Consider the following 54,877-nt stretch of genomic DNA (forward strand, 5'->3'; position numbering starts at 1 on the left):
ACCGCCCTCCAGCTGAACACCCCGACCGCCGACCTCGCCGACCTCGTCAAGCCCGACGGACCGTTCCACACCCTGCCCACCGCCCTCGACAAGCCACTCCTCTTCATCGCCGGCGGCATCCCCGTCCACCGCGACGGCCGCCTCATCGGCGCCATCGGCATCGGCGGCGGCACCCCCGAACAGGACCACTCCTTCGCCACCACCGCACTCGAAGAGCTCTCCCGATGACCGACACCAGCGCCCGTACGCCCCAGGAAGTCTTCGCCGACCACGGCAACCGCCTCGGCACCGGCGACCTCGACCTGATCAGCCGGAACTACACGGAGGACGCGGTCTTCGTCACCCCTGACGGCGTCCTGAACGGACGCGAGGGCGTGAAGGAGGGCATCGGCCGGCTCCTGACCGACCTGCCCGACGCCGACTGGCAGCTCACTCCGCAGTTCGCGGGTGGCGTCCTGTTCCTGCAGTGGACCGCCGCCACCGCCACTCACCAGGTCACCGACGGCACCGACGGCACCGACACCTTCGTCTTCCGCGACGGACTCATCAGCGCCCAGACCGTCCGCTACACCCTCACCGACCGCCCTCTCTGAAAGTGCGCACCATGAGCAACCCCACCATCCCCACCGTGAAGCTCAACAACGGCGTCGAGATCCCCCAGCTCGGCTTCGGCGTCTTCCAGGTCCCCGACGACGAGACCACCGCCGCCGTCAGCGCCGCCCTGGAGGCCGGCTACCGCAGCATCGACACCGCCGCGATCTACGGAAACGAGACCGGCGTCGGCCGCGCCCTGGCCGCCTCCGGCCTGCCGCGCGAGGAGCTGTTCGTCACCACCAAGCTGTGGAACGCCGACCAGGGCTACGACGCCACGCTGCGCGCCTTCGACGCCAGCCTCGCCAAGCTCGGCCTGGAGCAGATCGACCTCTACCTGATCCACTGGCCCACCCCGGCCCGCGACCTCTACCTGGACTCCTGGCGCGCCGTCGAGCGCCTCGCCTCCGAGGGCCGCATCCGCGCCGCCGGCGTCTCCAACTTCCAGCCCGCCCACCTCCGGCGCCTGCTGGACAACGGTCGGCTGATGCCGGCCGTGAACCAGGTCGAGCTGCACCCCGGCCTCCAGCAGTCCGAGCTGCGCGCCTTCCACGCCGAGCACGGCATCGCCACCGAGGCGTGGAGCCCGCTCGCCCAGGGCGCCGTCCTGGACGACCCGGCGATCACCGCGATCGCCGCCCGCACCGGCAAGTCCGCCGCCCAGGTGGTCCTGCGCTGGCACCTCCAGCTCGGCAACATCGTCATCCCGAAGTCCGTCACCCCGGCGCGCATCCGCCAGAACCTGGACGTCTTCGACTTCCGGCTGACCGACGAGGACATGGCCGCCATCGCCGCCACCGACCGCGGCCTGCGCACCGGCCCGCACCCGGACGAGTTCAACGCCGCCTGATCCGCCCCGCGCCCCCGGAAGCCCGCTGCGGGCCGGCCCTTCCCGGCCGATCCGCAGCGGGCTTCGCCCGTTCGCCCCGCTCTGAGGACCGATTCACCCATGGCACCCCGTCACCCCGCCCTCGCCCGCCTCGCCCCCGGCGAGGGCCGGCTCACCCTCGGCCTGGAACTCCCCCTCGACAACGACTGGGGCCCCTCCCGGCAGGCCGCCGACCGTGCGGCCGGGCGCCCCCACGGCGTCCCGGACCTCGCCGACCACGCGCGTCTCGCCCGGCTCGCCGACCGGCTCGGCTTCGCCGGCCTCTGGGTGCGCGACGTCCCGCTCTTCGACCCCGTCCGCTTCGGGGACGCCGGGACGGTCTTCGAGACCTTCACCCACCTCGGCCACCTCGCCGCCGTCACCGAGCACGCCGTCCTCGGCACCGGCGCCGTCGTCCTGCCACTGCGTGAACCGCTGCTCGTCGCCAAGGCCGCCGCCACCGTCGACGCGCTCTCCGGCGGCCGGATGCTGCTCGGCCTCGCCAGCGGCGACCGTCCCGTGGAATACCCGCTCTTCGGACGGGACTTCGAGGCCCGCGGCGCGGCCTTCCGCGAGGGACTGCGGACCCTGCGCGCCGCCTGGCGCCCGGGCCCGCTGGAACTGCCCGGGGCCGGGCTCGGCTCGGACTTCCAGTTGGAGGTCCTGCCGAAGCCGGCGCAGGCGGCGGGCATCCCGATCGCCGTCGCCGGCGGCGCCCAGCAGACGCCCGAGTGGATCGCCGAGCACGCCGACGCCTCGCTCAACTACCCCCGCGACCTGGGCGCGCTGCGCCTGCGGACCCGCCAGTGGCGCGAACTCGCCGGGGAGAAGCCGTACGTGACCCCGATGGTGCTCACCCTCCAGGAGGACCCGCACGCCCCGGCCCGTCCGATCCGGCTCGGCCTCAGCACCGGCCGCAACGCCCTGATCGAGCACCTGGAGACCATGGCGCTGTTCGGGGTCTCGCACGTCTCCTTCAACCTGCGGCCCAACGACCGGCCGGTGGAGGAGCTGCTGCAGGAGCTCGCGGAGTACGTCCTGCCGCGTTTCGCCACATCCGACGTGTAGGACCCTTGCATTAGCAAGCGTCTGCAATTATTGTTAAGGCATGCAAAGCGCGCTCGCATCTATCGAATGGCCCTTGCACCCCCCCCACCCTCCGTTTCGAAAAGGCACCACCATGTCCCTCAAGGAACTCCTCCCCGGCAAGCTCGGCTACGGCACCGCCCCGCTCGGCAACATGTTCCGCGCGATCCCCGAGACCGAGGCGCTCGCCACCGTCGAGGCCGCCTGGCAGCAGGGCGTCCGCTACTACGACACCGCCCCCTTCTACGGCGCCGGCCTCGCCGAGGAGCGCCTCGGCGAGGTCCTCTCCGCCAAGCCCCGCGACGAGTACGTACTCTCCACCAAGGTCGGCCGCGTCATCCTCGACGACCTGGAGGAGGGCGCCCGCGAACTCGGCGAGAAGGGCGGCCTGTTCGAGCACGGCAACCCCAACAAGATGGTCCACGAGTGGACCGCCGAGGCCACCGAGCGCTCCATCGAGGACAGCCTCAAGCGCCTGCGCACCGACCGCCTGGACATCGTCTGGGTCCACGACATCGCCCAGGACTTCCACGGCGACCAGTGGCTGGCCAAGTTCGAGGAGGCCCGCACCGGCGCCTTCCGCGTCCTGTCCCGCCTGCGCGACGAGGGCGTCATCGGTGCCTGGGGCCTGGGCGTCAACAAGACCGAGCCGATCGAGCTCACCCTGTCCCTCGACGAGCCCCGTCCGGACGGCTTCCTCCTCGCCGGCCGCTACACCCTCCTCGACCACGAGCACGCCCTCCAGCGCCTGCTGCCGATGGCGCAGGAGCAGGGGGTCGGCATGGTCGTCGGCGGCCCCTACAGCTCCGGCATCCTCGCCGGCGGCACCCACTTCGAGTACCAGGAAGCCCCTGCGCACATCGTCGAGCGCGTCACCCGGCTCAAGGACCTGGCCTCGAAGCACGGCGTGAGCATCAAGGCCGCCGCCCTGCAGTTCTCCCTCGCCCACCCGGTCACCGCCGCGGTCGTCGCCGGCGCCACCAAGCCCAGCCGCATCGCCGAGGACCAGGCGGCGCTCAACGAGACCGTCCCCGCCGCGTTCTGGCAGGAGCTGCGCGCCGCCGATCTCGTCAGCCCGGCCGCCCCGCTGCCCTACGGCGCCTGAACCACCCCCGACCCGTCAGGAAAATCGATCATGGCCTCCACCTCCGTCAGCCGCATCGTCCCCGCCTCCCCCGACAAGGTGTGGAACCTCATCGGCGGCTTCGACTCCCTCCCCGACTGGCTCCCGTACATCCCCGAGAGCACCGCCCTCGCAGGCGGCCGCGTCCGCCGCCTCCGCAACCCCGAGGGCGGGATCATCATCGAGCGCCTCGTCGCCTTCAACGAGGCCGAGCGCCACTACAGCTACGCCATCCTGGAAGCCCCGTTCCCCGTCAACGGCTACGTCTCCACGATCCGCGTCCACGCCGTCCCCGGCCAGGAGAACGCCGCCGAGGTCCAGTGGTCCGGCCGCTTCAACCCCGACGGCGCCACCGAGGACGAAGCCGTAGCCCTGTTCACCACCATCTACCGCGACGGCCTCGACGCCCTCCACACCACCCTCGCCGCCTGAGACCCCCTCCCCCCACAAGCCCGGGTACGCCCCCCGCGCGCACCCGGGCTGCCGGCTCGTTCCGGGCCCCGGAGGGGCCCGCGCCAGGCACGGGGATCGCGCGCGAGCGCCTCGATGCTCAAGGAGCCCCGCGGTGCCCACCCGCTTCCTGACCGAGGACCGGCGCAAACGCTACGGCCGCTTCACCGAGATACCCGACGAGGACCGGCTCGCCGACTCCTCCCTCCTCGACCAGACCGCACGGCACCGGGCGACGGCCGCCAACGACTCCCGCAATCGCCTCGGCCACGCGAGCCCGCCCGGGGCAGTGCGCGACCTGGGCACCTTCCTGGGCGACCTGGAAGACGCGCCAGACGTCGTGGTGGATACGTCGCCGAGCAACTCGGTCTCTCGGTCACCGCGTTCGCCTGCAGGCGAACCTTGCCGCCGACCCTGCCCTCGAACAGGTCCGCGGAAAGAAGTACCCGTACCCCCAAGGCTGCATGGAGCAGTGGAGGAGTCGTATCTCCACCCTGAAGTCCATCGCCGACAAGCACGAGCTGGTACACGAGTACGCCGCCGTCGAGGATGCAGAGGACCAGTGCCAGTACCTCCTCCGCGTCGACAACCTGATCGCCGCCCATCAAGCCGACCCGGCCACGACCTTCGAAGAGGCCGTCGCTGCAGTCCCCGTCGACAAGCTGCTGGGCGGCACGCTGCACAGCCTGGCCGCACATGTGATGGGCCGGGCCATGGACATGGACGCCCTGCACAAGGCCAGGCAGGCCCGGAACCGGATCGCCCCCGAAGGCGCCTCGATCAGCGCCATCTGATCCGTGGACCGCGCCCGCATCCTTCAGCATGCCGCCAAGCCGCGCGCCGCCCTGACGGATCTCGCGCTCGGCGACAACATCATCTCGCAGTGGTGCCACGGCCTGGCTGAACCGCACGACCCACCCCCGAGAGAGTGATCAAGCCGCTCCTGATCCGTCATCATGCCTGGTCATCCACCATCCACCTATACGGAGTTCGACCGAACTCCGCCCACAGTGCTTTCGGCGGCTGCAAGCCGTCGGGCATCGACCGGGAGACCCACAAGATGATGCTGGAGCACTACCAGCAGACGAAGAACCTCCTGGTGTCGTACTCGCCGAAGAAGCTCGGCTTCTTCTAGGGGGGCAAAGAGAGGCGCCTGACCTGGGCTTTTACCCGTCAGGCGCCTCTCGCTCGCCAAGTGCAGGGAAGGGTCGCTTTTACGTCGAAACTCCAGTTCATCCCACCGGTATCCCACTCCTGACGCCGTCCAGGAAGTTGGCGTAGTGGCGGAAGAGAACCTCGATGCTCTGGCCGGCGCGGCGGGCACATTCGGCCGGGTCCACACCGGAGTACAGCCAGAACGAGATGCCAGCGTGCCTCAGATCGTAGGGCCGCTTGCCAGCCCGGAAGCGAGCTCCATGCGGGTCAGAACGTACGTCCGCGCCCGCGCCCATGTCATGCCATAGGCCGCCGGGTCCACGTAGGTGCCGGCCTGGTTCCGGAACAGCCCACCGTCCGGTGCCACACCGAGGCGTTCGATGTGTGCGCGGAGGATACGCACGAACTGCGGCGGGATGGGCACAGGCCGAGTCGCGGTAGCTGCGCGACGCTTGAGCGAGTGCACCTCATGCACCGCGTCATCATCTGTCCACTCCTTGCCTGCGGTGACGACACCACCCGACAGGTTGAGCGTGCCCCACCCCGTCTCGGGCAGATGGCACTGCTCGAGCCGGAGGTGAATGACCTCCGCTGGCCGCATCGCCGCGTAGTACATGCAACCGAAGAACCCCTCCCGATGAGGGCCCCGCCCGCACTGCTGAGCAACTGCCACGAGGAGCCGCGCAACCTGTGCCGGATTGGGAACGGCAGCCGGGTCGACCTCCTCGTTTACCGCCGGAGCGTTCCGCCGGAGGCCGTTGAGGGGGTTCTCCGTGAAGTATCCCTTCTCCACTGCCGTGTTGAGGACTTCATTGAAGGCAGCCCTCTTGCGCCGTGCCGTCTTGGCCGCAGCGGCCTTTCCGTCCAGCTTGCGGCACAGGGCGTCCAGCGCCCGTCGCCGCACATCAGCTTCCGCGAGATCGCTGACAGGCAAGGAGTTCCGCTTCATCCAATCCAGGGCCCTCCGGCACTCCTCCGTCGGCTCCTCAGCCCATGCGTTCTTGTTGCTGAAGTGCGGTGGAGAAGGGGCAGCGGTCAGTCGTCGACGAGATCGAGCTGAGCAGCACAGGCGTCCATTACTCCAGTCCTTCGAGACGGCGGGCATCTTTGATCTCGCTGATCCTGGCAACCGTCATCGGGGTCCACTCCCTCCTCTCTCCAGCGGCACGGAGGGCTTCTCCAACCTCGCCGAGCTTCACGGAGGACAACACGCCCGCCCGCTCGATCAGGTCGTCCCGGACCACAGCGGTCAGCCATGTGCACGGAGTGAAGCCCGGACGCGGGAACGCGAACCGCAGCACGCCTTCGAAGGGCAGTCCTTCCGGGGCTCCTACGGCCACTTCAACGCCCAGGCCGCTGATGTCGACGCCCGCTGGCGCAACGACCTGCATCGCCTGAAACCCGGATGACTCCTCGTCCGAGAGCAGCACGACCGGGCGTCGCTCATCGAAATCGACCCACCAGACTTCACCGCGTTGCATGTGTCCTCCTGGCACGAGACGGCGGGCGAACGCTGCGTGCCCCGTGCGGGACACGGAAGGGATGCGGCCCCGTCTTCGCACATCGTGACCGAGAGGCGGTGAAGACGGGCGCGGCCACTGTTGATCATCGGTGTGTGAAGACTGGAGATCATGCGGTGGCCGCGAGTCACAGCGTAGGCCCTGCCCACTGGCAGGAGGCGTTCGAGGTCCCGATGTCCCGGATAGCGGGTCGGTTCGCGCGGGTTGAACCCCGGCGTCGGGTGCGGGACTTGGTGCTGGGGCTGCTGTCGGACCTGCCGCGCAAGAACTGCTGGAGCATCGCCGAGTGGGCCGGGCAGGCCAGTCCGCATGGAATGCAGCACCTGCTCGGCCGGGCTAAGACGTCGTTTCTTATGGCTGCGGTGCGGGGTGGACGGCTTCAGGGAAGCCCAGCTCGTCCAGCAGCGCGTCGAACAGCTCCTCCACGAAGGTCTCCTGTGCGCGTAGCAGTTCCTCGATCCGAGACCGCTGCGCCGCGGCCTGGACACCAGCCGCTGAAGCCCACACGAGAGCGCCTTCGGCGTCGACCGGCACATCCGCATCGAGCTCTGCACGCTTGTGTCCGATGGCTTCTTCGAACTCCGGGGTGGCCATCCACAGGCTCACGTCGTCTACGTCCTCCGGTTCCTCGACGAGGAGAGCGGCGGCGTTGTCCAGGTTGAGCCATGCCTGCCAGCGGTGCCCGTCGGCGTCCAGGCCGGTCACGAGGGCGATGCTGCTGTCAGAGACGTCGGCGACGCAGGCCGGCGCTCCGGTCCATTCGACCAAGGTGGACAGGTACTCGTCCTCCCAGAGGCCTTGTTCCAACTGCAGGGTCTGCCAGCCGCCCAGTCGCGGCTGCCACTCGTGCACGTCGTCCCTCAGCCCTGGACCGGTGCTGTTGAACATGGGTGCTTCCAGCAGTGGGCGCTTGCTGCGCGCAAAGACCAGATGACCGGAAAAGCCCATCGAACCTCCTCGTCGAATACCAGCGCACCCTACGAGCTGCCACTGACATCACCGGTGCCGGCAGACTGTTGCTCCCGACCGACCGGCTCACCGGATCAACCGGCGGTAGCCGATGAGGACTGCGGCTATGCCGACGAACGCGAGGAAGTGTTCAGCTTTGCGTTCATAGCGGCGGTGGAGCCTCCGACAGCCGGCCAGCCAGGACACGGTTCTCTCGACCACCCACCGATGCCGGCCCAGCCGCTGCGAGGACTCGACGCCCCTGCGGGCGATGCGGTGGCGGATACCGCGTTCGCGGAGCCATCGGCGCAGGTGGTCGTAGTCATAGCCCTTGTCCGCATGCAGCTTCGTCGGCCGCCGACGCCGGGGACCACGGCGGGACCGGATCGGTGGGATGCCGCGCACAAGCGGCTCCAGGCCCAGACTGTCGTGCATGTTCGCGCCGGAGATGCCCAGGGACAGTGGCAGTCCGTTCCGGTCAGTGATTAGGTGGATCTTCGATCCCAGCTTGCCGCGGTCGGTCGGATTCGGTCCCGTCAGTGGCCCCCTTTTGCGGCCCGCAGGCTGACGGAGTCAATCGCGCACCGCGACCAGTCCAGCTCGCCCCGCGCTCCGAGTTCGTCAAGGATCACGCGGTAGAGCCTCGCCCAGACCCGGTCCTGGCTCCACTGAGCGAACCGGCGGTAGACCGTGGGCCAGGCCGGGCCGAACACCGGCGGCAGTTGCCGCCAGGTGCAGCCCGACGTCGCCACGAAGATGATCGCCGCCAGGGCTTCGCGGTCACCGGCCCGGCGTCGGCCACCGCCCTGCGGGCGTATCACCTCAGTCGGCGGAACCACCCGCCGGAACAACGCCCACAACTCGTCCGGCACCAGCCGCTCAGCGAGATCAGTCATGCACGAATCAACGAACGATCACGCCATAAGAAACGACGTCTAAGTGGGATGCCGGCACCATGCGCGATGACGTGCGCGAGTACGTGCTGGAACATCTGCACGACGACGATGCGGTGCTGGTCGTCGATGAGACCGGGGACGTGAAGAAAGGCACGGACACCGTGGGTGTCCAGCGCCAGTACACCGGCACGGCCGGGAGAATAGAAAACGCTCAGGCCGCTGTCTACCTCGTCTATGCAGGCCACCGCGGACACGCGACGATCGACCGCGAGCTGTACGTCCCGCGCTCGTGGACGTGCGACCCGGACCACTGCCGGGCGGCGGGACTGGGCGAGGACACCGTCTTCGCGACCAAGCCGGAGCCGGCCGCCCGCATGATCGGCCGGCTCCTTGACGCCGGGCACCATGTGGGCTGGGTCGCGGGCGATGAGGTCTACGGCGGCAACCCCAAGCTGCGGGCCGCGCTGGAAGAGCACCAGGCCGGCTACGTGCTCGCCGTTGCTCGCTCGGCCGAAGTCACCACGGGCGCGGGGAAGTTACGCGCGGATGCCCTGGCCGTGAAGGTGCCGAAGTGGGCCTGGCTGAAGCTGTCGGCAGGGGCCGGCGGCAAGGGACACCACTTCTACGACTGGGCCGTCATCGACCTGGCCGAACCCCGGCTCGGCAGCCACCAACTGCTGATCCGCCTCAACCGCACCACCGGTGAACTGGCTTACTGCCGTTGCTGGTCGCCGGCTGCGGTGCCTTTGGCCACGCTGGTGCGGGTCGCCGGGTCGCCGGGTTGCTGGGTTGCTGGGTTGCCGGGTCGAGATGGCGGGTGGAGGGACCTTCCAGTCCGGAAAGGGCCTGGCCGGACTGGACGAGCACCAGGTCCGCCGTTTCACCTCGTGGTCTCGCTGGGTCACCCTGGTCATGCTCGCCCACGCCTTTCTCGCCGTCGTCCGCGCTGACGAACACGCACGCCATTCCGCCCCGGACGGGCTGATCCCGCTCACCTGCAACGAGATCCAGCGACTATTCACCACGCTCGTCGTTCGGCCCGTGCACGGTGCAGCCCACCGCCTCGGCTGGTTCGACTGGCGACGCCGCCATCAGGCCCGAGCCCAGGCCAGCCATTACCGCCGACAAGCCGCGAATCAGACCTGAAGATCACGATCTACGGCTGGAGTACCAGTCAGGAAATCCGCAACCTGTCATGACGCAGGGATCCACAGCACGCGAGCACGGCGTACGCGAACCACATGTCGGGACCGTCCCCGCAAACGCGGGGAGCACGGGCACGCCCACGCGCGCCAGGTCCCCAGCTTGGGAACCTCCCCGCGCGAGCGGGGAGCAGTCCTGAGTCCTGGCCCGCACGGCCTCAGAAGGGGGACCGTCCCCCACGGTTGAGTCGATCCTCGGTGTCCGGTGTCGGCGACCCTGGTGAACCGGCAGGTCGGCGGCTTACTCAGAGGCGCGCGCGAGCCCGGCCGGCGTGGTTTCACGGAAAGTAGGCCAGAACCCGAGAAAACGACAGCACTCGGCCGCCAGCCACAGCGGCGTTCGAAAGCCGCAGCCCAGGGGAATGGCCTTCCTCAAGTATGCGCATTGGTCATGACCGAGCGGCTTACTGGATGCTCCAGCGGTGTGGGTGGCTGGGTTCTTCGGGGCAGGCGAAGATGCTGAGTTCGCCCCAGCGGCCAACAGTGACCTCGGTCGGGCAGGCGTACAGGTGTGTCGGCAAGTCCTGTTCTTCCAGCGGCTTCCAGCTGCCGCTGCCTCCGTCCCATTCCGAGCTGTCGATGGTCAGTAGCAGGTGCATCGGTGTCGAGCAGGTCAGGCAGTCCATGGGGTGCGGGTCGGTGAGGTGCCAGGAGGCGAAACCGCCGGCACGCCAGCCTGGTGGGATGGACAGGTCGTACTGATAGCCCACCGGCTCGTCGGCGTCTTCGTCCGCCGACTGCTCGGCCTCTTCCTCCAGCGCTTCTTCCCAAGCGTCGATCCGGGCGCGCAGGTCCTCCGGAAGGAGACCGGCGAACGGGTAGGTGGCCACTTGCTCCGGGTGCAGCACGCACGGCTCGGGCACGTACCCGTGGAAGCCGACGACCTGTGGCTGCGGCTGCGCAGTCACCACCTCGGCGACCTCCCACGACCGGCGCCAGCGCAGATCGAGCAGCATGCCGTAGCCGGTCGGGCCGTGCGCGTCAAAGGGGCACCAGAACACCTGTAGCAGATCGCAGTCGTCTGGTCCGGCCGACAGGTCGGGGATGTCTCTGCGGTACAGCTGAGCCAGGCCGATCAGCGGCAGTGGATCGTTCGCAGCAGTCTCTTTGATGCGGTGTTCTTGACCTAGTTCTTGCAGCAGTTGCCGTTCTTCGTCTGTGGGGCCCGGGTTCGGTTCGCGGAGCCATGCGGAAGCCAGGATCTGCCGCTGCAGGTGGATGTCCGCCGGGCGCAGGCCACGCGCGTGGCTGTGCGGCTCGGTGCACACCGGCCAGGGTTCATTCGTCGGCCACAGCAGCGGACCGCCCACGGAACTGTCCGCCACGTCCGGTCGGCCTGGGCGTGGGTGGAGCCGGGTGGTGGTGCCTCGGCAGGCCACCAGTTCTGGGAAGAGCGCCTCGACATCGAGCGGGCGCGGCGGTGTGGTCCTCGACATGCATGTGACCTTACTGGGTGTTTCGTCTCTGGCTTGGTGGCTCAGGTGCCTTGCCAGGCGGGTGCGTTTTCTCCGGTGAGGCGGCGGGTCATGAGGCTGATCATCGCGATGTGGATCATGGCTTCGGATCGGGCCGGGAGAGCTTCGTAGTCGCGGGCCAGGCGGCGATGGTTCATCAGCCGACCCAGGGTGCGCTCGACGACCCAGCGGCGTGGCTGGACGACGAACCCTTGGTCGCGGGGTCGCGGGGTCGCGGGGTCGCGGCGGACGATGTCGACGTCGATTCCCAGGGCGGCGCCGTATTCCACGACGGCGTTCTTAGAGGTCATCTCAATTGGTGACCGGCAACGTTGATAGTCGCTGGTAGATACGTTTCGATCCTTGTTGAATGCCCTGGTGAGTGGCTACTGGACGCCAGCCCATCACGCGGTCGAGCACGAGGATGCGGAAGCCCTGGCCCGCCTGCTCGCCAGCGGTTCCGACCCCGATGAGGTCTTCAGCAACATGACGCTGCTGACGCACGCGATCGACACCGAGGGGGATGGCGCCCTGCAGAGTGGCCAGCCGTTGACTGTGCACACCACTGCCGTGCTGCCGGCCTTCGGTGCGGACCCGGAACTCACAGATCCCGACGGTCGGACACCGTTGGACGTGGCCATTTTCTATGCCCATGACCTGGCGGTTCAGCTTCTGCGCACCCACATCAGCAGGCGAGCCTGCGGTAGCAGATGAGGGTGCAGGCGATGCTGGCAAAGGCGAGGAAGCGGTCGGCTTTGCGTTCGTAGCGTCGGTGGAGTCGGCGGCAGCCGGCGAGCCCGGCCATGGTGCGTTCGACGGTCCAGCGATGACGGCACAGCCGCTGCGAGGACTCGATGCCTCTGCGGGCGATGCGATGGGCGATGCCGCGCTCGCACAGCCATCGTCGCAGGTGGGAGTAGTCGTATCCCTTGTCGCCTTTCGGCTTGCCCGGCTTGCGCCGCCGGGGCCCGCGGCGGGACTGGATCGGCGGTGTGCCCTTCACCAGCGGGATCGGGGCCTGGCCGTCGTGCAGGTTCGCGTCCAGCTCGCCTCGGGACCCCAGCTCGTCGCGGACCAGGCGGTGGAGCTTGGCCCACACCCTGGCCTTCGTCCACTCAGAGAAGCGCCGGTGGGCCGTCGCTCCCGATGGTTCGAACGACGCGGACGGCAGCTGCTGCCGTGTGCAGCCCGACGTGGCCACGAACACGATCGCGGCCAGCACCTCCCAGTCACCATGCCGACGCCGGCCACCGCCCTGAGGCCGCGAAGGAGTTTCCGGCACCAGCCGCTGGAACAAGTCCCACAACTCGTCCGGCACCAGCCGCTCGACGATCCCCACCACGGCCTGTGGCCTATCGACTCAGCCAAATGAGATGACCTCTTCCACGGAACTCGACCGCCACGGCGCCGAACTGCTCTTCCAGGTCCTGACCGAACGCGAGGAGAAGAGCAGCGTCGCGATCGCCTCGAACGAGTCGTTCGGTGGCTGGACCAACACCTTCACCGGCACCGACTCCTACCGCCTCGCCGCGGCCAAAGCCCAAGCGGAGCGAGCAGCCGACTGAAAGACCGCGGAGCTGTGTCATGAGGCGCTGACGGGGTTCCCGTTTCGATCTCTCGCAGCAGTTCTCCGTCGTCGTCACAGAGCTCAAGACTGAATCGCAGACCGAACCGGGTCAGCAGCACAGCCAGATCCTCGAACCGTTGAGGATCGACAACTCCGTTCAGGAGTGTGTCCCCGTCGGTCGGGTCGACCTCGATGCGGCACCAGCTGGTCTCGACCTCATACGACTCCCACGACGAGCCTGATCTGGAGCTCCAGCCGGCCCCGATGAACTGCTCGGTCACCAACGATGCACTCGGGGCTCCTGCCAGGCCACCACACACGTTGTTGTTGATCTCAAGCCAGACGAGAGCGAGCGGCTGTCCCTCATCGGATATGTCCACAGCTGGATTATGAAGCAGACCCCACAACCCGCGATCGCACACGCTAGCGACATCGGAAATCGTCGATGGTGATCACTGCACCCCGGGCCACACGCCTCCCGAACTCCTCGGCAAACGACTCCCCCGGAAGTCGTCATAGCCAGTGGCGAGAGGCCGCACGGCCGGGGCGGTGCGTCCGGGCTGTGGCTGTTTCTCGGACCGGGTCCACGATCGTTACCAGCGCAGGCTGAAGGATCTTCCGCTCGTTGAGCAGGGCTCTGTGATCCGGCTGATGGTCCGGCGTGGTCAGCCGGCCGGTTCGTACGGCAGCGATTCGAGCTTGTCGGCCGCGCGGACCTGGTGGAGGTGGATGAGGATGTCGTAGGCCCGGCCGAGGGCCAGGGTGGGCAGGGGGTTTGGGGTGAAGGTCGAGCCGGCGTCGTAGACCGGGCGGGCGCGGTCGAGCCAGGCGCGGGTCGCGGCGGGGGCGGTCCGCAGGTCGAGGTAGAAGTCCTGGTACCGGACCCGGTCCAGGGTGTGCTCGTTCATGCCGGGGCGCGCGGCGGGGACGGTGACCGGCTTCCAGTCCCCGTCGAGGGAGGTGTCCTTGGTGAGGAAGGAGCCGGCGGCGAAGCTGAAGCCGATCGCGGTGTAGTCGCGGCCCAGGCGGTCGCGCAGTACCGCCCCCTGGGTTCGCGGGTAGATGTCCGGATGGGTGGAGAGGTATCCGACGTGGCCGTTGTGGGCCGACAGCAGCATCTTGTGGCCGGTGTGGCGTTGCCACCAGAGCACGGTGTCGGCCATGGCCTGGTCGCGCAGGCGCTCGGCGGCGGTGACCGAGGCCGGGTCGGCGAGGTCGACGGTGGCGAAGGCGAAGGTCTGCGCGATGTTCCGGGCGTGCTGCACGGTCCAGGCGTAGGCGTCGTCGCCGTCGGTTCCCTGGTGCCCGGCGACCAGGTCGAACGCCTCCTGGGCGCGTGCGGCGTTCTCCCGGCGCTCGGCGACCGGCTTGCGCAGGTAGGAGAACACGTCGTCGAAGGGACGCAGCCGGCTGTACAGCTCGGTGAGCCGGGGCAGCGCCTCCGGCCGGGTCTCGCGTACGGACGACAGCACGCGCTCGAAGACGGCGTCGCCGAGCTTCGGCGCTCCGAGGTCGTCCCCCATGAAGTGGACCCGGTGATCGGGGTGGCGGCGGTTGTGCTCGCGCATCCAGCCGATCAGGCTCACGAACTCCTTGCGTTCCCAGGGGGATCCGGCCAGCGTCGCCTCCGCGATCTGCCGCGGGTTGCCGGGCCCGCCCTGGAGGTACTCGTCGATCCGGAGCCCTGCCGACCAGCTCATCTCCAGGGCGAAGGTGGTGAAGCCGCGCTCCTCGACGAGGTACCGGAAGACGCGTTCCTTCATGGCGAAGAACTCGTGCGAACCGTGCGTGGCCTCGCCCAGCCCCACCACCTTCGCGTCCCCGACCATACTGCTCAGCGCCCGGAGATCCGCGGTCCGGCCGCCGGGGTCCGTGGCACTCAGCGGGTGCGCGAGCCGTTCCAGGGACCGTACGACAGCTACTTCCCGGCCTGCTGCCACAAGGCCGGCCGATACGGCCGGCGTGGGGGGTGTGTCGATCGAGACGGCTGATGCGACGGGTGCGGTCGGGACCGCTCGTACGGCCGGTGCCGCGGAAGCCACTGTGGTGGCCAGCGTCGTGGCGGCGACCACTCCCGTGAGTGCGAGCACCCCTCGCCGACCGGTCTTCTTCCTGTACCCGTGCATGCTGATCGCTCCTTGCGTGCGGCGGCTTTCCGCGCCGATGAAGTGATCTTCGTGCGCTGGGGAGCGGACCGCGCTGGGGTGGTCCACCGACTTCCTCCAGGGGTCGTCCCTGGTACGTGCCGGGGGTTAACCCCCGGCACTCGCCCGAGGAACACGAGGGGGGTACCCCCACTGAGCTCGGACCGCTACCCGGATGGTCCGTGGATCTTGAAACGGGCAGGGTGGGCGGACACCACCGGACTCCTACGGGAAGGCCCCTCATGTTCAGCTTGCAGTCCGTCGGCCGCCGCGCGGCGCGCACCACCGCCGTCGGTGCTCTCGCCGTCGCCATGTGCACCACCCTGATGACCGACAACGCCGGAGCGATCGTCAACGGAACCGATTCCACCGAGCGTTACCCGTTCATGGCGGCGATCCCGGAATCGGCTCCGGAGCAGGGGGTGCACGACGGCAACTGCGGGGCGTCGCTGATCGATCCTCAGTGGGTACTGACCGCGGCTCACTGCGTGCAGGGCGACGGGCTCGAACTGGAGGGCATCGTCCGGATCGGCAGCGAGGAGCGGAAGTCCGGGGGGACTGTCCGGGCCATCGTGCGCACCGTCGTCCACCCGGGCTATGTGAACGGTGACGGGCAGGCCGCCAACCAGGATGACATCGCGCTGGTCCGTCTGGATCGCCCGGTGACCGAGAAGCCCGTACGGATCGCGAAGCGTGTCGGGCAGCCCGGCACCCCGACACGGATCCTGGGGTTCGGAACCACCGTCGACACCGGCCTGAAGTTCGCGGAGCGACTGCAGGAGCTCAAGACGCGCAGGGGCACCGAGGCCGAGTGCGCCCCCGGCTATGCGGGCCGTACCCGGCTGTGCACGGTCAGCCGTGTGCCCGGGGCCATGGCGTGTTTCGGGGACTCCGGCGGGCCGCAGCTCCAGAAGGACGGGCAGGGACGGTGGGAGCTCGTAGGGACCACCTCGGGTCCCGGTGTCCCGGGGGTCGCGTGCTCGGCCGGGCCGGGCCTCTACACCAACGTGCCGGCCTACGCCGACTGGATCCGGAGGACCATCAGGCGCCACGCCTGAGCACCGACACACGCCGACCGCCCTGTTCCCCGCTCCCCGCCGCGGCGTCAGGAGGCGCGGCGCGGCGGGAACGCCAGGGAGCCGGGTACCGGCGCGGACGGGCGGGGCGAGACCGAAAAGAAGCGCACGGATCGACGATGGCAGGAGCGTGCTGCGCGTTCGCGCGGGCCGTGGTGGTCATTGGTCGCTCTTTTCGCTGTTTCCGCGCGGGCACGGGAGCCGTCGACGCATGCTCTGGACCAGTCCAGCTCACCGGTCGCGTTCAGCTCGGCGAGCAGGATCCGGTGCAACCGGTCGAAGACACCAGCCTTCTGTCACCGATCCCGCCGCCGCCAACAGGCCTGGCCCGGGCCGAATCCCAGCTCCAGGGGCAGCAGTTGCCAGGCGATGTCGTTGTGCAACACGTACAGGATGTCCTGAAGGCACAACCGGTCCGGCACCGGCTGCGAGCCAGGAGCCTTCTTGGGCCAGGGCGGCAGCAGCGGGCCGATCCGCGCCCACAGGTCATCGCCCACGATCCACGGCCGGGCACTCACGCCCTCCCGAACGGCCGAATCATCGCATCGGGCACGGCCGGCCAGCGCGGTTCAACAAGATCGCGTTACGAGCTCGAAGTGGTGATCACGCTATTCACGGCAGGATCGTCCCAGGACTGCCTGGATCAGGGCGCCAGTGAGGGTTTTCCAACCTCATGCTGTCGCGTGGTGAAGGACGAGAACGGCCTTCACCACGTCGGCGATCCGGTTCGTGCTGCAGCGGAGCTTCCGCGGGAGTCGCCATCCCTTCAAAGTGGCCATGGCCTGCTCGCCGAGGCATCGAATCTTGGCGTGGGAGCTGTTGTGCCCGCGCTGCCATCGCCTGAGACGACGGCCGCGGAAGGGCACCCGGGCCGGGCGGCCGGTGCCCTGGTACGCCTTGTCCGCCCAGCACTTCAGCCCTGCGGCGGCGACTGCGTCGACGATCCCGTGGGTCCTGGCGGCGGTCAGGTCGTGGGTGGAGCCGGGCGGAGCGGGTGATGCCCACAGCAGGCGGCCGCCGCTTCCCGACGGGCCCGGCACCGCGACAACGCGCTCCTTGAGCGTCAGGGCATGCAGCTCCTCGATCAGTGCCTCCCTGCCGAAGAACAGTTCCTCATCGCCCGGCTCGAACCGCGCCAGCCCCTGATACGGAGACGGGGCATCGTCCACCTGTTCCCGCGCGGCCGGCTCGGCGGACGCGGCACGCCACCGTTCCTCCCACACGGCGCCGACGGCGCCGCAGGCCGTCGCCCATGCCAGCACCACCGGCAGGGACGGAAGCTGTTCCCCCGACGCCGCGCGGGAGAGCGTCGCCGCCTAGTACCCGGCCCGACGGGCGAGTGCGGCATAGGTGGGGCCTCCCTCCTCCCGTCGTAGTTCACGCAGCTCGTGCGCCAGCCGCGCCACCGGTCCGGCCCCGGGATCCAGCGGTTTCTCCTGACGCCCCACACCCCACCCCGTTTCGTCCGGCGGCACCATCCGCCGCTTCGCCTGCCGATCATGCGCTCAACCGGCACCAGCCCCGGAGACAAGGCGCTTTCACGTCGCCGAGCAGGACGAACCGAGATCGATTCACCACCGCGGCGAGGCTGCGCAACAACGCCCACCAGCGGAAAGTCGATGTCACCGGGAGCGATGAGACGCGTCTTCCGGTCCGTTCCCGAAAGGAACACTTATGAGACCGAGCCTTCGAAAGGCAGCCTCGTCCGTCAACCGTCTCCGCGTCATGCACACCGCAGTACCCGCTTCGCCCCCCGAGACGAGGGCGAATCCCGCAGATCGATCACGACCCGATGCACGCCCTGGCCCTGGGTGCCACGGCCGTCGGCATCGGCCGCCCGTACGCGTACGGCCTCGCTCTCGGCGGCGAGGACGGCATCGTTCACGTCCTGCGCTCCCTCCTCGCCTAGACCGACCTGATCCTGGCCGTCGACGGCTCCCCGACCCCGGACACCCTCCGGGAGGAGGGCGTCCAGCGGCCCGTCACGGCGTACGGCGTACCCGGGCCGCGAGGGAGGTGACGCGGCGGCGCCGCTCTTCACGCGCGCGCGTGTGCCGGTCCAGCTCCTCCATCAGCCGACGGCCGCGGTGGTCCGGATCGAGTTCGTCGAGCACCCGGTCGATCTCGGTGAGCAGCGCGCCGTACAGCTGCCAGCGCTCCGGATCGTGCGCCGCCTCCGCCTTGAGGAGCCCGGCGGCGCCGTCCCGGGCGGCGTGGGCCGCTTCGAGCTGCTCGCCCAGGCGGTCCTCCGCCGTCTCCGCACCGTCGCTCGAATGCGAGGTGACGAGATCGGCGAAGCTCACGAGGGTGTCTCCGAGGTGCCGCAGCGTCTCCCGGAGGGCGAGACCCGCCTCCCGGCGCACCAGGCGGGCCCCCTGACGCTCCTTCGCGAGGTCCGTCAGGGAACGCGCGAGGACACGCAGCACGACCGCGCTGATCTCCAGGGTGTCGAGGCCCGTGCGCAGCACGATGCGGTGGAGCAGCCCCTCCTTCACGCGCGGGTTCAGCCGGAGGCTGTCCTCCGCCTGACGCAGCGCCGCGTCGACATCCGCGACGTCGTTGTCGAGGCGGCGCGCCTCGTACAGCCGTGCCTCGGCCCGCTCCACGAGAGCGGGCGCGGCCGCCTCCGGAACCGGCGCGGGTTCGGGCCGCGCATCCGGGTCCGCCAGCTCCTCGCCGATGTCCAGGAGCAGCCTGCGCATCCGCCGCGCCAGGTCCACGATCGAGTCGCCGGCGGTGTCCACCCAGACCGGCGGGACGAGCACGACGTTGAAGAGCAGGCCCACGACCGCGCCGATCAGGGTCTCGAGGACGCGGTCCCACGCCGTGTCCGCGACCTGCGTCACGCCGAGGACCAGCATCGCGCTGATGGCCACCTCGGGCACGAACTCCCCCACCCGGACGAACCGGCCCACGACCAACGATGCCAGGATGACCAGGGCGAGACTCCACCAGGTGAGCCCGACGAGCGCGCTGAACGCGATGGCGATGAGGACGCCGACGACGACGGAGTTCACCCGCCTCAGGCTCGTCGTGAGCGTCGAGTACAGCGTCACCTGGACGACGAGCAGCGCGGTGAGCGGGGCGGTCAGCGGGGCAGGTTCCGAACTCAGCCGGAGCGCGACGACGTACGAGATCGTCGCGGCGGCCGTGGAGCGCAGCGTCTGCACCACCACCGGGTCCCGTCCCCACCGCTGCCACCACTTCCATCGGCGCCACGGGTGCGGCATGGCGTACTCCTCCTCGCGGGTCGGCGACCTGCTGGACGCCTGCCCGCCCGAGGCCCTCGCATGGCGATGCTCCGTGCCCGCACCCCGACAGCGCGCGTCGGCACGCCGCAGGACCCGGGTGAATCCCGGGCCTTTTCCCTGCACAACCCCAGGTACGCACCCCCGGGTTACACTCCGGCGCCCCTGTTCGATCTCGTACTGGAGACCTGGAGCTTTCCGAGATGGCATCAACCCTGCGCGTCCTGATCCACGGCGGAGGCATCGGCGGCCTCACGCTCGCCACCGCCCTGGCCCGGCGCGGCCACACCGTCGAGGTGGCCGAGATCCGTGAGGAGCTCGACGCCCTCGGCGTGGGCATCATCCAGCCGTCCAACGCCCTGCACGTCATGCGCGAGCTCGGCGTGCTCGACGAGTGCCTCACGGCGGGCTTCGAATGGGAGGTCCTGACGATCGCCGACCCCGCGGGGAACACGCTGGCGCGGATACCCCAGCCCCGCATGGACGACCTGCCGGCCGCCAACGGCATCCCGCGGCCCGCCCTCGCCCGGGTCCTCGGCGACGCCGCCCTCGCCGCGGGCGCGAAGATCCGCTTCGGCGTCACCGTCACCGGACTCGACGACGACGGCACGGGAGCCACCGTCGCCCTCTCCGATGGAGCCACCGGTCGCTGGGACCTGGTCGTCGGCTTCGACGGCATCGGTTCCCCGCTGCGGACCCGGATCTACGGGGACCGGTACGCGCCCGCGTACACCGGATTCGCCAACTGGCGCGTCACCGTGCCCCGCCACCCCGACGTGCGGGGCGTCGTCATGGCCACGGCAGGCAAGGAGGCGAAGGCCCTGCTCACCCCGATCACCGACGAACTGATGTACCTGGGCGCCGTGTTCGCCGAGACCGAGGACCACCGGCCGGACCCGGCACGCGCGCACGAACAGCTCGCCGAGCGGCTCGCCGTGTTCTCCGGGCCCGTCGCCGAGGCGCTCCGCGAGGTCACCGACCCGGCGGCCGTCGTGTACTCCCGCATCTCCCAGGTGACGGTCGAGGAACCGTGGCACGTGGGCCGGGTGGTGCTCGCCGGCGACGCCGCACACGCCTCCACCCCGCACCTCGCGCAGGGCGCCGCGATGGCCGTCGAGGACGCCCTCGTCCTCGCCGAGTCCCTGGACACCGCCGACTCGGTCCCCGAGGCCCTGGAAGCCTGGGAGGCGCGCCGCCGGCCCCGTGCCCTGTGGGTGCAGGCCCTGTCCGGGGCGGTCCTCAAGCAGGAGATGGGCGCGCCGACGACGCCCGAGGAGGACGCGCTCCTGGAGGTCGGCGTCCCGGGCGCCGCCCACGTCCTGGCGAAGCCCTACTAGGGCGTGTGTCGGAAGTGCTCTAGGTTGGCTGATGTGAGTGCGCGGGGGCGGAGTTACCGATACGTCGGACCGGTCGAGCTGAAGGCTGCCGTCCGGCCTGGTAGTGGCGGGTGTCGGATCGGCTCGGCAGTTGAATTCGGCGACTGGATCGCTGGGCAATCGGCGGCGGAGCTGGCAGAGCCGTTCACCTTCGTGGTCGGCACGGACGGTGTGCTTCGGCTGGCGCCGCGGCGGAGTGAGCACGTGGCCTGTGCCGGCGGAGCCATGGTTCTGAGCGCCGGCGAGATCGGTTTCGTGCGCGAGGCGGGCCGGTGGGCCGTGGGCGAGGTCAGCAACCAGTCCACCGGGTACTGCCCTGACATCACCTCCTGGTCGGAAGTCGCTCGTGCTCTGGACGACGTAGGGCTCGAACGTCCCTCCGGCTTCACCCACGAAGTGGAGTTCCGCCGGTGCCCTGGCTGCCAGGAGCGCAACATCGTGCGCGAGGACGACTTCGTCTGCGTCTTCTGCGGCAGTGATCTGCCGGAGGCGTGGAACGTGGACCCCAACCTGTGATGGCCGAGGGTCACAGCCACTCGTTGAGGGCCGCGACGAGGACGGTCGCCTCGTAGCGGACCGCGAGCTTGTCGTACCGCGTGGCGACAGCACGGTTCCTCTTGAGGCGGTTGATCCCGCACTCCACCGCGTGGCGCTCGCGGTAGTCGACCGGGTCGAAATGCGGCGGCCGGCCACCGCGGGAGCCGAGCTTCTGGCGGTTGCGCGCCTGGTCGGTCTTGTCGGGGATGGTGCAGCGGATTCGCTGGCGGCGCAGGTAGGCACGGTTCTTGCGGGAGGCGTACGCCTTGTCCGCGCGGACCCGGTTGGGGCGGACACGTGGCCGGCCCGGTCCGACGCGGGGCGCGCGGACCTTGTCCAGCACGGGTTCGAACTGCGGCGAGTCGCCGCGCTGCCCGGCCGTGACCACGATCGACATGGGCTTCTGGCCCTGCTCGACAGCCAGGTCCAGCTTGGTCGTGAACCCGCCGCGCGAGCGTCCCAGCCCGTGGTCTCCAGGCTCGGTGAACACGCCGCCCGGCGGCTCTTTCCGCAGGTCGCCCTGCTTGCGGGCCCCGGCCGCGTGCTGGTGGGCGCGGCAGACCGTGGAGCCGACGCTCAGGTCCCACGTGATCGCACCCGCCACGTCGGCCAAGGACTGGAGCCGGGCGAGGATGCGGTGCCAGGTGCCGTTGCGCTGCCACCGGCGGAACAGGTCGTAGACCCGGTTCCACGGTCCGTACTCGACGGGGACGTCCCGCCACGGGACTCCGGTCCGGACCCGGAACCGTATGCCGTCGATCAGCCGCCGCCGGGGCCGGACGGGCGGCCACCCCGCCTTCGTCCCCCTCGGCAACAACGGCTCCGACACCACCCACTGCTCGTCCGTGAGATCTCCCCGACCCATGAACCGTGATCATTCACAGCCCAAGATCCACTTTCGATACACGGCCTAGTGCCGCATCAGGCAGCGTTCGACCACGTTGCGGGCTTTGCAGAGCTCTCGGTCGAAGGCCGGCGGCCTGCCGCCGGCCTGTCCGCGGCGCAGGCGGTCGGCCTTCTGATCCGCCCGCTCCGGGATCACCGCCCGGATACCCCTGCGCCGCAAGGACTGGCGGATCGCCCGGGACGAATGCACCTTGTCCGCGATGACCGCGTCGGGCCTGCGGCGGGGTCGTCCGGCGCCGGTCCGGGGCACCCTCAGCTCCTCCAGGACGGCGTCGAAGACGGTGGAATCGTTGACGTTGCCAGGCGTGACGACGACGGCCAGGGGTGGGCCGCGGTCGTCGCAGGCGAGGTGGATCTTCGTGGTCAGCCCATCGCGGGACCGGCCGAGCGCCTGGTCAGCCGTCGCGCGTGCCGGATCTTCCGGTTCGTCCCCCGCCGCCCCTTTTTGCGGGCTCCGGCGGCGTGCTGGTGGGCTCGGTTGACCGTGGAGTCGACCGACACCGTCCACTCCACGGTTCCGACGGAGTCGTCCCGGACCTGGACCTGCTCGAGCAGGTCGGCCCAGGGGCTGTCCGCTTCCCAGCGGGCGAACCGCTCATAGACCGTCTGCCATGACCCATAGCGTTCTGGCAGGTCACGCCACGGCGCACCGGTCCGCAACCGCCACAACACCCCGTTGATCACCTGCCGGTGATGCCGCCACGGACGCCCTCGCCCATCAACACCCGGCAGCAGAGGCGCTATCCGCGCCCATGCCGCATCCGTCAGCTCGCCGCGTCCCACCACAGCATCAACCATCAGACGGCGCCAGGGCCCGCCGCCGCTGAAGGCCGTCCGGCCACCGAGGGGTCGCCGGCCGCGACCGGGCATCATGTCGCCATGATCCAGAACGACCGGCACGCGCCCGAGGCACGCCCGCAGCATCCGGACGTCACCGAGGCGATCGTCCGGGAGCGACGCCTCCACGACCCCTCCGTCCGTCTCTCCGGCCTCCTCGCCGAAGCCCTCTTCGACCCCGATTTCATCGAGGTCGGCGCCTCCGGGCGGCGGTGGACGCACGCGGAGATGGTCGCCGCCCTGCCCACGCTCCACGGCGGCGCCGAGAACAGCACCCCCATCACCGCAGAGCACTTCGAGGGCACGGTCCTCGCCCCCGGGATCGTCCACCTCACCTACGAGACCCGCATCGAGGACCGGCAGGCCCGCCGTTCGTCGATCTGGCGCCGCGACGCCGCCGGGGAGTTCCGGCTCTATTACCACCAGGCCACGCCGGTGTCGGACGGGACGCCCCGTCCGTAGGGTCCGTCCTGGGGCCTGTCTGCTCTTTCCCGTCGGGTCGGGTTCGCCCGGCCTGATCCGACGCCCATGGCCAGACAGGTCCTGGAGCGCGCCGCAACCGAACGCGGCAACCACTCCGAACGCTCCGCCCCGGGGGCGCTCAGTGCGGGCGCCCCGGGGCGCCGGTCAGGAGCGCGAGCAGATGCCGTTCGACCGCCGCCGCCGGGTCTGCGCCGGGCGGGAGTGTCGGCGGCTCCCCCGTCACCGCCCGGGCAGTGAACCCGCCCTCCAGGTGGGGCAGGCGCACGTCGACGATCCGGACGCCCCGGGCCCGCTGTTCCCTGCCGACCACGCCCAGCCAGGTGGCGAGGGCCGTCTTGGCGGCCGCGTAGTCGGCCATGCCCTGCGGGGGCGCGTCGACGACCGAGCCGGTGACGACACCGATCGCGCCTCCGGCCTCCAGCACGGGCAGGGCGCCCCGGACCACTGCCATGGGCGCCAGGGCGTTCACGGTCATGAGGTGTTCGGCGGCGGCCTCGTCGACGCTCTCGGCCCGCCCGAAGCCCGCCACTCCGACGGCCACGACGACGCGGTCCAGGCGTCCGAGGGAACGGGCCGCCCATGGTGCGAGCGCCGCGCAGCCGTCGAGGTCGTAGGCATCGAAGACACGGCGGGGGCAGTCGCCCGGCAGCCGCGACCGGTCGGCGAGCCGCTCCGCGTTCCTGCCGGCCAGGGCCACCGACGCGCCCTGACGGTGCAGCGCCCGCGCGGCGAGGCCGCCGACCGTCCCCGTCGCTCCCACGACCAGGACCGCGTTCACCGCGGGGGCCCTTCGGGAATCGCCGGACCGGACGTTCCGGGAAGCGTCGGGGCCGTGGTGCGCGCGGCCCCGGGCGGGAGGGACGCGGCGGCGAGGCGGCGGCGTGCGAGCGACTCCGCGGCGGCCTCGCGCGGGTGGCGCCTGCGCCAGTAGGGGTTGTCGTGCGACAGCTTGCTGGACACCCGCCCGTACATGCCGAACGTGAGGATCAGCAGCCCCATGAGGAAGCTGAACATCACGTTGGTCATGCCGAAATCGAGGAAGTTGGCGGGCCGGTCGAGCACGAACAGGTGGTAGAAGCCGCTGAGCAGGAACGAGCCGCCCACGAGCATGTTCACGGTGGAGGCGATGTTCCCGCCCGCGACCGCACCGGCCAGGAGGGCGAGTCCCGTCAGCACCGAGATCCAGCTCAGTGCGGTGTTGGTGGTCATCCCGGCGATCCGCTCACCGGAGGTGTCGAAGGGGCTGAGTGCGTCGGCGAAGCCGAGGCAGCCGAACACGAGCAGGACGCAACCGCAGAGGGCGGCGCCCCAGCGGTACACGGTGGCGAGGTGGTGGTCCACAGGAAGTTCGTCTTTGAGCCGCACAGTCGTTCCCCTGCCTGTCCGTGGTTCCGTCCGTCGCCCGGGGCCACCGCCGTACGGATCGGGCTCCGCGCGAACGAACATGCACTGAAGCGCCTTTTGTGATACTTCAATGCCTTTTTCTCGTCACCAGAGCGCCCGGATGCGCCTCACCGTCCGACAGCGAGCCGTTCACCCGTCCGCCCCCGTCGGGCGGCCCCGTTGCATCCGCGGACCGGTGCGCGGGAGAAGAACCGGCAGCAGAGCTGCGACAAAAGGCGAGGAGGACCCCATGGACGACGCGGACGACGTGGCGGGCGGCCCCCGAGGGCTCGCACGGCCCGGCGGCCGGCCGACGGAGTGCGTGTGGGACTACCCGCGACCGCCCCGGCTGGTCGGTGACGACCGCCGCGTGACGGTGACGGTGGACGGCCGGGTCGTCGCGGACACGCGCGCGAGCCTACGAGTCCTGGAGACCAGCCACCCGCCGACGTTCTACCTGCCCCGCCGCGACGTGCGCGCGGAGTTCCTGCGCCCCCGGCCTGGCCGCACCCACTGCGAGTGGAAGGGCGCCGCGTCCTACTGGGACGTCGTCGTCGGCGACTTCGTCGTACCCCGCGCCGCATGGAGCTACGAGCGGCCCCTCGACGCCTACGAGGCCCTCCGCGGCCACCTGGCCTTCTATCCGTCCGCGGTGGGCTGCGCAGTCGACGGGGAGCCGGTGGTCGCCCAGGAGGGCGACTTCTACGGCGGGTGGATCACCCGCGAGATCGAGGGTCCCTTCAAGGGCGGTCCCGACACGTGGGGCTGGTGAGCCGGTCGGCAGCCGCGCCGCCTACGGCTGCTCCCCCGCGACGACGCTGCGCGGCTGACCGTCGGCTGGGGTGACCGGCCCGTCGTCGGTTCACCAGGGCGGGCGCGGCCTTCGCGTCGGGTGCATCCGGTCCGGCCGCCCGGCCGGAAACCCCGGATGACCGGAGCCGGCGCGCGGACCGGTACGACGTGGAGGAGGCCGTACGGTGATCGGTGTGGAGCGGGTGCTCGTGGTGCGACGGCCCCTGGCGGAGGTCGTGGCCTACCTGGAGGACTTCGGCCGTGCGGAGGAATGGGACCCCGGCACCGTACGCTGCGTGCGGCTCGACGACGGGCCCGTGCGGCAGGGCGCCCGGTGGCGGAACACGTCTCGGTTCCGGGGCCGCACGACCGAGCTGCGGTACCAACTCGTCGTCCGGGAGCCCTTCCGCCTGGTGTTCCGCGGCGAGAACAAGACCGTGACGGCGCTGGACGACCTGCGGTTCGCCGAGGAAGGGACGGCGACACGGCTGACGTACCGTGCGTCGCTCACCTTCAAGGGCTTCGCACGGCTGGCCGCGCCGTTCCTGCGCGGGGAATTCGAGCGGATGGCCGACGGCGTGGCCGACCGCCTTCCGCCGGCGGCCGTGGCGTGGCACTCCTGACCGTGCGCCCCGGCTCCGAACCCATCTGCTCGCATCGTTTCCGCACCCCACGGTGGTGACCATGCACGACACCGATCACGGCATCACCACGGGCGCCCTGGCCCGGCGTCTCGGCGTCTCCCCGACCACCGTGCGGTCCTGGGACCGGCGGTACGGGATCGGCCCGGCCGACCGCGGGGACGGACGCCACCGGCGGTGGAGCCCCGCGGACGTGGCGATGCTGGAGGAGATGTGCCGTCTCACGGCGTCCGGCGTCCCGCCCGCCGAGGCGGCGCGGGCCGCACGACGGAAGCGCTCCTCGCCGGACGCGCCCGCCGTGAGTGTCGCCGCTCCGGCCCGGGCCGCCGCCACCGCGCCGGTCGCCCCCGTCGAGGAAGCCGCGTCGGAACCGGCGTCGGAACCCGTGTCGGAACCGGCGTCGCCCTCCCGGCGGCCCGTGGCCGGCGGCGGCCTGCCGCTGGGAGACGTCCGGCAGGAGTGCCAGGGGCTGGCGCGTGCCGCCGTGCGGCTCGACGCGCCCGCCCTGGAAGAGCTGCTCCGGGCGGCGCTGGCGGAGTACGGCCTCGTCACCTCCTGGGAGGAGATCATGGCGCCGACACTGCATGCGGTGGGACGGAAGTGGGCGTCGTCGGACGACCGCTACGTCGAGGTGGAGCACCTGCTCTCCTGGCACATCTCCACGACGCTGCGGCGGGCCGCCGTCTCCGGACCCGCGGTCACCTCGCAGGCTCCTCCGGCCGTGCTGGCGTGCGTCCCTTCGGAACAGCACACGCTGCCCCTGGAGGCGCTCGCCGCGGGCCTGGCCGAACGCGGACTGCCGACCAGGATGTTCGGCGCGGCCGTGCCCGCCGAGGCCCTCGACGCGGCGGTGCGGCGGTCGGGGCCCGCCGCCGTCGTCCTCTGGTCCCAGTCCCGCTCCACCGCCAACCACGCCCTCGCCCGGCACGTCGCGCGGACGGCGTTCGGGATGCAGGGAGCGCGCACCTCGCCCCTGGTCCTCCTCGCGGGCCCGGGCTGGCTCGGCCGGACGCCGGCGCCCGGCACGGTACGTCCCACCGGCCTGCGCGAGGCGCTCGCCGTGATCTCCCGGCTGTACGGGGAGGACGAGGGCGTCGAGGAGCGGGCCGGGCAGGAGGAAGGGGTCGTCGGGGCCGGTGGCTGACCCCGGCCCCGGACGCCTCAGGGACGGGGCGCGCCCGACATCCGTGGTCGGTGCGGGCGGGGTGGTCGGGGGACGAAGCCGCTCGTCCGGGCCCGGTACTCCGCGTACCCCGGCCGGTCCCCCATGTGGGCCTCAAGGAGCCGTTTGCCGCTGCCCCAGATGAGGAGGCCACTCATGACGAGCGGGGAGACCAGGGTGAGCAGGGCGGTCTGCCAGGTGGCGCAGGCCGTCAGGTACAGGCCCCACCACACCAGGAAGTCGCCGAAATAGTTCGGGTGCCGGGTCCAGCTCCACAGTCCCCGGTCCATGACGCGCCCCCGGTTCGCCGGGTCCGACTTGAAGCGGGCGAGCTGGTGGTCCCCCACCGCCTCACAGGCGAGGCCGGCCGCCCACACGGCGAGCCCGAGGTACGCGGTCGCCCCCAGTGGCTGGGGCAGCAGGACCGCGAACTGGACGGGCAGGGAGACGAGCCAGACGAGGGCGCCCTGGAGCAGGTACACCTTCCACAAGGCGTAGAGGGCGGGGTGTCCGCGGGCGCGGGCGAGCATGCGCGCGTACCGGGGGTCCTCCCCGTGGCCGCGACCGCGGCGGGCGATGTGGACGGCGAGCCGCAGTCCCCAGACGACGGTGGCGAGCGCGGCGACGCTCCGCCGGACGTCGTCGCCGTGGCCGTCCGCCAGGAACCAGGACACCGATGCGACGCCCGCGAACGCGATCCCCCAGGCGACGTCGACGATCCGGTGCATCCGTCGGGCGGTACCGACGGCGAAGGCCACCAGCATGACGGCGAGGGCGGCTGCGGCCGAGGCGGCCAGGACGGAACCGAGCGCCGTGGTGTCGACGGGACTCACGGCGCCTCCCCGTACCGGTCCGCCGGGGAGGAGGACGCCGTGCCCGTGTCGTCGGCGGTGAGCCGGAGCTGGCGGACGTCGAGGTGGCGGGCGCGGAACCCGGCCTCGGACCAGGCGAGGTAGAACTCCCACATGCGCCGGAAGACGCGGTCGAAACCGAGGGCCGCGACGGCGGCCTCCTCGTGCCGGAAGCGGGCGCGCCACTGGTGGAGGGTCTCTGCGTAGTGGCCGCCGAACCCGGTGTCGTGGGTGATGCGCAGTCCGGCGGCGGCGGACTCGCGGGCGATGACCTCCGGGGAGGGGATCAGGCCGCCGGGGAAGACGTACTTGCTGATCCAGGTGTGGGTGCGGGCGGTGGCGAGCATCCGTTCGTGCGGCATCGTGATGGCCTGGAGCGCGACCCGGCCGCCGGGGGCGAGGAGGCGGCGGAGCGCGGTGAAGTAGTCGGGCCAGAACTCGGCGCCGACGGCCTCGATCATCTCGACGCTCACGACGGCGTCGTAACGGCCGCGTACGGCACGGTAGTCGAGGAGTTCGACGGTGACGCGGTCGGCGACGCCGGCCCGGGCGGCGCGGTCGCGCGCGAGGGCGAGCTGCTCCTCGGAGAGGGTGACGGTGCGGACGCGGGCGCCGCGGGCCGCGGCGCGGATCGCGAGTTCGCCCCAACCGGTGCCGATCTCGAGGAGTTCGGTGCCCGGGCCGGTCTCCGCCAGGTCGAGGAGGCGGTCGATCTTTCGGTGCTGGGCGGCGGTGAAGGCCGCGTCGGGGAGGACGTCGGGGGTGTCGGGGAGCGGATCGAAGACGGCCGACGAGTAGCTGAGTCCGGGGTCGAGGAAGAGGGCGAAGAGCTCGTTGGAGAGGTCGTAGTGACGGCGGATGTTCTCGCGGGACCCCTCGGGGGTGTTGAGGTCGGCGCGCGGCCTGCGCCGGACCCAGGCGCCCCTGAACCGGTGCAGCGGGGCGGGGACGAGGTCGTCGACGTGACGGGCGAGGACGGTGAGGACGCCGACGAGGTCGTCGGCGTCCCACTCGCCGGCCATGTACGACTCCCCGAAGCCGATCAGCCCGTCGGCGGCGATCCGCCGGTGGAAGGCCTCGGGATCGTGGAGCGTGAGCGTCGGCACTGCGCCGGCGTCACCGTTCCGCGGCGCCGGGGCGGTGGCGCGACCGTCCGTCACTGTCCGCAGGGGCAGCCGGGTGAACGCGCGTCCGACGATGAGGCGGGCCACGGTGGTGCGCACGGCGGAGGCGTGCGGCGCCCGGGCGACGTCCGGCCAGCGGTCGGGGTCGACCTCGACGCGGCCCCCGTGGACGTCGTGGGTGGCCTGGGCGTCGTGGGTGGCGGGCGGTGGGGGCGAGAGGGTCACGGGGTGCCTTCCTGCGGGGTGGGGGTGGTGCGGGGCCGGACGGGGACGCCCTTGAGGTAGAGGTGGACGCCGTGGCGGCGGATGCCGAAGGAGACGGCGGCGGTCGACCACGGGTGGCGGAGCGTGGCCGCCAGGAGGCTGCGGGGGTCGGCGGGCCGCCGGGTGCCGCGGACGGTGGCCGTCAGGGGGCGGGTGCCGTCGGTGTGGCGGAGCTGGACGGTCAGGTCGAGGCGGTCGCCGGGGAGCGGCAGCCGCATCCGGTAGGTGCCGGCGACGTCGAGGAACGGCGAGACGTAGAAGTCCTTGGCCGTTTCGGCGCGGCCCTCCGCGTCGGTACGCAGCAGGTACGTGTGCCGTCCGCCGTACGTGTTGTGCACCTCGGCGACGACGCAGACGGGCCGGCCGGCCCGGTCGTGGCACCAGTAGAGGGTGAGCGGGTTGAAGACGTGTCCCAGCACGCGCGCGTGGGCGAGCATCAGGACCCGGCCATCCGCGTCGTGCACGCCGTGCGCGGCCAGGCGGGCGTCGAGCCCGGCCCGGAGGGTGGGGGCGTCGCCGTCGAAGTGGTCGGCCGGGTCGAAGCGGGCGAGCGGCCGGAGCGGACGCGGCAGGACCGGCAGGTCGTCGAGGTCGACCAGCCACATGTACGTGCGGTGCCGGATCCTGTGCCGGAGCGGGATGACGCGGGTGTGCGCGATCTCCACCTCGTACAGGGCCGGCACGAGGGGCGGTCTCGGGGCAGCGGTCCTCACGTCCTGGCTCCCAGGTGACGGGCGGCCTCGACGCCCGAGCGGCAGCCGTCCTCGTGGAAGCCCCAGCCGTGGTAGGCGCCGGCGTAGACGGTGACGGGCGTGCGCAGGGTCGGCAGGAGTCGCTGGGCGGCCACCGACTCCGGGGTGTAGACGGGGTGTTCGTACGTCATGCGGGCCAGCACGGTCGCGGGGTCGACGCGGTCGCCGGGGTTGAGGGTGACGACGTGCGGCTCGCCGGTGCGGAGCCGCTGGAGCCGGTTCATGTCGTAGCTGACCTGGACGGAGCCCGGGCGGGCGGTACAGGACGGCAGGAGGTAGTTCCAGGAGGCACGGGCGTGGGGCGAACGCGGCAGCAGGCTCGTGTCGCGGTGCAGGACGGTCGGGTTGTGGGAGTAGGTGAACGCGCCGAGGACCCGCCGTTCCTGTTCGGTGGGGTCGGTGAGCAGCCGCAGAGCCTGGTCGGGGTGGACCGCGAGCACGACGGCGGCGTGTTCGGCCGACTCGCCGTCCTCGGTGACGACCGTGGCACGGTCGTCACCCCGGACCACGGCGCGCACCGGGGTGGCGGTCCGCACGGAGGGGATCGACTTGGCGAGGCGTTCGACGTAGGCCGCGGATCCGCCGGTGACGGTCTTCCACTGCGGGGATCCGGTCACCGAGAGGAGCCCGTGGTGATCGAGGAAGCGGAAGAGGTACACGGCGGGGTACCGCAGGGCCGTGTCGGGGGCGCAGGACCAGACGGAGGAGACGAGGGGGATCGCGAAGTGGCTGACGAAGTGGGCGGAGAAGCGGTGGGAGCGGAGGAAGTCGCCGAAGGTGAGGGTCATGTCGTCGGCGGCGATCAGGCCGCGGGCGGCACGGTGGAACCCGGGGACGTGGGCGAGCGTCAGCAGGTGCCTGCGCCGGCGGACGTTGCCACCGCCGAGCAGGCCGCGGAGGCCGCGCGCGCCCGCGTACTCCAGGCCGCAGCCGTCGCAGCGCACGGACATGCTCATCTCGGCGTCCTGGGTGGCGACGCCCAACTCGCGGAAGAGGCGCAGGAGCTGCGGGTAGGTGTTCTCGTTGTGGACGATGAAGCCGGTGTCGACGTGGAGCGTCCCGCCCTCGGCGGCGGGCAGTTCGTGGGTGTGCGCGTGGCCGCCGAGCCGGTCGTCCGACTCGTACAGCACCACGTCGTGCGTGCGGGACAGGTAGTGGGCGGCGGTGAGGCCCGCCACCCCCGCCCCCACCACGGCGACGCTGCGTCCGTTCATCGTTTCCCATCCCCTTTGTGCGGCGCCCCCGTGCGGGGGGCGACGGCGTGTCGTGTGCTGTGCTCGGCCGACGGGCCGACGGGCCGTGTAATCGTTCGGAGCCGTCGGCCGGCCGGATGGGTCGGATCGCGAACGGATTCGGGACCGGATCGACGGCGATCGACGACCGGATCGACCGGGCGCTCGGGTGGGTGCTCCGGTGGGCCGGCCGTGGCGGGTCGGTCAGCGGCCTACGCCGGCGCCGGCCGGTTCGAGGCTGCGCCGCATGCGCTGGAGGCCGCGGCGGGCGTGGCTCTTGACCGTGCCGATCGGCATGCCGGCGCGGTCGGCGATCTGGGCCCGGGTCAGGTCCGCGAAGAAGGCGAGTTCCAGGACGTCCCGCTGGACATGGGGCGGCCGGGACAGCTCCTGGGTGACGACCAACCGGTCGAGGACCCGCTCGGGTTCCTCGTGCGCCCGGCTCTCGTACTCCAGGGACGCGCCGAGGCTCGCCGCGAGTTCGGTCCGCCGGGTGCGGGCGGTCAGCGCGTCGGCGATCTTGCGTCGGGTGATGCCGGTGCGTCAGGCCGGCAGGGTTCCCCGGTCGGGACGGAAGTGCGCGCGGCCCCGCCAGGCGGCGACGAACACCCGCTGGTGACGTCCTCCGCCTCACGGTGGTCGCCCAGGGCACGGGCCACGCGGGTGTGCACCAGGCGGCCCCAGCGCCGGTAGGCGACGGCCGGGCACTGCTCGTCGCCGCCGACCAGGCCCCGGGCGATCCGGCCGTCGGTGGCGGCAGCGACGTCCGTGGCCACGGTCGGCTCGGTACGGGCGGTGGCGGTATCCGCGGTGATGGCTGCCGTGGACGGGGCGGGGGCAGGGGCTCCGGTCGGCCGGTGTGCGGTCATGGCGCTTCCTCCTCCAGGTGGTGGCTCGGGCGTGCACCGGGTGTGCCGCATGCGCTTCGCGAGCGGCGGCTCCGGGACCTCGATGACCCCGTGCACTTCACATTCCGCCCGGCACCTCCCCGCCCACAACTCGCATCGTTTTCGCATCGGAAAGCTCCGTGTATCGATGCAAGCGAGGAACACCGCAGGTCAGGTGGTGCCGCGAAGCCCTCTGAAGCAGGCCGGCCCCGGGGAGAGTGCGACCACCGCGCCCGGGTGGTCAACGGCCGCCTTGTCGGTCAACGGCCGCCCTGTCGAGTCCGGTGAGCCGCCAGGGTTACGGCGGCGGCGCCGACGATCCCGAACGCCGGGGCGCCAAGCGCGCCCCGCGCGAGGAGGCCGAGGGTGTTCCGCGCGAGGAGGCCGAGGGTGTTCCGAAGCTGCTCACATCCGGTCCTTCGGCAGCGACCGCCCGGTGGACGGGTCCCACCGGACGGGTACCGCCACGGAGGAGGACGCAGCGCCACCGACACCGCGACGACATCGTGACCTTCCCGACCCACCCGGGAGGGCGTCCGCGCCGAAGTGTCCCGGGGAGCTGTCCGCAGGCTCTCCGCCGGGTTGCCGAAAGGGCGGACACCGGCCCGCCGAACCGCGAAGGACCAGCATGCGATGGCTCCCCGCTCCGAGGACGACCGCTCGAGGCGGCGGCTCCGTCCGGTCCCGACGTCCGGAGCCGCCCAGGTGACCCGGCCGCTCCCCTCCGGTGCCCCCGGCGCCGACGCGCGGGGCGACCTGGGCGGCGACGATCGCCCACCGGCGGGCCGTCGACCGCGTACGGTCGGCCCAGGCCGCCTCCGACCGGGAGCACGCCCAGGCGGCGCGGGAGCACACCACCGCCTTCGACGAGATCGCCGAGCAGGTGGAGACCCTGCGCGTTTTCAGCGGTGCCTCTCCAGGGTGAGGACGGCTTTGGTGATGATGCTCATGCGGTTGGGGCTGATGCGCCCGCTGCCACAAAGCCACCAGCCCGAACGGTGCACCTGTCGTGATCGTTGCCGTGGTGAACGGGCGGGATGTGTAGGCCTGCGCCAACCACCCACAGGAACTCGCGGGCCCGCCGGGCGACCCACTCATCGATATCGCCCAGTACCAGGACATGGCCGCCGACGAACCTGGCAGCTCCTGTCCGTGGGCGATGAGCGCAGGCCGTCCACGGACAGGCCCTGCAACCCCGGCCGGCAGTCCCCCGCCGCCGGCCGGGGCCACCCCGCACCAACTCCGCGAGAGGGTCACCGATCGCGTCAGCGATGCGGAGCAGCGTATCGAGAAGCGCAGCGGCCTGGCCTGCTCGATGCACACGGAGGTGGAGCGGTCCATCGGAATGCGGTGCGCCACCTATTCCTGCGCCAGGTTCGCCCGGAACCGTACGGCCCGGATCCGGTCACCGATCTGCCGCCTGCGGGCGAAGACCCACTCGGGTGGCAGGGGAAACACGACACAGATCCACACTCACCGGGCCAAGATCAAAATGCCGTGGGGCAGCCCCATGGGGGCCATCCCCGCGCGAGCGGGGAGCAGCCATGGTAAGCGCGGCGGTAAGCACCCCGTAGGCATGGTCAGTACACCGAGCAACACTCACCACACCGGTGCAGAACACAGCGACCGATGCGACCGGAACACAGACCGCCCCGCGCAAGTGGGGAGCAGAGCACGTCGTCAGGCCTGCCGCTGACGTTGGCCCGGCAGCTGTTCGTCCAGGCGCTGGGATGGATCTCCGGTATCGCCCGCTACGCTCCGGCTGGCGTGCCCGCGTCGCTGTGCGGACGAGTGTCTGAGCGGCGGTTCTTTGCCGCACCCGGGGCATCCGTCTCACGGTTGGTCAGGACTTGGAGGGTGAGTGCGCCCACGCACAGCAGGGCGCTCAGTCCCCAGACCGTCAGATAGGCGGAGAGCGCTGGGGCGTCCGTGTCCCTGACGGTCAGGGAGCCGAGGACGACGGCCGAGCCCGCGCCCGCGAGGCTGCCGCCCAGGGTCTTGAGGTTGTTGTAGACGGCGGTCGCACTCGCCGTGCGGTCCGAGGTGCTGCGCTCCGCGATCAGTGTGGGCAGGCCGCCCAAGGCCAGGCCCATGCCGAAGCCGGAAACGGCGGAAGCCAGGGCGAACAGCGGCAGCGTGGTGTGGCCGGCGATCATCCCCACGTTGCCGGCGGCCATCAGCGTGAAGGCGAGCAGCAGGACGCGACGGTAGCCGGTGCGGGCCGCCACTCGGGCCACGAGGCTCGCCCCGGCGAAGGCCAGGACGTGGGGCGCCGCGCCCCACGCGCTGATCTCCCAGGCCGTGAGCCCGAAGCCGTACCCCTCGTCGGCCGTCGACGCGGCAAGGTACGAAATGCCGACTGCCTGCCCGCCCAGCATCACGGCGCCGAAGAAGAAGCCGGAGACGTAATACGGCGCGGACCGGGGGTGGGCTACTGCCCGGACGTCGACCAGGGCGTGCGGCCGGTCCCGTTCGAGCCGGGCCCACCAGGCGAGCAGCGACAGGGAGAGAACGAGACCGCCCAGGGTGAGCGGCGAGGTCCAACCCCACGCCTGGCCGCGCGCCGTCGTGCCGAGGAACAGCAGCAGCGCCAGGCCGAGCAGCAGTGCTCCTGCCCAGTCCATCCGGCCGGGCGCGCGCGTCCGGGACTCGGGGATCGCGCAGTACGAGAGGGCCACGCAGGCGCAGGCGATCGCGGCGAGGACGCAGAGCGTCGTCTGGACGCCACCGGTGAGTTCGAGCAGGGGGCCGGCCAGGCCGTGGCCGAGGAGCGAGCCGAAGGTGAGCGCGCCGACGAGAAGCGCCACCGCCCGCCGCGCGCCCTCGAGGTCGAGCCGGTCCCGTACGAGACCGATCTCCAACGGCAGCAGCGCCGCCAGGGGGCCCATGAGGGCACGGCCCACCAGCAGCACCGTCAGATCCGGTGCGAGGGCCACCAGGACGGTGCCCGCCGCGATGCAGACCAGCGCGATCCGGACCAGTCGACGGTGCCCGTACAGATCGCCGAGGCGCCCGAACACCGGCACCCCCACCGCGGCGGCCAGGAACTGGACCGCCATGTACCACTGCGCCTGCGAGGCGCTGATGGACTGCCAGTCCTGCACGGCGGGCACCAGCGCCGGGCCCGACCCCTGGAGGAAGCCACCGACCAGTTCGAAGACGACCAGCAGACCGACGACGGCGGTGACCCGGGGCGCCGCCACCTCCTCCGTCCCGCCGGGCGCTCTCACGCGGACGCCCCTGCGGCGAGCCGCCGCTCCGCGAGCTCGGCGAGCAGCGCCGCCTGGCGGTGGAGCACCCGGTCGTCGAACATGGCCCGCGGGGAATGGTTCTGCGGCGCCTTTTCCACGTCCACGCCCTCGGGCGCCGCGCCGACCATCAGCATCGCGCCGGGCACCTCGTTCAGCACCAGGGAGAAGTCCTCCGAACCGTTGGCGGGCTGCGGGGCGTGCCACACCTCGCCCGCGCCGAACAGGTCGCGTGCCGTCTCCAGGGCGAACTCCGTCGCGGCCGGCTCGTTGACCGTGACCGGGTAGAGCATCTGGTACTCCACGTCCGCCTCCAGGCCGTGCGCGGCCGCGATCCCGCGCACCAGACGCGGCAGCCCCTGGGCCAGCCGCTCGTGGTTGGCTTCCGAGTAGCTGCGTACGGTCGCCTCGAACTCGGCCGTGTCCGGGATGACGTTCTGCTGCGTACCGGCGTGCAACCGTCCGACGGTCACCACCACCGGGTCGAAGACGTCGAAGGTGCGCGTCACCCAGTTCTGCAGCGCGGTCACCATCTCGCAGACCGCGGGCACCGGGTCCTTGGCATGGTGCGGAGCCGAACCGTGCCCTCCCTCGCCCCGCACCGTCACCCGCAGGACGTCGGACGCCGTCATGACGGTGCCGGGCCGGGACGCGACCCAGCCGCCCGGCAGCCGGTTGGCGGACACATGGAGTGCGAAGGCCGCGTCGAGCGGCTTGCCCGCCGCGTCCAGGACACCCTCGTCGATCATCGCGCCCGCGCCGTTGTGTCCCTCCTCGCCCGGCTGGAACATGAACACCACGTCGCCCTGGAGGCTCTCCCTGCGGTTCGCGAGCAGCGTCGCCGCGCCGACGAGTCCGGCGGTGTGCAGATCGTGCCCGCAGCCGTGCATCCGGCCCGGCACCTCGGAGGCGTACTCCACCCCGGTGAGTTCGTCCACCGGCAGTGCGTCCATGTCGCCCCGCAGCAGGACCGCCCCGCCGGGACGGCCACCCCGCAGCACGGCTGTGACGGAGGTCAGCTCCCGGCCGAGCGTGATGTCGAGCGGGAGACCGTCGAGCGCGGCGAGGACTTTCTCCTGCGTACGCGGCAGCCGCAGACCGAGCTCCGGCTCGCGGTGGAGCGAGCGGCGGAGCCGCACGAGATCGGGCTGGAGTTCCCTGGCGCGTTCCAGTACAGACATGCTGCGTCGACCTCCTGATACGGTCCGGCTTTCGGTGGGGCAAGACTGAAGTACTCACCGTTCCGTCGGCCCTGAATCGCAGGAAACACGCAAGGGACATCGAATGACGCAGCATTCCGCGCATGGTGCGGTACGGGCGCTCGACGACGTCGACCAGGCCCTGGTGCACGCGCTGCAGATCGCCCCACGGGCCGGGTGGAACGAGATCGGCGCCGTACTCGGCCTCGACGCCGTGACCGTGGCACGACGCTGGCAGCGGCTCACCGAAGCCGGCGCCGCCTGGATCAGCTGCTCGCCGTCGCCCGCCCTCGCCTCGGCGGGACAGGGACTACTCGCCTTCGTCGAAGTGGACTGCGCCAACGGCAGCCTGCTGACCGTGGCCCAGGCCCTCGCCCGGCTGCCCCACGTCACTGCCGTCGAACACGTCAGCGGAGACCGCGACCTGCTACTCACCGTGATGACGCCGGACCTCGCGGCACTCACCCACTGGATGACCCACGGCATCGGCGCCATGCCCGGCGTCATCGCCAGCCGCACCCACCTCGCGAGCACCGTCTACACAGAGGGCAGCCGCTGGCGGCTGCGCGCCCTCGACCGCACCCAGATCGCCCGCCTCGCCGACACCGAAACCGCCCGCACCGATGCCCCCGTCTTCCCGCTCACCGACCTGGACCACGCCCTCGTCGCCGCCCTTTCCATGAACGGCCGCGCCACCTACCGCGCGCTCGCCGACGCCTGCGGGGCGAGCCCGGACACGGTCCGCCGACGACTCGGCCGGCTCTTTGCCGCCGGCATGCTCCAGACCCGCTGCGAGGTCGCACGCCCCCTGTCGGAATGGCCGGTCACCGTGATCCAATGGGGGCGCGCGGCCGCGGGGGAGTTGGAACGTGTCTCGCGGGGGGTCACCGGGGCCCGGGAGGTGCGGCTGTGCGCCGGCGTCACCGGCCGGAACAACGTCCTCATCATCGCCTGGGTGAAGTCCCTCACCGACGTGCAGCGCTTCGAGGTACGACTCGCCCAGCGCGTTCCCGGTCTGGAGATCACCGACCGGGCCGTCGCGCTGTGGCCGCTGAAGCTCAGCGGCCATCTCCTCGACGAACAGGGCTACCGCATCGGCGGCGTCCCTCTGGACGTTCGCACGGCCGGAGCGAGTACCCGGGCCTAGTGATCTGAGTCAGAGATTCGTCGGCAGTAGGCGGCGACCTTGTCGAGGATCTCGTCGGCTGTCTTGGTCCAGACGAACGGTCCGGGGTGTTCGTTCCAGTCGGCGAGCCAGGCCCGGATGTCGCGTTCGAGGGCCTGGACCGAGCGGTGGACGCCACGCTTGAGCTTCTTCTGGGTCAGCTCGGCGAACCACCGCTCGACCAGGTTCGGCCAGGACGCGCTGGTCGGCGTGAAGCGTCGGTGGAACCGCGGGTGGGTCAGCAGCACTTCTTGATGTCGGGCGTCTTGTGGGTCGCGTAGTCGTCCAGGATCAGATGAACCTGCAGGCCGGCCGGGACCTCCTTGTCCAGCTTCGCGAGGAACTTCTCGAACTCCGCCACCTTGTGGCGGCGGTGGAGGGATGGGCCAGAAGCCGGGGCCGTCGTGCGGCGCCGTGACCAGCCCTCCGGCACCGCCCGCTGGACGTCGGTGACCGACAACGGCGGAATCTTCGGACCTGGACGACTCATGCCCGACTCATGCGCGACTGACGACGAATCTCTGACTCAGATCACTAGGGCGCCGCGGGTGGGTGATCGAACCGAGGCGGCGTCACCGATGGCGCTCGCCCGGCCGCGAGCCCGGACCTTCGTCGGCTGCCGCCGCGCTTCCTGCTGGGGCAAGTCCGCAGATCAGCTGCAGGTGCGGTCCTTCGCGGGGAGCCGCCCCGTCGTCAGGTAGCGGGTGACGTCGGCGTCGGCGCAGGACGGGCGGCCGGTCACCAGTACCCCGTGGCCTTCACCGCCCGCGATCGTGACCATGCGGGAGCCGTGCAGGGCGCGCCGCATGCCCTTGGCCATCGCCAACGGTGTCTGCGGGTCCCACTCGTTCTGCACGATCAGAGCGTCGACGCCGTTGTCCACCACCGTGGCCGCCTCACGCGGAGCGGACTTCCAGAACGCGCAGGGCTGGACGTTGGCGCCGAAGTCGCCCGCCAGGGGGCGGGCGGCGCGGTCCCGGATCGCGTCGCGGCGGTACTGCTCGGGATCGCGCGGCCAGCTCCGGCCCTCGCCGCACAGAACGGCCCAGGCGACCGACACCACGTTGTCCACGTCCGGCGCTTCGGCCGCCGCCTCGGTCGCCGCAGGCACGGCAGCACTCGACCCGGCCGGGGGCGCGGCGCCCGCCGCCGCAGCCTTGAGCGCGACGATGAACGGCGTGACGGCCTCGACCTGCGCGAAGGCCCGGTACTGCGCACGGATCGCGTCACCGTCGAACGGCTGGCCTTCCAGCACGATGGGCGTGCGGTCAGCATTCGCGACCAGGTCCCAGAACGCCGCGCGCACCGCCTGCGGGGTCGCACCCAGCCCGTACGTCGCATCGCGGGCCGCGGTCCACTCCGTCCAGCGGGTGAAGGCGAGTTCGGCCGCCTCGGTCGTCCCGCGCAGCACGCCCCTCCAGACCAGCGCCGGGTCGAGCGCGCTGTCGAGCACGAAACGGTCCGCCCGCCGGGGGAACATCTGGGTGTAGACCGCACCCAGGTAGGTACCGTACGAGTGCCCCAGGTAGGAGATCTTCCTCTCCCCCAGCGCGGCCCGGACCACATCCATGTCCCGCGCCGTGTTCCGGGTGGTGATGTGCGGCAGCAGGTCCCCGACCTTCGCCCAGCACTTGTCCGCCACGCTCCGGGCCCGGGCCACGTCCTGCCCGAACGTCCCGGCGGAGTAAGGATGGTCAAGGGTCTGCTCGTCCGCCGACAGAGCACAGTTGAGCGGCGCGCTGCGTCCGACGCCGCGCGGGTCGAAGCCGATCAGGTCGAAGCGCTCACGCACCCCCGCCGCCAGCAGCGGCGCCATCTCGGCCGGCATGGTCAGCCCCGAACCGCCCGGTCCGCCGGGGTTCATCAGCAGTACACCGCGCCGCTTCGCCGCACTGCCCGCCTTCATCCGTGACACCGCTATCCCGATGCTCCGCCCGTGCGGATCGCCGTAGTCCAGCGGCACCTTCACCGTCGTGCACTCCAAAGACGGCGGCTGGTCCTCCGAGCAGCGCTCCCAACGCAGTTGTTGCCGCCCGAACCCCTCAAGCGGCTCCTGGGCCGCGAACGCGGTCGTCGGCGTGAGCGCCGCCAACACGGCCGTCGCCGCCCCGACCGTCAGGACGGAAGTCGTTTGTCCAGCTCGCAGCACAGTGCCGCCCCTTTTACGAAATTCGGTCTCTCGGATCGCCTCAAGTCTCCGATCCGAAGAGACCGCGCCCCGTCCTGCTGCGGGATGGCTTCATGATCCAACTCAAGTATCGGCGACCACCCCACACCCCTACGGGACCAGCACCACCAACCCTGAGCCAGAAAGACCAGCCACGTCGGTCACCACCGAGCACCCAGCGGCCCATCACCGGTGCGGTTGCCCGGCAGGCGACGTGGAAGCCGGCGAGTCGTCGTCGACGGAGGGATCGTGCGGCGGAAGCCCTGCGCGAGCTCTGGTGACATCGGCTTCCGCACGCATGATCTCGGCCCTTGCTCGCATGAGATCCGCATCGGCCTGTCCCCGGGCCTGTACGTACTTGGCGTAAGCGGTCAGAGTGACACCGATCAAAGTGCCGGTGGCTGTGGCCAGGGCGACGATCGCCGTCACCACCGCGGGCGTATCGGAGGGCCCAAGCCTCGCGTGAAGCTGGAAGCTGGGAGCTGTTGAGTACTTCACGCACACCGATCGACGCGGAAGCCAGCAAGACGGCACCCCGCAGACCGAGAGCCGCCAGAACCTGCCGGTGTGGCCGGCCCTCCGATTCCCTGTCCGGTCTCATCGGCGTCGCCGCCCTTCCCATACTTCGGATGCCGCCTGCACTGCCCTACGGACGCGCGAGTGGGGGCGGCAGCTGAGCCGGATATACACCTGTTCATCGGCTGAGATGTCCTCGGGGTGCTCGGCAAGCCATCGCCAAACCACTTCCAGGTCGGATCCGCTCAACAAGCGGGCGGGCTCCTGGTGCTGCGCCTGCCAACGACGCAGGTCGGCTCACAGCTGCTCCTGCCAGACGCGGAAGTTCCGTCAGTCGACAAGCCATTTCCTCAGGGTCGATCACAGCTGTACCGGAGCCTTGGAGGGCGGCCCACGGGCTCTGCGGTCGCAGGGGCCGGCGTCGCTGCCGAGGCTGAGTGAGAAGCAGTTCGCCCAGCTGGAAGCCGAGCTGGCGAAGGGGCCGGCCGCGCACGGCTGGGAGGATCAGCGGTGGACGCTGTCTCGGGTCAAGACCGTGATCGGCCGGCGTTTCCACCTGACCTACACCGTCCAGGGCGTGCGAAAACTCCTGGTGCGCAATGGCTGGTCCTGCCAGGTCCCGGCCCGACGGGCGATCGAGAGGGACGACGAGGCGGTGGCCGGGTGGGTCAAGGAGGTGTGGACCTGCGCGGAAGACTCGCGGCGGCCCGTGGAGCCTGGCTGGTCTTCGAGGACGAGGCCGGGTTCTCCATGACGCCGCCGCAGGCGAAGACCTGGTCGCAGCGCGGCCGGACCCTGGTGGTGCGGGTCCGCGACCGTTCCCGCAGACGGATAGCGATCGCCGCGCTGACCTGCTACAAACCCGGCCACCCGTCCCGACTGATCTACCGGCCATGCCGGGACGACGGCCGGCGCGACGGACGCAAGAGCTTCTCCTGGCGCGACTACCGCGGCCTGCTGATCGCAGCCCACCAGCAGCTCGGCGGCCCGATCGTGCTCCTCTGGGACAACCTGAACGTCCACAAGGCCGCCGGCCTGCGGGAGTTCGCCGCCTCCCGGGACTGGCTGACCATCTGCTACCTGCCGCCCTACGCGCCTGATCTCAACCCCGTCGAAGGGATCTGGTCCCTCCTGCGACGCGGCTGGCTCTCCCACGTCGCCTTCAGCACCCCTGAACACCTCGTCCGGCGCGTCCGACGCGGCCTACGGCACATCCCAGTACCGGAGCGAGCTCATAGACGGCCGCCTCGCCGAGACCGGCCTGGCCATCAGACCCACCTGAGCAACCTGGCGACATCACGAGTTCAACCTCAGTGACCTCAACCGGTCCCCCATCGGAGCCTCGATCACCATCACCCCCAGCGCCGTCATTACCCTGGCCGGTTCGACGGCAGTCGCCTGTACCGGACGGGCCTTCGCTCCACTGCGAGAAGTCGCCGGGGCTGGTCGCTGCTGGTCAAGGGCAGTGCGGATCACACCCGTAGTGACGCGACCAACGCACCCCGATGACCAGCCATCGTCAAGGGTCGTCAAGGAGAGAAGCAGGGGTGCGATCCGCCGCCCGCTCTGCGGCATGTCACCGACGCCGCGTAAGCTCCCGCCCATGAACGACGGGGAGCCCGGCAGACGGGTGATCGACGGCCGTTTCGAGCTCCAGACGCGGCTCGGCGGCGGCGGGATGGGCACGGTGTGGCATGCGAGGGACATCGTGCTCGACCGGGCCGTGGCCCTCAAGGAGGTGCGCCCACCCGACCCCGGACTCGCCGATTACGACCCGCAGGCGGCTCGCATGCTGCGCGACCGGGTGCTGCGCGAGGCGCAGGCGCTCGCTCGGGTCGAACACCCCGGTGTCGTGACCATCCACCACATCGTGGACGCCGGCGAAGACACCTACCCCTGGCTCGTCATGGAACTGGTGACCGGCGGCTCGCTCGCGGACCAGTTGGCAATCGGGCCGATGGAACCCGTCGCCGCGGCCAGACTCGGACGCGAACTGCTTGCCGCACTGAGGGCCGCGCACGACGTCGGCATCCAGCACCGGGACGTGAAGCCGGCCAACGTGCTGCTGCGGCCTGACGGCCGTCCCGTGCTCACCGACTTCGGCATCGCCGCCATCCGGGAGTCGACCGCACTGACCGCGACCGGCTCCATCATCGGAACCCCCGACTACATGGCGCCTGAGCGCATCTCCGGCGACGAGGGCGGTCCCGCGTCCGACCTGTGGTCACTCGCGATGCTGCTGTACGTCGCTGTGGAAGGCGCGCACCCGCTGCGCAGGGGATCCGCACTGGCCACACTGGCAGCGGTCCTCAGCGAGCCGCTGCCGCCGCCGCGCCGGGCGGGAGTGCTCACGACAGCGCTGTCCGCCGCCCTCGTCAAGGACCCGACGGCGCGGCCCGACGCCGCCGGTCTGGACGCGCTCCTCGCCGCAGCCGCCGAAGACCTGTCCCCCGGCACGGTCCCGGGCGCCGCCAGGTCCACCTCGTACCACCTCGCCCCGCCCGCGACGGCCGCCGCACCTGCATCGGCGCCCCCGCCCGCGCCTGGCTTCGGCCCGGCGACGCCATGGCCGTCCGACGGGACGCCCCACCCCTCCGCCAGGCCGACGCCCTATCCGGCCGGTCCCACCGCCCACCCCACGCCGGACCGAGCCCCGTGGGACGGCGTGCCGCAGATCGCTCCGCACGGGTCGCACGAGCGAGGGCACACCGAACAGGCCCGGCGTCGCGTCCGCGGGATCGCCATCGGCTCCTCCGTCGCCGCGACGGTGCTGGCAGGCCTCCTCGCCTGGACTCTCGTCCCCGGCTTCGGCGGTTCCAAGGACCAGGGCGCCCAGTCTCCCGGCCCGACCACGTCCGGCCCCCGCACCGGCGCACCCAGCGCCTCGAGAACGGCAGATGCGCCTGAGAACACGGGTGACGACATCGGGGAACCGGCGGCACAGAACCTGCTGACCCCGGACGGCATCCGCACAGCGCTGAAGGCACTGAAAGAGGCCACGGGCACAAACCAGGTGTGCGACCTCACGGTCTACCCGGAACACGTCTCGGCCCAAGTCATGGTCAAGGGCAGCAAGAGCCGCTACGACAGCTGGACCTACCGTCCCGGGAACGGCGCCGAAAAGGGGATCATCAGCGGCAGCGTCGGCCCCATGGACAGCCCGTTCAGCATGGACGAGTTCAACTGGGACGTTCTTCCCGCCCTGTTGAAACGGGCGGACAAGGAATTGAACGTCAAGGACATCTCGACGCGGTATCTGCTTGTCACGGGCGACGACCCGACCTTCGGCGACCCGAAGCACATGTCGGTCTACGTCTCGAACGCCTACAACCAGGGCGGCCGCATCGAAGCCGACCCCACGGGCAAGGTCACCAAAGTGATGCCCAACGAGGCGAAAGACTGACCTGGTGCCCGTGGTGTCCACGCACGGCGTCGACCGCCAGTCGGTGCGTACCGTGCACGTGGACGCCTCGATCACGGCGGGGGGGCTGACGGAGGCTGCTTGATGTCGGCGTATACGTGAACGTGGCTCTGGCGAGAATTTCGTAGGCAGAGATCATCTCGGTGGCACGGTCGGCATAACGGCCAGCCTGTGGTTGCGCCCTGTTGAACTGGTCAGCCTGTTACCACAGTTGGCCGATGTGCTGGTCGTCTCAGTTAGAAGCCGTTGTTTTATCGGACGTGGTCGGTGCATTTCCGCTGGTGAGGCGTAGTGTCGGCGGCCGGACGGCAGGGTTGGTCCATCGGGATCGTCTCGTCGGTGGAGGCGCCGGATGGCGTCGGTGGTGGGGCTGTTGGAGGAGCGGGAGCCGGCCGCGCGGCAGCGGGTGGAGTCGTTGCGCGAGGCTGCGGACCGGATCAAGGCCGAGTTGGCAGAGGCGGAGACCGACTGGGAGCGGTGGGTGATCGCCCGGGAAAGGGTCGATCAGGTCCTGTCCGCGCCGCGCGGGCAAGAGATGGCGGTGGTGCCCGCAGACAAGCCCTCGGAGCGGGCCGGCCGGGCTCCGGTTCGGGCGGCGGTGGCCGGGTCGGTGGTGCCGGTGGGCCGGGACGGACTGGACGCGACCGCGCCGGCACCGGACTAGCAGCGGATCGTCTACCTTCTGACGGACCGTCAATACTTGGGATCGAGCGGGGCGATGGGCTGCCAGGAGATCGCGGCCGGGCTGGGGCTGGACGTGGTCCCGGCGAAGGTCGAAGGCGAAGCGGCTGGTCGAGCGCGGCTGGCGCCGGCCGAGGGGGTGCCGGGCCGGTTCAGCATCGCCGGCCAGTCAGGCGACGGCTCATGACCATGGTCATCGACCAGAGAATCATCGTCTCGGCGGTATCGGTGCGGGCTTCGTAGTCGCGGGCGAGGCGTCGTGAGCGCATCCGCCACGCGAATGTGCGCTCCACCAGCCACCTCTTCGGTGGCACGACGAATCCGGTGGTGTCGTTACTGCGCTTGACCACCATCAGCGCGATCCGCCAGGCACTCGCGGCGACGTGGGCCAGGCGGCCGGTGTAGCCGCCGTCCGCCCACACCCGGGTCAGGCGCCAGAACCGCTCACGCAGCCGGGCCAGGAGGGTTCGGGCGGCGTCGCGGTCGGTGACGGGCGCGGCGGTGACGACCACGGCCAGCGGTAGCCCGAGGCTGTCCACTACGATGTGCCGCTTGCGTCCCGGCACCTTCTTCCCGCCGTCGTAGCCGGACGTGGCCCGCGGCACTGACGCGGCGGCCCGCACCGACTGCGAGTCGATGATCCCCGCCGTCGGCTCCGGATCCCGCCCGTCGGCCTCGCGGACCCTGCCCCCGCAGCCGGTCGTGCAGTTCCTTGATCAAGCCCTGGTCGCGCCAGCGTCGGTAGAAGGCGTAGACCCGGTCCCACGCGGGGAAGTCGACGGGCATCGCCCGCCATGAGATGCCGTCGGCGACCAGGTAGCGCACGGCGGCGAACATCTGTCGGCGGCAGTAGTCTTCCGGCTGCCCGCCCCGGCCTTCCAGCCACCCCGGAAGCGGCAGCGACGCGCGGACAACCGCCCACTCCTCATCCGTCATGTCCGACGGGTACCGGCGCCGCCTCGCCGACTGATCGGCCGCGTTCCCGTACCTGTGCGCGACGCAATCACACTGCAGGTGAGTCGAGTTGGACTCGACGGGCAGCGGTACGGAAGACCGTGATACCAGGGCTTCCTGGAACCTCGAACGGCTTCGACGACCTTCGAGCTACCAAGAGGCCCTGTTCTCATGCCCGCCCGCCGAAAGATCACTCGGCCGGGGACCCTGTTCGGTCAATGGCTTCTCAGCCGTCGATGGCGCCAACGGCCACCAAGGCAAGGAACGCGGCCGCCAACCCGGCAGCCACCGCCAGCAGCGTCACAAAGCACGAGCTGTACACGTTCCCCGCCTGGCGTCCGCGAATGAGCACGCGGGATGGCCTTCGAGGATCGTAGGTGATCTCGAACGTCCCGCTGTCGAACTGGACGCTGGTGTGCCGGTCGGTTCCGGTCTGCTGTCGGCCCTCGGCGTCGACGAACCCGTACACGGCATGGCGCACATAGCGACCATGGCTCCCATGCGTGGTCCGCACGTGCTGGACCGTGGCCATCACAGAGATCCCACGCCGCCACAGTGCCCAGCGCAGCCACAGGTAGGGCAGGCCCGAATCGTCGCTGGAAGCGGCGACGACGATCAGGAGTGGAAGGGTGGGGAGCCAGGGCAAGGCATTGCCGTTGTCCCAGCCGATGCTGAGAACGAGCATGACCAGCATCCCCACAGCCCAGATGCCGAAGGCCACCATGGCCGCACGAAGGAAAGACCCGGCGCCGGCCCAAGTGGCCGCCGCCCGCGACAGCTGCCTCGGCACCCAGTGGGACCGCTCCACCGGGACCGACTCCACGCGGCCTGGCCGGTCCACCCCCGGCAAGCTCGCTGAAACGGCACGCGCGAAGGCCTGAGCGGCCCCGACCTTGCGCTGGCGGATCACGAAGCCACCCACCGGTCCGCTGCCCACCACGAGCCGAATACGTACTGTGCCCGTCCCGTCGGCGTCGGCCTCGACACCCTCGATGGCGGTGAGCGGTATCCGGTGGTGCACCTCGCGCTCCTCCACCACCACCAGGCCCTCGGCGAACCGGGCGACCGTCCCACTGCCGCGCAGGACCACCGACGGGACACCAGACGGTGAAGGCTTGGAGATCATCCCGGCAGGATAGAGGCGTCCCCGCTCCGCACGACAGGTCTGGCACCAGTGGCGGGCATCGCCTGCGAGGCGATGCCCGCCGAGGACGAGGCGGCGGATGGAGCGATAACCAGCTGGTTACCGCTCCGCGTACCCCCGTTCGATCAACAAGCTCCTTGATCGGTACGGCAACGGCTTCTATCAGATCGGCTTCAGCCTGCTCAGTACTCATGCCTCAGTACGCGGGCACACCACCAACCAGCCCCGGACCAGGGCCGCAGCAATGTCACAGAGCCTCCGCCAACTTGAAGTCGCTGGTCAAAGGGCTGCTGTGACCCGTTCTCGGGGTACTCACACGGGTCATGGGCGGTTGTCATGGGTGTGGATCGTCAGTCAGCGGTCGGCTTGTCGGTTCTTGAGGTACGCCTCGCCATCCCGGCCGGGTGCCTGGAAACGGGCTCGGGCGGCGAGGTTCGGTGCGGCGTCATGACGGCCCCTCGCGGAAGGGCGGATTCGTGCCTGGGAGCATGAGCGGATGCCCGAGGAACCGAACCTGATGTCCAGCTTGTGGCCGCTCGTGCCGTCCGGGGCAGCCGACTGGCTGCTGGAGCTGTGCGGTGACGGCTTGACCGGTTTCATGCCTCCGGCGATGCCCGACGCGGTGTGGGTGCTCAACGCCATGTATGAGCATGCGCAGGGGCCGGCCGATGTGTCGTACCACGAGTACCACGAGTACCACCAGGAGCGTCTGGCAGATGGGAGCATCCTGCCCCATGTCGTCGCGGGTATCGACCTCGATGCCGTGGGCGTCGCCACGGGAGGAGGTCTGGGCCGCGCCCAGCACCCGGGTCCCGGCTGGCGGCGGCTGCGCTGGGCCGAGCTTGCCCGGCGGACCGGCGACCCGGCCGTGCCCGACGGGCTGATGCCCTCCTACCGTTGCTTTCCCTCGGTGAAGAAGGAGGGCAGCTGGCCGCTGGGCATGGTCCCGCCGACCGAGGGGAGCCTGGACCGTGAGACCTGGAACCGGCTGATCGCCATCCTCACCGAGTACAGCCCTGCGGGTCCCGACACCCGCTGCCTGGCCTACTACAACCCGCTGATGCTCGGAGCCGCCGACTTCGACAACCTCCACGTGCGCGGGGGGCGGCTCGGCGACGCCGAGATCCTGTACGACCAGTCTGAAGCGGACTTCAGCCCGTCCAACCTCTGGGCCGATGACCACTCCTGGGTCCTGTGCACCGACTACGACCTGTGGGCCACCAAGATCGCCGGGCCCCCGGCCCTCATTGACGCGTTGCTGAACGACTTTGAAATCGAGGCGGTTCGTCTGCCCTGGGCGCACTGATGACGAGCCGCTTCGTCACCATCCATTTTTCCTTGGCCGCGCGGGCGCCGATTCGCCGACCGGACCCGGGACCGGCATGGCGCCGTCCACGCACTGCTGACGGCGGGACACAGCCGGCGCTCGGTCCAGCGGCAGCTCGGGATGGCCTACCGCACCATCAAGCAGTTCGTCGACGCCGCGACGCCGGAGGAGCTGTTCACCGGTCAGTGGCAGAACCGGCCCTCCCTCCTCGACGGCTACAAGCCCTACCTGGACGACCGCTGGATCGAGGACTGCGCCAACGCCTGGAAGCTGTGGGAGAAGATCGTGTCACTCGGCTACCAGGACAGCCACCAGCGCGTTCACGCCCACCTCCACGACAAGCGCACCTCACCGCAGCCGGTGACCGCCCGGCCGCCCTCGTCCCGGACCGTCGCCGGATGGATCCTCCGCCGTCCGGGCACCCTCACCGAGACCGAGCAACTCCGGCTCAAGGTCGTTCGGACGCACTGCTCCGAACTCGACGCCCTCACCGGACACGTCCGCTCCTTCGCGACCATGCTCGCTGAGCGCCAGGGCGAGCGCCTGCCCGACTGGCTCGACGCCGTCCGGCGGGACGACCTGCCCAGCCTCCACACCCTCGCCGCCGGCATCGACCGCGACCGCCACGCCGTCATCGCCGGTCTGACCCTGCCCTGGAGCTCAGGCGTCGTGGAAGGGCACGTCAACCGGATCAAGATGCTCAAGCGCCAGGTGTTCGGCCGCGCAGGCTTCGCGCTCCTGCGGAAGCGGGTTCTCATGTCCTGATCACCGAACGAAGCGGGCGGAACTCGATGGCAGCGGCGTCGGCGGATGTGCAAGCCTTCCTCTTCCAGATGCCGACGGAGAAGACCTTGATGACCAGCGACGACGCCCTCGATCAGCTCAGGCACATCGCGCGTGAGCGGGCATTTGGCAGGCATGTCGGGTCGGACCGGCTCATTCAGGCAGGTCTGGACGCGCTGATTGCTGGGATCGAGAGCCCTTCCTTGGCCATGCTGGCGGGACTCCTCCGGAGCGAAGAGCCCGAAGCGCCGGAGCTCTTCGACCAGGTACTGGAGGAGCTGGGACTGCTCTTCCGCCCGCCCGCGGACCCCCGGGCCGCGAAGTGGGCGACGGCCTACTGGATCGCCGGTCAGATCGTCGACGGATCCCTGGATCCCGCCGCCGGTACTCACCTCATCTGGGCAGACATCGCCTATGACCTCGGCTATCCCGAAGAGCTGGAACCCCTTGTGCACTGCGCGCACAACCTCGACGGCTGGGAGGAGAGCTGGGGAGTCTCCGTCGAGGAACTCAACGGAGAAGCGGTTGAGGCAGCTAAACAGTTCCTCAGCAAGGGGTCCGCAGCCGAGGCGGGAGACCAGGGCCTGTTGTGAAAGTGAATCTTTGCTTGTGGTGAGGTAGGCGTGGTAGCTGGCTCCGGTGTCGTCCGCCTTGGCTGCAATCCCGGTGCTGCAAAGACGGGCGATCGGGTTCTTCGGGACCGACGGACCGGAGCCGGTCCGGTTCGACCACAAAGCGGCGCCTGCCTACAGCTGGCCGGCGGACCGCCTCGCCGAACTGCTGGCCGATGCCGGACTCGTTCCCTTCGCCCGGCTGCCCCACGATCCAGCCTCCGAACGGGGCTTCCTCGACGCCCACCTGCTGGCCCGCCGTTCACAGGTCCTGCACGGCAACACCCGCCAGATGTCGGCGCACCTCCGGACTGCCGGCTCGGCAGACGCTCGCTGATCCGACGGGAATTGCCGGACAGGCCCTGGTGCTCCAGCAGGATTTCGCTGCCTGGCCTGGTCTTTTCGCCGAGTGGCGGGAGTGCGACGGGACTCCGGTGGTGCGGGGTCGGTCTCACGGAGACCGCCCCTCGATCGTGCGACAACGCCGCAGGTAGTTCACAGCGGCGGGCCTGGCTTCGTCCACGAGAAGCGGTTCTGGCTCAGACTTCTGTGGTCGGTCGCGATGGGTGAGCGACCTCGTCGCGGCTTCCGTTCGGGGTGCCTACCAGGTCTGGACTCCGTCGCGTATCGGCAACGCCCGGTGGACGAGGCGGCGTCGAGGATGTGTGCAGGCGGTCAGGCGGGGCTGATGGCTGTGCGCTGCGGTCTGGTCCGGCGTTGGTACGACAGGGAGCACACGCCGAGCGAGACGCCGATCGAGAAGAATCCCACGAAGCCCATGACAAAGACGGGCGGGGACATGCCGGCAAGGTGCTTGGTGCCCAGGTTGCCGGTCAGGATCTGACTGAGCCCGACCGCACCGTAGGAGCCGACGGCCGCCGCACTGGCCCAGCCGGGCGTGAGCGGTAACCAACGAGGGACTCGCCGGCCGCGCAGGAAGAGCACCCACCGGGGGAAGACCTGGCCCCACGGCCGGGTGAGCCCGGCGAGCAGGGTGATGCCCAAAGCCATGCCGACGGCAGTGAAGTCGATGCCATGGCGCTCCAGCCAGACCAGGAGTTCAGGAGCGCCGTTCTTCTCGAACTCGTCGGCGATGTTGAGGTGCTCGGGCTTCCCCATGGTCCCGCCCCACGCCCAGTACGCCTTCATCGCGACATAGGGCAGGGCTCCGACAGCTCCTGCGGTCGCCACCCAAGCAACGGCTGTCGAAGGAGGGATGTACGACTGACCGAGGTCGGTGCGCTGACTCATATGATCAAGCTACTGAGACGTCATCCTCGGAAGCGTCAGCCTGAAGGGTGACCGGTTCCTCCCCCAAGCGAGGCAGAGCGCGAGCGCATCCAGCCTTCCGGTCGCACCCGCCTGCCCGTCCGAGGGTGGCCGATGGACTCGAACGCCCCCAGGGCGAACATCCGGGTTCAGGATCGTGCCGATGGCTCTGTTCACGAGAATCCCTTCTCGCGGACAGAGCCACCCAGGGGACCATCCCTGCGCGTACGGGGGGAATAGCACCCGCGACAAGCCGGACGCGACCGGAGCGCTCTCGGCCCTTGCGCGCGCAACGGTTCACCGGTGCTCCGCCTTCGGCTTGTTCCTCGTGCGGTGACAGGAGCAGTCACGGCACTGCGCAGGAAGTTCGGCGTGTTTCTCGGCCCAGGCGCCTGGAGCCGACCGGCACCAGCCAGTCGATGCCGCCCGCCGCGTCCGCCTTGGCCCGGGGCCGTCCGGAGCATCCGCTCGAACGTGACGCCCGCCGCCCGCCGACGGAAACGGGTACGGAGCGTGGCCCGCGGCCCGTACCGGTCGGGAACGTCCCGTCGGTGCTCCCGGTGCGGAACTTCCACACGATCCCGTTGAGGACCCTGCGGTCGTCCAGCCACTTGCGTCCCCGCAACGGCTCGGACAACGGCAGCCGGACGAATTCCCGCTCGGCATCGGACCATTCATGGCGGCGTATCACGACCCCGTGTTCCGCCACCCGAGATCGTGTGAGGACACCCCATGGGGGCTACCGGACGGGCTGGAGCCCCCATGGGGTGTCCTCAACACCGAGCGTACTGGGGGGGGACAGCCGGGTGGTTTGCCGGCCGGGTCCGGATGTGTCGTCAGCGGCAGAACAAGGCCGCACCCGGGGATGTCCCGGTGCCGCAGGGCAGCAGGCGGCGGGGGTGCTTGTGGCGCGGCCCCGTCGGGGTCGGCTGCGGGCCGGTGACGTTCGGGCCGCCCCCACGGCCCGGGAGGGCTTCGACGCGGCCGATGGCGTTGCCGAAGAGTTCGGTGAACCAGACGTGCTGGTCAGGCCCGGTCGCGATGTTGAAGGGCACCTTGTCCGCGCCGCCCGCCACCGGGAACTCGGTGATCTCCCCCGTCGGGGTGATCCGCCCGATGTGGCCGTACTGGTCGGCGTACCACATGTTCCCGTCGGGGCCGCGGGTGATGCCGTCGGCGCCTCCGCCCGGGTTCGGCCTCGGGAAGAGCGTGATGGTGCCCGACCGGGTGATCCGCCCGATCTGGTCGGACGCGGTGAACCACATCCCGCCGGGGCCGGCCGCGATGTCGGACGGGAACTCGTACCCGGTGGGCAGCGGGTACTCGGTCACGTTGCCGAAGAGGTCGACACGGCCGATCCTGCCTGCGATCAGCTCCGTGAACCACACGCCGCCGGGGCCGGCCGCGATGTGGTACGGGTAGCTGTCCGGTGTGGGGATGGCGTACTCGGTGACGGTTCCATCAGGCCGCATCCTCCCGATCTTGTTCGTACCGCTCTCGGTGAACCACAGGGCGCGGTCGGGGCCTTGCGTGATGCCCGTCGGAAAGCTGCCCGTCACGGGCAGAGGGAACTCCGTGACCGCGCCCGCGGTCGTGATCCGCCCGATCTTGTCGGCAGCGCCCTCGGTGAACCACAGGGCCCGGTCGGGGCCTTGCGTGATGTCGAAGGGGAAGCTCGATTCGGTCGGTACGGCGAACTCGGTGACGGTGCCGGTGGTCGTGATGCGTCCGATCTTGTCGGCATTGGACTCGGTGAACCACAGCGCCCGGTCTTGTCCCGCCGTGATCCCGGCGGGGAAGCTCTCGGGGGTCGTGATCGGGTACTCCGTCACGTCCCCCACGTCGGCCCGGGCGGGAGGGGCCTGCATCGCGACCGCGAGGAGCGAGCCCAGGCATGCGGCGAACAGGCGGTCGAGTCGTCGTCGGATCATCGGCGTGCCTTGCACGAACCAGCCCCTTTGCGGTGAGTGACGGGAGAGTGACAAGTGACGACTTATCAGCTCACGCTCGAGACCGCCCGGTTCGCGCCAACGAGTCGGCCACGGACCAGCCGACTGCCGTAGCCTGCCCGGGTTACGGAGGCCCCGGCGGCGCGGCGGCTCGGTGCTCGACGGCTCGGTGCCGGCGGCTCGGCGGGCACGCCAGGAGGCCGCCTTGGCGTCGTACCGAGTCCGGGCGGACCAGCACGGGGGGCCCTTCGGCGCGACCATCGACCGGGCCCGGGCCCTCGTCGCCGACGACATCGCCCGCGATGGGGTGCGTACGAGATCACCTGCCTTGGCGGCACCCTCGTCTGCCGCCGGTGAGGTCAGCCCAGTGTCGGCCAGGGCCCGGCGAGCAGGCGTCCCGCCTCCTCGGTGATCGCTTCCGCCAACTGGTCCCGGTCGCCGCGTCGGATCGCCGCCCAGTCGTTGTAGGCCTCGGTCTTGTCGACCAGGGGTCTGAGCGACTGCGGGTGGGCCAGTGCGCCCCACCCTTCGTACGTGATCAGGTCGCCGCCGGCGCCGGGGTCCAGGCTGCCGTTCACGATCAGCTGGAGCCACCAGCGGACGAGTTCCCAGCGGGCCGCTTCCCACGGGAGGCCGGTGGTGTCGGCCGGGAGGGCCTGGAGCAGGCCGAGTTCGTCCAGCACCTGGTCGAAAAGGGCGTCGGCCTGCTCGTGCTCGGAGCGTGACAGGCCGGCGAGGAGGGGGAGGGACTCCGTCTCGACGTCGAGGACCAGGGCCGTGAGGCCGGCCTCGATGAGCTGTTCCGGGTGGTGCCGTCGGCCGATCAGGCGTTCCAGGGCCAGCATCCGGAGGCAGACGACGGCTTCCTGTGTGCTCGTGGCGTACGGCGTGAAGGGCGTGGACAGGGTGACGTCGGCGCCCGGGCCGCCCTCGGCGACGTACGACCAGAAGCCGACGGTCGTACGGGCGAGGAGGCTGCTCGACCGGCCGGCGAATTCGTGGTGGATGTAGTCGGTGAGGTCGTTCCCGTACAGGATGATGTCGGTCTGGTAGACGGACAGGACGGGGTGCCCGTGCTCGCCCGCCGTGCCGGGCAGGTAGCGGTGTCCGTAGACCGGGACCAGTTGCGGCACGCTCTCCAGCTCGGTCCTCGCGACGCGCAGTGCCTCGGATGTCTCGGTTGGCCTCGGCGGCCAGGCGGGATGCCAGAACACGTTGTGCTCCACGTCGAAGAGCACGCCGTCCACCGGCCACGCCAGCCGCCCGGCCAGCTCCTCGGGGTCGCCGTTGCGCCAGTCGGGCCACCGTGACGAGCCGTGCGGGAGGCCGGCGGAGAGGAAGACGCGGTGGTCGGCCGCGAAGGTGAAACCGAACCGTGTCTCGATCGCGTCGAGTTCCCGCTCGGTGAGACCCGGTCCGATCTCGGTTCGGAGCATGCCCTGAAGGGCACGGGCGGCGTCCAGGGTCAGTCGTGGGGTCGGCGGCGTGTTCACGCCTGCCAGCGTAGGGAGCGGTACGGCCGCACATGCCAGGAGGTTGTGGCAGTCCGCTGTCTCGTCACATATTCGCTGCGACGGACTGCGACGGTCTCGGTACCGTGACGCCATGACGGACAGGGGAGAGCCGCAGGTCGTTGCGAACCGATGGGCCGACGTTTCGGATCCGGTGCCGGGAGGGCGTGGAGTCTTCCGGGACTTCTGCTCCTGCTTCGACCAGTCCAGGCCCCATCCGCGAGCCCGCGTCGGGTTCCACGCCGAGCGGCAGGACCCCACCGCGCCGGGCTGGCGGCGCCTGCTGGAGCTGGTCGAGGAGGCTGCCGCCGACGGGCGCGAGGAGTTCAAGCCGCTGATCGAGCTGAGCCCGGCGGAGCGGCGCCAGGTCATCACCC

The 54,877-nt window shown here is 70.6% G+C and carries 50 protein-coding genes and 15 pseudogenes (1 of these 65 cut by a window edge); 33 read left to right on the forward strand and 32 right to left on the reverse strand.

The window, feature by feature from the left end:
- The 9 genes and pseudogenes from ACFYUS_RS37315 to ACFYUS_RS37355 form a co-directional block, all read left to right on the forward strand.
- Positions 1–228: heme-binding protein (locus ACFYUS_RS37315; protein ID WP_388862468.1), on the forward strand; the 228-nt coding region annotated here is incomplete at its 5' end.
- Positions 225–593, forward strand: a complete 369-nt coding sequence (locus ACFYUS_RS37320) for a nuclear transport factor 2 family protein (protein ID WP_388862470.1) — start codon at positions 225–227, stop codon at positions 591–593. The genes ACFYUS_RS37315 and ACFYUS_RS37320, both read left to right, overlap by 4 nt.
- Before the next feature lie 11 nt (positions 594–604).
- Positions 605–1,441, forward strand: a complete 837-nt coding sequence (locus tag ACFYUS_RS37325) for an aldo/keto reductase (RefSeq protein WP_388862472.1) — start codon at positions 605–607, stop codon at positions 1,439–1,441.
- 99 nt (positions 1,442–1,540) lie between these two features.
- Positions 1,541–2,527, forward strand: coding sequence for a TIGR03571 family LLM class oxidoreductase (locus ACFYUS_RS37330; RefSeq protein ID WP_388862474.1), 987 nt, complete (start codon positions 1,541–1,543; stop codon positions 2,525–2,527).
- A 112-nt stretch (positions 2,528–2,639) separates the two neighbouring features.
- Positions 2,640–3,650, forward strand: coding sequence for an aldo/keto reductase (locus ACFYUS_RS37335; protein ID WP_388862476.1), 1,011 nt, complete (start codon positions 2,640–2,642; stop codon positions 3,648–3,650).
- Positions 3,651–3,680: 30 nt separating this feature from the next.
- On the forward strand, positions 3,681–4,100 hold the full coding sequence (locus tag ACFYUS_RS37340; protein WP_388862478.1) for an SRPBCC family protein: 420 nt from the start codon (positions 3,681–3,683) through the stop codon (positions 4,098–4,100).
- A gap of 133 nt (positions 4,101–4,233) precedes the next feature.
- A pseudogene (locus tag ACFYUS_RS37345) lies at positions 4,234–4,455 on the forward strand (DUF4158 domain-containing protein); the annotation flags it as partial.
- 127 nt (positions 4,456–4,582) lie between these two features.
- Positions 4,583–4,912, forward strand: a complete 330-nt coding sequence (locus ACFYUS_RS37350) for a hypothetical protein (protein ID WP_388862585.1) — start codon at positions 4,583–4,585, stop codon at positions 4,910–4,912.
- A 134-nt stretch (positions 4,913–5,046) separates the two neighbouring features.
- Positions 5,047–5,253, forward strand: a complete 207-nt coding sequence (locus ACFYUS_RS37355; protein ID WP_388862587.1) for a hypothetical protein — start codon at positions 5,047–5,049, stop codon at positions 5,251–5,253.
- Between the two features lie 240 nt (positions 5,254–5,493).
- Here the strand turns inward: ACFYUS_RS37355 and ACFYUS_RS37360 are convergent, their stop codons facing one another.
- Both ACFYUS_RS37360 and ACFYUS_RS37365 read right to left on the reverse strand, forming a co-directional pair.
- Entirely contained in the window at positions 5,494–6,222 is a 729-nt protein-coding gene (locus ACFYUS_RS37360) for a hypothetical protein (RefSeq protein WP_388862480.1), read from the reverse strand.
- Between the two features lie 127 nt (positions 6,223–6,349).
- Positions 6,350–6,754 carry a type II toxin-antitoxin system PemK/MazF family toxin gene (locus ACFYUS_RS37365; protein WP_388862482.1) on the reverse strand — a complete coding sequence of 135 codons (405 nt, stop codon included), beginning with the start codon at positions 6,752–6,754 and terminating at the stop codon, positions 6,350–6,352.
- A 155-nt stretch (positions 6,755–6,909) separates the two neighbouring features.
- Here ACFYUS_RS37365 and ACFYUS_RS37370 point away from each other — a divergent pair.
- Positions 6,910–7,134 (forward strand): annotated as a pseudogene (locus tag ACFYUS_RS37370) (IS701 family transposase); the annotation flags it as partial.
- 10 nt (positions 7,135–7,144) lie between these two features.
- Here ACFYUS_RS37370 and ACFYUS_RS37375 read toward each other — a convergent pair.
- Together ACFYUS_RS37375 and ACFYUS_RS37380 are read right to left on the reverse strand one after the other, a co-directional pair.
- Positions 7,145–7,741, reverse strand: coding sequence for a hypothetical protein (locus ACFYUS_RS37375; protein ID WP_388862484.1), 597 nt, complete (start codon positions 7,739–7,741; stop codon positions 7,145–7,147).
- 87 nt (positions 7,742–7,828) lie between these two features.
- Positions 7,829–8,637, reverse strand: a protein-coding gene (locus tag ACFYUS_RS37380; protein ID WP_388862486.1) for an IS5 family transposase whose coding sequence is annotated in 2 segments (ribosomal slippage) — positions 7,829–8,304 and positions 8,304–8,637 — 810 coding nt in all. Because the reading frame shifts where the segments join, the coding sequence is not laid out codon by codon here.
- Between the two features lie 38 nt (positions 8,638–8,675).
- Here ACFYUS_RS37380 and ACFYUS_RS37385 point away from each other — a divergent pair.
- Positions 8,676–9,783, forward strand: a pseudogene (locus ACFYUS_RS37385) (IS701 family transposase); the annotation flags it as partial.
- Between the two features lie 460 nt (positions 9,784–10,243).
- On the opposite strand, the gene ACFYUS_RS37390 reads toward ACFYUS_RS37385, so the two are convergent.
- Complete coding sequence (locus ACFYUS_RS37390; RefSeq protein WP_388862488.1) at positions 10,244–11,275, reverse strand: hypothetical protein; 1,032 nt, start codon at positions 11,273–11,275, stop codon at positions 10,244–10,246.
- 41 nt (positions 11,276–11,316) lie between these two features.
- Positions 11,317–11,586 (reverse strand): annotated as a pseudogene (locus tag ACFYUS_RS37395) (transposase); the annotation flags it as partial.
- Between the two features lie 85 nt (positions 11,587–11,671).
- Between ACFYUS_RS37395 and ACFYUS_RS37400 the strand changes: the two are divergent.
- Positions 11,672–12,007, forward strand: a complete 336-nt coding sequence (locus tag ACFYUS_RS37400; protein ID WP_388862577.1) for an ankyrin repeat domain-containing protein — start codon at positions 11,672–11,674, stop codon at positions 12,005–12,007.
- Here the strand turns inward: ACFYUS_RS37400 and ACFYUS_RS37405 are convergent.
- Positions 11,979–12,635, reverse strand: a complete 657-nt coding sequence (locus tag ACFYUS_RS37405; protein ID WP_388862490.1) for a transposase — start codon at positions 12,633–12,635, stop codon at positions 11,979–11,981. The two genes, ACFYUS_RS37400 and ACFYUS_RS37405, sit on opposite strands and share 29 nt — an antisense overlap.
- A gap of 46 nt (positions 12,636–12,681) precedes the next feature.
- Here ACFYUS_RS37405 and ACFYUS_RS37410 point away from each other — a divergent pair.
- Positions 12,682–12,858, forward strand: a pseudogene (locus ACFYUS_RS37410) (ATP-binding protein); the annotation flags it as partial.
- 551 nt (positions 12,859–13,409) lie between these two features.
- The gene (locus tag ACFYUS_RS37415) at positions 13,410–13,604 is read left to right on the forward strand and encodes a transposase family protein (RefSeq protein ID WP_388862492.1); all 195 of its coding nucleotides are present in this window, start codon (positions 13,410–13,412) and stop codon (positions 13,602–13,604) included.
- On the opposite strand, the gene ACFYUS_RS37420 is transcribed toward ACFYUS_RS37415, so the two are convergent.
- Positions 13,526–14,689, reverse strand: coding sequence for an erythromycin esterase family protein (locus tag ACFYUS_RS37420; RefSeq protein WP_388862493.1), 1,164 nt, complete (start codon positions 14,687–14,689; stop codon positions 13,526–13,528). The genes ACFYUS_RS37415 and ACFYUS_RS37420 overlap by 79 nt on opposite strands.
- Positions 14,690–15,246: 557 nt before the next feature.
- Between ACFYUS_RS37420 and ACFYUS_RS37425 the strand changes: the two genes are divergently transcribed.
- A complete protein-coding gene (locus tag ACFYUS_RS37425; RefSeq protein ID WP_388862495.1) occupies positions 15,247–16,062 on the forward strand; it encodes a S1 family peptidase in 816 nt (271 codons plus the stop codon).
- A gap of 314 nt (positions 16,063–16,376) precedes the next feature.
- On the opposite strand, the gene ACFYUS_RS37430 is transcribed toward ACFYUS_RS37425, so the two are convergent.
- The 3 genes and pseudogenes from ACFYUS_RS37430 to ACFYUS_RS37440 form a co-directional block, all read right to left on the reverse strand.
- Positions 16,377–16,577, reverse strand: coding sequence for a transposase (locus ACFYUS_RS37430; RefSeq protein WP_388862497.1), 201 nt, complete (start codon positions 16,575–16,577; stop codon positions 16,377–16,379).
- Positions 16,578–16,751: 174 nt separating this feature from the next.
- Positions 16,752–17,096, reverse strand: a pseudogene (locus ACFYUS_RS37435) (transposase family protein); the annotation flags it as partial.
- Between the two features lie 12 nt (positions 17,097–17,108).
- Positions 17,109–17,345: pseudogene (locus ACFYUS_RS37440) on the reverse strand (hypothetical protein); the annotation flags it as partial.
- Positions 17,346–17,866: 521 nt separating this feature from the next.
- Here ACFYUS_RS37440 and ACFYUS_RS37445 point away from each other — a divergent pair.
- A pseudogene (locus ACFYUS_RS37445) lies at positions 17,867–18,100 on the forward strand (alpha-hydroxy-acid oxidizing protein); the annotation flags it as partial.
- On the opposite strand, the gene ACFYUS_RS37450 reads toward ACFYUS_RS37445, so the two are convergent.
- A complete protein-coding gene (locus ACFYUS_RS37450) occupies positions 18,063–19,310 on the reverse strand; it encodes an aromatic acid exporter family protein (RefSeq protein WP_388862499.1) in 1,248 nt (415 codons plus the stop codon). The pseudogene ACFYUS_RS37445 and the gene ACFYUS_RS37450 sit on opposite strands and share 38 nt — an antisense overlap.
- A gap of 221 nt (positions 19,311–19,531) precedes the next feature.
- Here ACFYUS_RS37450 and ACFYUS_RS37455 point away from each other — a divergent pair, with 221 nt between their 5' ends.
- Entirely contained in the window at positions 19,532–20,665 is a 1,134-nt protein-coding gene (locus tag ACFYUS_RS37455; RefSeq protein WP_388862501.1) for an FAD-dependent monooxygenase, read from the forward strand.
- A 33-nt stretch (positions 20,666–20,698) separates the two neighbouring features.
- On the forward strand, positions 20,699–21,220 hold the full coding sequence (locus ACFYUS_RS37460) for a hypothetical protein (RefSeq protein WP_388862503.1): 522 nt from the start codon (positions 20,699–20,701) through the stop codon (positions 21,218–21,220).
- Between the two features lie 10 nt (positions 21,221–21,230).
- Here ACFYUS_RS37460 and ACFYUS_RS37465 read toward each other — a convergent pair whose 3' ends face one another.
- Together ACFYUS_RS37465 and ACFYUS_RS37470 are read right to left on the reverse strand one after the other, a co-directional pair.
- Positions 21,231–22,106, reverse strand: a complete 876-nt coding sequence (locus ACFYUS_RS37465) for an IS5 family transposase (protein ID WP_388862505.1) — start codon at positions 22,104–22,106, stop codon at positions 21,231–21,233.
- Positions 22,107–22,157: 51 nt separating this feature from the next.
- Positions 22,158–22,933: pseudogene (locus ACFYUS_RS37470) on the reverse strand (IS5 family transposase); the annotation flags it as partial.
- Positions 22,934–23,026: 93 nt separating this feature from the next.
- Between ACFYUS_RS37470 and ACFYUS_RS37475 the strand changes: the two are divergent.
- On the forward strand, positions 23,027–23,446 hold the full coding sequence (locus ACFYUS_RS37475) for a DUF4440 domain-containing protein (protein ID WP_388862507.1): 420 nt from the start codon (positions 23,027–23,029) through the stop codon (positions 23,444–23,446).
- A 139-nt stretch (positions 23,447–23,585) separates the two neighbouring features.
- Here ACFYUS_RS37475 and ACFYUS_RS37480 read toward each other — a convergent pair whose 3' ends face one another.
- The gene (locus ACFYUS_RS37480; RefSeq protein ID WP_388862509.1) at positions 23,586–24,245 is read right to left on the reverse strand and encodes an SDR family NAD(P)-dependent oxidoreductase; all 660 of its coding nucleotides are present in this window, start codon (positions 24,243–24,245) and stop codon (positions 23,586–23,588) included.
- The gene (locus ACFYUS_RS37485) at positions 24,242–24,832 is read right to left on the reverse strand and encodes a DUF4383 domain-containing protein (RefSeq protein ID WP_388862511.1); all 591 of its coding nucleotides are present in this window, start codon (positions 24,830–24,832) and stop codon (positions 24,242–24,244) included. The genes ACFYUS_RS37480 and ACFYUS_RS37485 overlap by 4 nt, the downstream gene beginning before the upstream one ends.
- A 268-nt stretch (positions 24,833–25,100) precedes the next feature.
- Here ACFYUS_RS37485 and ACFYUS_RS37490 point away from each other — a divergent pair, with 268 nt between their 5' ends.
- From ACFYUS_RS37490 to ACFYUS_RS37500, 3 genes are all read left to right on the forward strand, one after another.
- Positions 25,101–25,622: a DUF427 domain-containing protein gene (locus ACFYUS_RS37490; protein ID WP_388862513.1), complete on the forward strand. Its 522-nt coding sequence runs from the start codon at positions 25,101–25,103 to the stop codon at positions 25,620–25,622.
- Positions 25,623–25,827: 205 nt separating this feature from the next.
- Positions 25,828–26,265 (forward strand): SRPBCC family protein, encoded by a 438-nt coding sequence (locus tag ACFYUS_RS37495; protein WP_388862515.1) that lies wholly within the window; start codon positions 25,828–25,830, stop codon positions 26,263–26,265.
- A gap of 61 nt (positions 26,266–26,326) precedes the next feature.
- A complete protein-coding gene (locus tag ACFYUS_RS37500) occupies positions 26,327–27,427 on the forward strand; it encodes a MerR family transcriptional regulator (RefSeq protein ID WP_388862517.1) in 1,101 nt (366 codons plus the stop codon).
- Between the two features lie 17 nt (positions 27,428–27,444).
- Here ACFYUS_RS37500 and ACFYUS_RS37505 read toward each other — a convergent pair whose 3' ends face one another.
- From ACFYUS_RS37505 to ACFYUS_RS37525, 5 genes and pseudogenes are all read right to left on the reverse strand, one after another.
- A complete protein-coding gene (locus ACFYUS_RS37505) occupies positions 27,445–28,278 on the reverse strand; it encodes a DUF1295 domain-containing protein (RefSeq protein ID WP_388862519.1) in 834 nt (277 codons plus the stop codon).
- Entirely contained in the window at positions 28,275–29,645 is a 1,371-nt protein-coding gene (locus tag ACFYUS_RS37510) for a class I SAM-dependent methyltransferase (RefSeq protein ID WP_388862521.1), read from the reverse strand. The genes ACFYUS_RS37505 and ACFYUS_RS37510 overlap by 4 nt, the downstream gene beginning before the upstream one ends.
- Positions 29,642–30,397, reverse strand: a complete 756-nt coding sequence (locus ACFYUS_RS37515; RefSeq protein WP_388862523.1) for a DUF1365 domain-containing protein — start codon at positions 30,395–30,397, stop codon at positions 29,642–29,644. Before ACFYUS_RS37515 ends, ACFYUS_RS37510 begins: the two co-directional genes overlap by 4 nt.
- Positions 30,394–31,650: an NAD(P)/FAD-dependent oxidoreductase gene (locus ACFYUS_RS37520; protein WP_388862525.1), complete on the reverse strand. Its 1,257-nt coding sequence runs from the start codon at positions 31,648–31,650 to the stop codon at positions 30,394–30,396. The genes ACFYUS_RS37515 and ACFYUS_RS37520 overlap by 4 nt, the downstream gene beginning before the upstream one ends.
- Before the next feature lie 222 nt (positions 31,651–31,872).
- Positions 31,873–32,537: pseudogene (locus ACFYUS_RS37525) on the reverse strand (sigma-70 family RNA polymerase sigma factor).
- Between the two features lie 757 nt (positions 32,538–33,294).
- On the opposite strand from ACFYUS_RS37525, the pseudogene ACFYUS_RS37530 reads away from it, so the two are divergent.
- Positions 33,295–33,444 (forward strand): annotated as a pseudogene (locus tag ACFYUS_RS37530) (RNA polymerase subunit sigma); the annotation flags it as partial.
- Positions 33,445–34,306: 862 nt separating this feature from the next.
- Here ACFYUS_RS37530 and ACFYUS_RS37535 read toward each other — a convergent pair.
- Positions 34,307–35,785: an MFS transporter gene (locus ACFYUS_RS37535; RefSeq protein WP_388862527.1), complete on the reverse strand. Its 1,479-nt coding sequence runs from the start codon at positions 35,783–35,785 to the stop codon at positions 34,307–34,309.
- On the reverse strand, positions 35,782–36,984 hold the full coding sequence (locus tag ACFYUS_RS37540; protein ID WP_388862529.1) for a M20 family metallopeptidase: 1,203 nt from the start codon (positions 36,982–36,984) through the stop codon (positions 35,782–35,784). Before ACFYUS_RS37540 ends, ACFYUS_RS37535 begins: the two co-directional genes overlap by 4 nt.
- 103 nt (positions 36,985–37,087) lie before the next feature.
- Between ACFYUS_RS37540 and ACFYUS_RS37545 the strand changes: the two genes are divergently transcribed.
- A complete protein-coding gene (locus ACFYUS_RS37545; RefSeq protein WP_388862531.1) occupies positions 37,088–38,149 on the forward strand; it encodes an Lrp/AsnC family transcriptional regulator in 1,062 nt (353 codons plus the stop codon).
- Here ACFYUS_RS37545 and ACFYUS_RS37550 read toward each other — a convergent pair.
- The 3 genes and pseudogenes from ACFYUS_RS37550 to ACFYUS_RS37560 all read right to left on the reverse strand — a co-directional run.
- A pseudogene (locus tag ACFYUS_RS37550) lies at positions 38,146–38,573 on the reverse strand (transposase); the annotation flags it as partial. The gene ACFYUS_RS37545 and the pseudogene ACFYUS_RS37550 sit on opposite strands and share 4 nt — an antisense overlap.
- Positions 38,574–38,819: 246 nt before the next feature.
- Positions 38,820–40,136 (reverse strand): alpha/beta hydrolase, encoded by a 1,317-nt coding sequence (locus ACFYUS_RS37555; RefSeq protein WP_388862533.1) that lies wholly within the window; start codon positions 40,134–40,136, stop codon positions 38,820–38,822.
- A 384-nt stretch (positions 40,137–40,520) separates the two neighbouring features.
- Positions 40,521–40,763: a hypothetical protein gene (locus ACFYUS_RS37560; RefSeq protein WP_388862535.1), complete on the reverse strand. Its 243-nt coding sequence runs from the start codon at positions 40,761–40,763 to the stop codon at positions 40,521–40,523.
- A gap of 466 nt (positions 40,764–41,229) precedes the next feature.
- Here ACFYUS_RS37560 and ACFYUS_RS37565 point away from each other — a divergent pair, with 466 nt between their 5' ends.
- The 4 genes and pseudogenes from ACFYUS_RS37565 (at position 41,230) to ACFYUS_RS37580 (ending at position 44,935) form a co-directional block, all read left to right on the forward strand.
- Entirely contained in the window at positions 41,230–41,604 is a 375-nt protein-coding gene (locus ACFYUS_RS37565; protein WP_388862537.1) for a winged helix-turn-helix domain-containing protein, read from the forward strand.
- A pseudogene (locus tag ACFYUS_RS37570) lies at positions 41,601–42,132 on the forward strand (transposase). Before ACFYUS_RS37565 ends, ACFYUS_RS37570 begins: the two are co-directional and overlap by 4 nt.
- Positions 42,133–42,453: 321 nt before the next feature.
- Complete coding sequence (locus tag ACFYUS_RS37575; protein WP_388862579.1) at positions 42,454–44,253, forward strand: serine/threonine-protein kinase; 1,800 nt, start codon at positions 42,454–42,456, stop codon at positions 44,251–44,253.
- Between the two features lie 370 nt (positions 44,254–44,623).
- Positions 44,624–44,935: a hypothetical protein gene (locus ACFYUS_RS37580; protein WP_388862539.1), complete on the forward strand. Its 312-nt coding sequence runs from the start codon at positions 44,624–44,626 to the stop codon at positions 44,933–44,935.
- A 169-nt stretch (positions 44,936–45,104) separates the two neighbouring features.
- Here ACFYUS_RS37580 and ACFYUS_RS37585 read toward each other — a convergent pair whose 3' ends face one another.
- From ACFYUS_RS37585 to ACFYUS_RS37595, 3 genes and pseudogenes are all read right to left on the reverse strand, one after another.
- Complete coding sequence (locus tag ACFYUS_RS37585) at positions 45,105–45,575, reverse strand: transposase (protein ID WP_388862541.1); 471 nt, start codon at positions 45,573–45,575, stop codon at positions 45,105–45,107.
- Between the two features lie 139 nt (positions 45,576–45,714).
- Positions 45,715–45,888 (reverse strand): annotated as a pseudogene (locus tag ACFYUS_RS37590) (transposase); the annotation flags it as partial.
- Positions 45,889–46,132: 244 nt separating this feature from the next.
- Positions 46,133–47,032, reverse strand: a complete 900-nt coding sequence (locus tag ACFYUS_RS37595) for a hypothetical protein (RefSeq protein WP_388862543.1) — start codon at positions 47,030–47,032, stop codon at positions 46,133–46,135.
- A gap of 514 nt (positions 47,033–47,546) precedes the next feature.
- Between ACFYUS_RS37595 and ACFYUS_RS37600 the strand changes: the two genes are divergently transcribed.
- The 4 genes and pseudogenes from ACFYUS_RS37600 to ACFYUS_RS37615 all read left to right on the forward strand — a co-directional run.
- Positions 47,547–48,356, forward strand: coding sequence for a hypothetical protein (locus ACFYUS_RS37600; protein WP_388862545.1), 810 nt, complete (start codon positions 47,547–47,549; stop codon positions 48,354–48,356).
- A gap of 141 nt (positions 48,357–48,497) precedes the next feature.
- A complete protein-coding gene (locus ACFYUS_RS37605) occupies positions 48,498–49,142 on the forward strand; it encodes a transposase (protein WP_388862547.1) in 645 nt (214 codons plus the stop codon).
- 26 nt (positions 49,143–49,168) lie between these two features.
- The gene (locus tag ACFYUS_RS37610) at positions 49,169–49,753 is read left to right on the forward strand and encodes a hypothetical protein (protein ID WP_388862549.1); all 585 of its coding nucleotides are present in this window, start codon (positions 49,169–49,171) and stop codon (positions 49,751–49,753) included.
- 91 nt (positions 49,754–49,844) lie between these two features.
- Positions 49,845–50,108: pseudogene (locus tag ACFYUS_RS37615) on the forward strand (hypothetical protein); the annotation flags it as partial.
- Between the two features lie 338 nt (positions 50,109–50,446).
- On the opposite strand, the gene ACFYUS_RS37620 reads toward ACFYUS_RS37615, so the two are convergent.
- The 3 genes from ACFYUS_RS37620 to ACFYUS_RS37630 form a co-directional block, all read right to left on the reverse strand.
- Positions 50,447–51,022 carry a hypothetical protein gene (locus ACFYUS_RS37620; protein ID WP_388862551.1) on the reverse strand — a complete coding sequence of 192 codons (576 nt, stop codon included), beginning with the start codon at positions 51,020–51,022 and terminating at the stop codon, positions 50,447–50,449.
- Between the two features lie 854 nt (positions 51,023–51,876).
- A complete protein-coding gene (locus ACFYUS_RS37625) occupies positions 51,877–52,971 on the reverse strand; it encodes a hypothetical protein (RefSeq protein WP_388862553.1) in 1,095 nt (364 codons plus the stop codon).
- Between the two features lie 377 nt (positions 52,972–53,348).
- The gene (locus tag ACFYUS_RS37630; protein WP_388862555.1) at positions 53,349–54,482 is read right to left on the reverse strand and encodes a hypothetical protein; all 1,134 of its coding nucleotides are present in this window, start codon (positions 54,480–54,482) and stop codon (positions 53,349–53,351) included.
- 112 nt (positions 54,483–54,594) lie between these two features.
- Here ACFYUS_RS37630 and ACFYUS_RS37635 point away from each other — a divergent pair, with 112 nt between their 5' ends.
- Positions 54,595–54,877 carry the start of a leucine-rich repeat domain-containing protein gene (locus ACFYUS_RS37635; protein WP_388862557.1) on the forward strand. It continues 527 nt past the right edge of the window, so only the first 283 of its 810 coding nucleotides appear in the window; its start codon is at positions 54,595–54,597; its stop codon lies off the right edge, out of view.

Origin of the sequence: Streptomyces sp. NPDC004284 (genome assembly GCF_042874035.1) — a bacterium.
Classification (GTDB): domain Bacteria; phylum Actinomycetota; class Actinomycetes; order Streptomycetales; family Streptomycetaceae; genus Streptomyces.

Excerpts from the sequence above, each read along its gene's own strand:
- ACFYUS_RS37320 (WP_388862470.1), top strand. The coding sequence starts at position 225 with ATGACCGACACCAGCGCCCGTACGCCCCAGGAAGTCTTCGCCGACCAC.
- ACFYUS_RS37325 (WP_388862472.1), top strand. The coding sequence starts at position 605 with ATGAGCAACCCCACCATCCCCACCGTGAAGCTCAACAACGGCGTCGAG.
- ACFYUS_RS37330 (WP_388862474.1), top strand. The coding sequence starts at position 1,541 with ATGGCACCCCGTCACCCCGCCCTCGCCCGCCTCGCCCCCGGCGAGGGC.
- ACFYUS_RS37335 (WP_388862476.1), top strand. The coding sequence starts at position 2,640 with ATGTCCCTCAAGGAACTCCTCCCCGGCAAGCTCGGCTACGGCACCGCC.
- ACFYUS_RS37340 (WP_388862478.1), top strand. The coding sequence starts at position 3,681 with ATGGCCTCCACCTCCGTCAGCCGCATCGTCCCCGCCTCCCCCGACAAG.
- ACFYUS_RS37350 (WP_388862585.1), top strand. The coding sequence starts at position 4,583 with ATGGAGCAGTGGAGGAGTCGTATCTCCACCCTGAAGTCCATCGCCGAC.
- ACFYUS_RS37360 (WP_388862480.1), bottom strand. The coding sequence starts at position 6,222 with ATGAAGCGGAACTCCTTGCCTGTCAGCGATCTCGCGGAAGCTGATGTG.
- ACFYUS_RS37365 (WP_388862482.1), bottom strand. The coding sequence starts at position 6,754 with ATGCAACGCGGTGAAGTCTGGTGGGTCGATTTCGATGAGCGACGCCCG.
- ACFYUS_RS37375 (WP_388862484.1), bottom strand. The coding sequence starts at position 7,741 with ATGGGCTTTTCCGGTCATCTGGTCTTTGCGCGCAGCAAGCGCCCACTG.
- ACFYUS_RS37390 (WP_388862488.1), bottom strand. The coding sequence starts at position 11,275 with ATGTCGAGGACCACACCGCCGCGCCCGCTCGATGTCGAGGCGCTCTTC.
- ACFYUS_RS37420 (WP_388862493.1), bottom strand. The coding sequence starts at position 14,689 with ATGGTCGGGGACGCGAAGGTGGTGGGGCTGGGCGAGGCCACGCACGGT.
- ACFYUS_RS37425 (WP_388862495.1), top strand. The coding sequence starts at position 15,247 with ATGTTCAGCTTGCAGTCCGTCGGCCGCCGCGCGGCGCGCACCACCGCC.
- ACFYUS_RS37450 (WP_388862499.1), bottom strand. The coding sequence starts at position 19,310 with ATGCCGCACCCGTGGCGCCGATGGAAGTGGTGGCAGCGGTGGGGACGG.
- ACFYUS_RS37455 (WP_388862501.1), top strand. The coding sequence starts at position 19,532 with ATGGCATCAACCCTGCGCGTCCTGATCCACGGCGGAGGCATCGGCGGC.
- ACFYUS_RS37465 (WP_388862505.1), bottom strand. The coding sequence starts at position 22,106 with ATGGGTCGGGGAGATCTCACGGACGAGCAGTGGGTGGTGTCGGAGCCG.
- ACFYUS_RS37475 (WP_388862507.1), top strand. The coding sequence starts at position 23,027 with ATGATCCAGAACGACCGGCACGCGCCCGAGGCACGCCCGCAGCATCCG.
- ACFYUS_RS37490 (WP_388862513.1), top strand. The coding sequence starts at position 25,101 with ATGGACGACGCGGACGACGTGGCGGGCGGCCCCCGAGGGCTCGCACGG.
- ACFYUS_RS37500 (WP_388862517.1), top strand. The coding sequence starts at position 26,327 with ATGCACGACACCGATCACGGCATCACCACGGGCGCCCTGGCCCGGCGT.
- ACFYUS_RS37520 (WP_388862525.1), bottom strand. The coding sequence starts at position 31,650 with ATGAACGGACGCAGCGTCGCCGTGGTGGGGGCGGGGGTGGCGGGCCTC.
- ACFYUS_RS37540 (WP_388862529.1), bottom strand. The coding sequence starts at position 36,984 with ATGTCTGTACTGGAACGCGCCAGGGAACTCCAGCCCGATCTCGTGCGG.
- ACFYUS_RS37545 (WP_388862531.1), top strand. The coding sequence starts at position 37,088 with ATGACGCAGCATTCCGCGCATGGTGCGGTACGGGCGCTCGACGACGTC.
- ACFYUS_RS37575 (WP_388862579.1), top strand. The coding sequence starts at position 42,454 with ATGAACGACGGGGAGCCCGGCAGACGGGTGATCGACGGCCGTTTCGAG.
- ACFYUS_RS37580 (WP_388862539.1), top strand. The coding sequence starts at position 44,624 with ATGGCGTCGGTGGTGGGGCTGTTGGAGGAGCGGGAGCCGGCCGCGCGG.
- ACFYUS_RS37595 (WP_388862543.1), bottom strand. The coding sequence starts at position 47,032 with ATGATCTCCAAGCCTTCACCGTCTGGTGTCCCGTCGGTGGTCCTGCGC.
- ACFYUS_RS37600 (WP_388862545.1), top strand. The coding sequence starts at position 47,547 with ATGCCCGAGGAACCGAACCTGATGTCCAGCTTGTGGCCGCTCGTGCCG.
- ACFYUS_RS37605 (WP_388862547.1), top strand. The coding sequence starts at position 48,498 with ATGGCCTACCGCACCATCAAGCAGTTCGTCGACGCCGCGACGCCGGAG.
- ACFYUS_RS37610 (WP_388862549.1), top strand. The coding sequence starts at position 49,169 with ATGGCAGCGGCGTCGGCGGATGTGCAAGCCTTCCTCTTCCAGATGCCG.
- ACFYUS_RS37620 (WP_388862551.1), bottom strand. The coding sequence starts at position 51,022 with ATGAGTCAGCGCACCGACCTCGGTCAGTCGTACATCCCTCCTTCGACA.
- ACFYUS_RS37625 (WP_388862553.1), bottom strand. The coding sequence starts at position 52,971 with ATGATCCGACGACGACTCGACCGCCTGTTCGCCGCATGCCTGGGCTCG.